A 57,671-nucleotide genomic window follows, 5' to 3' on the forward strand; every position below is an offset into this window, starting at 1 on the left:
TGACTTCTTCGCCGTCTTCATTGAATGCTTTTGCATTTCCATTCAGCCAATCAATGACTGCTTTCGTACCCAAGATTTCATTTTCATCCCCCGTAGTAGGACATCCCGTTGCGTTGCCAGATCCAATACTCTCCCCAAGAATGACACCATAGCCACGCGGTACATAATAATTTCCTAATCGACCAAGATTTTGACTTTGTGTTTCGACTGCATAAGGGACTGCTTGAAGATTCCCAACCGGTGTCAAATCCACATCAACATCATGAAAATTGATCGGATTTATTCCTGCACGATAAGGACTCATTTCAAAAATAACCGGGACTTCGACGCCAGTTTCAGTATCTGGTCTCATCACTTCAATAGATACAACATCCAGTTCGCCATCTCCATCGCTATCAATCTCGGTCTCTACAAATAATTTTTCAATAATCGCGTCATCCGTTGAGTAAATCGGTGAAGTCATACCATCTTCCAGTTCTATTCTCGTAGAATCCGAAGCTGTTTCCGGAATTTGACCATTCAAAGGGATGTCACTGTCCATTGCAAATGCAGTGGATCGTTCTGTTACTGTAAAGCCATTTCCCCCGGTAAACACAGACAAAAGTAAAACAAACAAAATCATTAAATATGAAATTTTTGTCTTCATATCTATCCCCCATTTTTAAGTGTTCTCTGTGACAGTCCTTTGTTCTGCCACAGAGACTCTTGTAATCTATCCCCACACGTCCTTTAATGCTTCAACCTGAATATTTAGTCTGTCATATGCATCTTCGGAGATCATTTCGTTTGCGAGTTGATGGTCAAGCAAAATTTGGAAGCCACCCATGTGTTTTACGACTTTTTCTCCTTCTTGTTGGTTTTCATAAGGAGCTACTGTAGTTAAATGCAGTCGCAAGGCGCGAATGGTTGCTTCATTTGAGAACTCACCCTCTTCTTCAAGTTCTTCCACAAGATTTTGGGTGCTGGGTACACTAACCCCTAGTTCTGCACATTGTCCAATCGCAGGACCGTTCAATTCATTAACAGCACCAAAATCGGTCACGTCATGATTATTTCTATCGCACACCAATAAGCCATCGAGCGTGTTTCCTGCAAAAATGGGTCCATACGCTCCATATTGATCATTAGCGGAAATTTGAACATTATCAGAAAGCGTGAGATTTCCGTTAAATTCATTCCCTGCAAGCGTAATGTCACTGGCTGTTTCATTGATCGTAGACGCACCGCTCACAGTCGTTCCAAACATTTGTACCGTATTTGCATTGTCAGCATTTAAACCGCCATTGATTGAACTGTTGAAAGCCACGAGGGAAGCACCATCTTCTACCGTGATACCACCGTTTACAACAGCATCCTCTAGACAAATGATACCTTCGCTTATAACTAATCGGCCATTGTGATCGCCGGAAATAGTCTCGATACATGCAGGTGATTCACCAGGCAGTACGGTTGCATTGAACTCATCTGCTTCCCCGATGTTTCCGGAAGCATCAATAGCGCGATGCTCAATGGTATGTGTGCCAAAACCAGGTACAAAAGCTCCACCTGGATCATCCTCGGTGTAGGATTGCTCAAAAGTTACTTTCGACAATCCGCCCGTGCCAAGGTTTCCGTAGGTGAGTGCCTTGATGTCAGTACCAGAATGAGAGAATGTAAATGGAGCATCAATGGTCTCTTCAGGGAATCCATAATAGTTGTACCAGCCGTTTCCATTCAAACGAAGCTCACCGACCACAAATCCCTCTTGATCATCTTCAGGTTCGAGTGACATATCGAACTCATTGAAGTACACATTGTGATCATCTTCGTCTGATAATGAAGTAAGCGGCTCGGAAAGTGTTCTTGGTGCCTCAGGCATACCATTGTCAACTGTCCAGGTAACCGTATCTGAGTCGCCATTAGATTCTTTAGGGTCACTCAAAACGGCAGTTAACTCGGAAGCACCTTCAGGAAGATCTTGAGCGCTCAAGTCAAACAGCCGACTGTTGTGCGCATCCATGACTTCTTCGCCGTTTAACTCCCAAGTTACATCCAGCACTCGATCATTTGGGTTAGCCGTTTCAACGTAAGCGATTTCATCATGTGCAAGGGGACGTTCTGTTGATGCATGTTTAGTAAATTGTACGTCTACTTCCTTCTCCGGCAAAAACGCACCCACTGTCCACTTTCGGGTTTGGGTCATTCTCGGTCCTTCCAGAAACTCCGGATCACGCACGAACTCTGTCTCATCCAGCACCATGACTTTCACGGTGTCTCCATCCTCCACACCAAGTTCAGCCAATTCCAAGAAGCGACTGTTCTGTTCCGATGCCACTTCTTCTCCGTTAATTTCCCAGGTTACATTCAGTTCATGAAATCTTGGATACATTGTTTCAACCCATACGACATCATCAGTGCCCACTTCCCCTTCAGGTGTTGAAGACAGCGGCATCTCTCCGCGATTACGCATTCCCGTGATTCGTTGGGTCATGTGTTCACGCCCCACCTGGTCAAAGTAGAAACCGGTATGCCTCATCATCGAATGTTCGCTAGGTCGCCAGATGTTCTCGCTGTGTAGATTTCCACTTTCATAGCCATCCGGATCTGCTGCTCGGATGATCCCTCCAGACTCACTTTCTTCACCCAGCCAACGCCACCATTTAGCTTCGTTCTCTATCATCTCTTCAGCACTCATTCTTGTGTGATGGAACGAGCTTGGCTCCTCATCTGGGTAAGCACCTCCAGGTACGTCCCGATTCGAATATGCATACTCATCTCGCAAATTACCTAATGAGTGTCCAAGTTCATGTATTGAAACTAACGGCCCTTGGGGACTTCCGCCAGTTGTGGTAGCGTGCGTACCTCCTATGCCGCCATATGTTGAAGTATTTGCAAGTGCTAGCGTCTGAATATTCTGTGCCCCTGCGGGAATACCCAACTCAGGTGCCACATGTTCTCTGAGGATCTCATTTCGTGCTGCCGATCCACCGGAACCATACGTAACTCCTCGTGCCAGTTCAGCAGCTGGACAGGTTCTTGCATACTGTAAATTGAAAACAGTATCACGACGGATATTTTCATCATCTGGATCACAACTGATTCCAGAATCTATAGAAGGTGTTTCCACCATGTACACATTGAAATAATTTCGGTAGCTGCGAAATGGCTCCACACTCCACTGTACATTTTGATTCCGGTCCACATCTTCATGGAATTTATCCATCTCATCGGTCGTATAGCCGTCTCCGAAAATAATCAGATTCAATCGTTCTTCTGCAGGCCCGGTTTCTTGAAGCGGAACAACATTTACATCCCTGGCTTTCAAGTCATTTTCTTCTGCCGAGACGATAGTGCTTCCTTGCTCTGCAGCCATACCTATGCCAATTAAAAGTCCCGATAACATCACTAATAGATATTTTTTAATAATATTCACCCCGTTGTCTGATTACAATACTCTCTGTGACATGTTCTTACATACCACAGAAACTGTCTTCATCAATCCCATTTCTCTATTAACCCGCCTCTTCAGAAATCAATTCATTCTCCGTGGCCAATCTATGAAAATATCAACAATCTCCCCTTAAAATAACCACGTGTTTTTCCTCACCCCCTTATTGAATTGCCTCGACCAAAGACCTGGATATTTTCTTCGATTCATGGCCAGCTTATCTCCATTTTTTTATCAGGTAATCGGTATGATCCATCAAGGTATTGTACGCTTCCTCAGAAACCAATTCATTGTCTAACTGATGGTCAAGCAAATACTTAAAGCCTTGCTCCATATGTCGGATAACTTTGTCAAAATCTTCTTGATTCTCGTAACGACTCACCGCAGCTAAATGAATCTTCAAGGAATGAGCTGCATCTTGATTTTCGAACGATCCTTCTTCCTCAAAACGCTCAATTAGCGACTCCATACTGCCTGCTGTCACCGTTAATGTATCATCGTCCCCTACAATTGGCAGTGTTAACTCACTGAGTGCAGGAATTACTGTAAGCTCAGCACCAGGCTCTGGACGAATTGTGTTTTGAAATTGACCCCAGTCACTCTGATCAATAACGATCCCGATTTGATTTCCACTTTCAAACACATAGTCATGCGGCTGCATGTCCCATGTGAACGAATATTCCTGATTTGGAGTTAGAGGGACCGACTCGGAAGATGACTCCAAATTCTGGGGATCCATCCAGCCACGTGTGATAACCTCCGGACTTTCTCCATCATAATCTACAAGTAATACAGTCAGATTTGTCACCGGGCGGTCAATACTTGCTTCTATTGTTATTTCAGGGGTTCCGCTGATTCGAACTTCTTCCGTTAATACCGGTGAGAGATAGGTTAAACGATCTGAATTGCTTATTTCAATATCGCCAATGATTCCATAATCCCTCATAGATTGGTTGTCGAAAAAATTCTCAGTATCCAATGGGTTGTGCACAATGGAATTACCACTGAGAATACCACTTTCACCCTCTGTTCCAGCCTTCAAGTGAAGCGTTCTTTCGGTCATTTCATCTTCTGGCCAAGCATCTTGTTGATGCCATGTGCCGTCTTCTCTCTCAACATCAACAAGTGGCTCATCTGTGATGCCATTTTCAATACCGTAGAGCCAGAAATCAAACCATCTATGCTGTGTTTTTTGCCAATCATTAGCGTTCGGCGTTTCATGATCTCCTTGGTGGAGCCACAGTTTTCGATCTATATCATTCTCACTTAAAGCCTCCCACCATTGCGAGAAATGCTTCGTCTTCGTATTCCAGTCATTAAGACCATGCACAACAAAGACGCTGGCCTCAATATTTCCTGCATTCGGCACATAGTTACGCTCTTCCCAAAAATCATTATAGTCACCTGTTTGTCGATCTTGATTTTGAACCATCTCTGCCAATACATCATCACACACTTCCGGGTTATCCCGCGTTAAAACATACTCTGCCAAAAGGTCAGCATCCCATGAAGGGTTCCCGGATACAGCACCGTTAGCACGATAGTAGTCATACCAGCTGCTTATGGAGGCGATCGGTATAATCGTCTGCAGCCCCTCAACACCTGTAGTAGCAACACCGTTTGGAAGTGTACCATTATATGAAACGCCCGTCATACCAACATTACCGGTTGACCAATCGGCAGTAACTTCTTCACCATCTTCGGTGAATGCCCGTGCATTGCCGTTTAGCCAGTCAATCACCGCTTTCGTGCCAAGAATTTCGTTCTCGCCACCGGTAGTCGGGCAACCCGTCGATCCTCCGGCACCGATGCTATATCCTAAAATGACAGCGTAACCGCGCGGGATATAATAATCTCCATAACTACCCAGCTGTGCATTAATCGTTCCTTCCTCTATACGTTCACCCATATCAAAATGATCGGAAAAAATATGATGCTCGCCAACAGCATAAAGCTCGTGTTCAATATCGTAATATTCAATAGCATTTGATCCACCCCGATACGGGCTCATCTCGAATATTACCGGCACCTGAATACCCGATTCAGTATTCGGGCGCATGACTTCAATTTCAACTTGATCCAATTTTCCGTCACCATCACTATCAACTGTTGTTTCGACAAATAAATTTTCAAGAATCACATCATCTGTTGAATAAATCGGTTGCGTCATGCCATCTTTAACCTCAATGTTTGTCGAATCTAGAGCAGTTTCCGGAATTTGACCATTAAGGTTCAGTTGTCCTTCTTGGCCATCCGTGTTGGCAAAAGCATTTTCTGCACCTAAATTAGGAGTGACGAAAAGGAGAAAACTTATCGACAACAAAAAGAATGTTTTTTTCTTCAATAATTCCAGCTCCTACTTTTATTTTTAGAGATTCACTTTTTTCTTTTTCCTAGATTCATAGTTTCTGACACTAATAAGGGATAAAATACGATATAGGATCTCTGCAGGTGGTGGATATAGAAAGGGTTGCAATCTAAACATACTTGTCCTTTCAAGAGGGAATACCATTCATTATTAATTATGTAATCCTATTCTGTGGAGTTAAACAATTAATGTAGGAATTTTTAATTTCTATTTCATTAGTCAACTTATCCCCCATCTTTTTAAAGTGTACTGTTAAATCTATGAAGTATTATGGTGTAATCATACCAAGTATTTTGTGGAAATAAAATACTTTTCTTAAGAAACAGAACTTTTGTACTGTTATTGCAATAGCTCCATAGTAAAAACTGCTTAATATTAATAGTGAATTTTCTCATTTAAGCTAAAATTATGGATTAATCAAGTGAAAGGAAACTGTTTATGGAATTAATTAGTGTTATTTGGGAATCAAAGTGGGCTACACAACGCCAAAAAAGAAATGGATCAGGGGAAATTCCCCCTAATCCATCAAATTACTTATATTAACAGTCAGCTGAACTGTCTCAAATTCCATTAAGTTTTAAATGGCCTTTCTAAAAAATCAATTTCTATCATTAATCGTTAATCTGTATTGTAACTTCAGAATCCAGTTGATTGGATTGGACTTTTAATGTGATTTCACCTTGATGTATGGCAGTAAGTTTACCTGTGATATAATCAAATACCGCTGTATATTCTTCTGATCCAATCACATCTTCAATTTCTTCACTGGCACCCACAAATACATTGTCACTTCCTGACCATTTAACACTCGCTGGATATCTGAGCGGGAAGTTAATAGCTCCCGGCTGATGACCGGTAGCTTCTACTTCAACTGTTTCACCTGCTTCTAAGAATTCAGGTGCTTCAATCGTAATCTCTTCAAGTGATGGATTTACTTTTGCTCTTACCCAATCCGTCGCATCCGGACCTTGAATACCTCGTAATAATGAGGATTCTTTTTTAACACCGAACATAGTCCAACCGAGGATTCCTCCATTGTCTGGTGTGCCATAAGGATCTTTGCCTGCCGATCCGGTCACAAAATAGGGTACACCGTCCACACGGTTTACGTTAAAAATGGAAGCATGGGAAGAAATAAATATTGCTCCTTTTCCCCCAGACATCATCCTAAAATCAGACAGCCATTCTTCTACAAGGGCAACTTCTTTTCGGTCACTTAATTGACTATTAGCCGTTGTCATCGGGTCATTTGTTGGATGGTGTGAAAATACAATTACGTTTCGAATTTCTGGATTTCGTGCAGCCTCACTTATAGTGGACTGTAATTCAACTAATTGCTGAAAATCAGAAACCCTGTAACTTCCGGTTGATGAATCCATCATAATGAATTGTACACCATTATGAACGAATGATTGTCGCGTATCTCCAAAGACCGCTTCAAAATTATCTAAATCCCCCGTTCCCGCCATTTCGTGGTTACCTGGCACGTAATAAACCGGGAACTGATCCCCAATTTCTTCATCTAAAACCTGCTTGGCTAATTGAAAATCTTCCGGGTATCCAGTATCAACAAAATCACCGTTTATGACCAAAAATTCAGGATCAGCAGTTATTATTTCCTGTAAAGTTTCACGCGTTCTTTCCATTGCTTCACTGTCAGGGTTAGCTGCTACAAATTGCGTGTCTGCAATAACAGCAAATTCCCATTGATTCTCGTCAAATTCATCATTTTGAATAATAAGCGGATCCGCTTCCGGTTTTCCCTGTTCAGGCATCTCAACTTCAGGCGGAACTTCTACAGTCAAATTATCAAAAATTAAACTTCCAGTATATTGTTGGTTTTGATCTGTTTCTACAGGATAAATTCTCCACAAACTGATTGGATATTGAATACCTTCTGGTACTTGAGCTTCAACATATTTCCACCCTGTCCAATCGACTTCATCAGCTAAGTTTATTACATATTGAGTACCAGTTACATCTCTGAGTACGGCACGAAGCCAGGCTCCGTTTCCATCTCCGTGAACCCAAAGACCAATTCTTTGTGTATTGGCCGGAAGCTCCACGTCAGGGGTTGCTTGCAAATATGCTGCACGGGTGGCAGTAGTTGTACTAAAATCATAATTTAATTGAATGGCATCTCCTTCGTAACCTTCCACTGTTTCTATAGAAGCTCCTACTTCAGCTGGAAATCTTTGGGCACTCCATATAGAAGCATCTTCAAAATCTGAAACCATTTGCTTCTGGAACCCAATGGTTACGGGCAGATAGAACACTTTATCTAAAACAGTGACTGTAATCGTAGTTGCTGCTCCGTCTATCTTTGGAGTTACTGTATAACCCCCGTCATTATTACTTGTAATTCTAATTACAGATTCATCATAATCTAATTGAATATCTTGGGTTTCAATAGGGGCAGAATAACCATTCTCATCAAAACCCATTACCGAAAAACGATCTGTTTCTTCCAGAACAGTACTAATTCTGGATTCAGTTGCTTCTATTCTCTTTATTTCTCCCAAAACCTGAATTCTGCTTTCTGATTCAGCATTACCTTCTTCTGCTTTGGCTAAAGCTAACCCCTGCTTACTCGCAGTGAATACCCCCTGATCGTTAAATGCTCCAAACTCACTTGGGTAAACTTCCCATTGAATATTTTCAACAGCCACAGCATCAAAAGCATCATCAAAACCATTCGCTGTAAAATTCCTTGTTAATTCAGGAAAAACACGATAAGCATTTTCATCTTGATTTACAGGATCAGCATTCAGATCTGCAAGTTGACCATTTCCTTCAGCAGTGAAAATGCCAATACCATTTGGCACCTCACGTTCCACTCCATCAGATGGATTATTTTTCACTTCCACTTCGTTTTCTCCCGGCATTCTGGAGGTAAGTGTTGATGAACCCCCGCCATCAAGATTTAATGCTTGATATGCACCAACTTCTTTCATTAATTCAGCCATTTCATGTAATGTCATTCCTCTGCTTGAACTTTGACGGCCATCTACTAAAACGAGATACATTGTCCCGCCATCTTGGGAAAATCCTACAGCCGTTCTAGGCGCAAGTGCTTCGTCATCGACATTTTGTACAGCACCATCCTCTACAAGTGTCGGATTTCCGCCAATGGCAAATTCATATTCCCCATCTTCATTTGTTTTAGGTTCAAATTCAACCGTAACAGAATCACCAACTTGCAATTCTTTTAATGTGTCTGCGCCATTCCCGCGACCGATTAATATATTCATGTTCTCTGCTATTTCACCATCAGAAATTTCACTGCCGGCTTCTACAACTTCCCTGTTTTCAATAATCACTTCATAAACATTCTGATCTCCATGAATGACACCTTCCCTGGATGCTTGTCCCCATAAGGAATTATATAAACCTATTCCATCTACGGGAATAGTATTTTGGTTTAAGGATTCCAATTCATGTTCTTGATTATTAAATGTGATTGTGCCATCCAGGAAAATATTGGCTATCTCCCCAATCCCTTCCTTTGTAACACCTGCTGACATTTCTCTGCCATTATTAGGTCCCTTAATTATTTCACTATCTTTAATTCCAATACCTAACGGAGATTGAGTAGCATTGATATCAAAAAAATCTCCGTTTACGCTGGCAATCGCTCCTTCACGGTTGGTTACTTCAGAAATTGGTTCTGAAGCTGCAACTGCATTTCCGGAATTTAAAAGGTCAAGAGAAACAGCTTCATTCCCAAGATCAATCTCTAACATTTCTCCATTGATCCATCCACGAGCATCAAGCATTTCAAATGTGGTAAATTCAACACCTTTTCCAACCTGCTCGGTTTCCGATTTTGTTTCTATCTGTTCACTCTGTTTTATTCCTGTAAGTGTCTGTGGTTCATCTTCTTTTGATGATTGTGGAATCTCCTTACTTTCAATTGAAACATTGTTTGGACTACTTGACACGGTATTTCCGGCATATCCTACCGATCCCAAAGTTTGAAAGGTTAGCAGAAACACAAAAGACAGCATTAATAATTTTTTTACAAACCGCATGATTTTCACCCATTCATATTGAGATTATCGTTCCTCACATGTTACCTTCTTTGGGTAGCTGCATTTAATTTGTTTATTAGTGCGTGTTCAAAAAGGAGGATGAAAAGGACCGAGAAGTTCGAGGCAGCGTAGCTTTGAGTAGCGGAACGTATGCAGTTAATACGTGAGCAACGGAAAAGCAAGCCAACGAAGAAATTCGATGTGTCATTTTCACCGGACTTTTTGAACCTCCTCTATTAATGAGTTATCTTTCTTCACCATCTGTTTGCAATGACTCAAATGTCCATGTCAATTCAAGTGAATCACCCTGGAAAACATTTTGATCCTTCCCATTGTCCACAAAATTAAATTTGACAATAAAGTCATGGGCTGAATCGACAGGCAGTCCTTTTTCACCGTACCAAGGATACATGATATGCTGATTAATGGCCTCTGGCGTCATTTCAGCTAATTCAGCAATTGTCGTTGCGTATATAATCTCATCCAAGTTATTGTTGTTATATAAAAATTCCACTTCTACATGTTCTCCAAAATCTTCCTCCCCGTTATTTCCTGTTGCATCTGTTACGGAATAAGATGTTTCCAGTAAAACTTTTTCTATGTCTAGCGTTCCTTCATTTGTAAGTTCAAAATTACGATAGAAAGAATCTCCAGGCTTGATATTTTCAACATTTATGATCGTTGTTGGATCAACACTTAAGTCCAATGTACCCGCAGTAAACGTATTGCTGCTTACTTCTGTATCACTAAAATATGCGAAAGTACCTCCACCGATTAATCCAATTCCTAAAGTAAATATTGAAAAAGCTGTAATCAATTGCTTTTTTATTCCCATCTTCTTTACCTCCCGATAGTGTAATAGACTAAATCTACCCTTAGAGCACTTTTCCCTTCACTAAGATTACAAAATTCTTAGATCACTCCATATTTCCCTCCTGCAATGAACAATACCAATGTTTCACTTCTCATGGAGGAACATGCTGCCTTCTGTCTGCTGGCATCTTTCTCTTTCAAATTTTGCTGCTCCGGCTACTGATTTAACTGTATTTTCATGTTCGAAAGTTCCGATAATTATCGCCTTGTGAAATCTGCTCGATTCAAAATTTATACTAACCGATCTGTCCCGCTGAAGCTCGACAGTTTGTTGATAAGATTGATAACCTCTGCCCTCCTTTCCTGGTTTTACATCTAGCAAACTACCAAGACAGTCATAGCTGTTATCATCACTATAATAGATAAACGATGAGAAAAATGACGAATTTCGTCATATATAACCGAGGAATTCAAAATTGAACAATAGGTACTAATGAGTTACACAATACAATTAGGGAGAAGGTCTGTAATACATTAATGAAATTTATAAAAACACAATAAAAATAGTAATAAATACATGTTATTTCTTTCTATCAATCTGAGCAATAATAAAAATGAGACATAATTACTACCTTTGACACAAAAAGAGACACATTCCTAAATATGGAATGTGTCTAATTGCCTATGATTCCGATTGGGCTCGAACCAACGACCTCATGCCTGTCAAGCATGCGCTCTCCCAGCTGAGCTACGGAATCGTATGAAATTGTTGCTAGATTTAATATATAAAATATGTGCGATTATGTCAATAGAAAAAACTGGAGTGCACCCTCTTAGCACCATATTTATCCTGCTTAACTGGCTATTTTTCAGGGATTCTCTGCTTTTTTCTCTTAAAATATAGTTATTGCGGAGCAAGTTTAATTAAGTTTCGTCAATTTTATCAGCGCTTCTTGGGATTTATCAGCGAGTTCTTCCATTTTATCAGCACTTTTCCATAATTTATCAGCGTTCCAACATTTTAAGGGTTCCAGCCCTATCCCACAAATCATTTCGCAACCCGAAATAAAAGATTGGATTAAATATCCGTTTATCATTATAATAAAATATACCTTATTATAATAAAGCATGGAGGGTCTTTGTGAAAACTGTTTTTTCTTTTTTAAAGCCATACAAACTTCCTGCTAGTGTTGCATTTCTCTTAATGCTTGTGGAACTGGCGGTTGAACTAATGCTCCCTTTTTTCTTGGGAATGATGATCAACGCTGGGGTTGTCAATCAGGATATCAACAACATCATCATGTGGGGCAGTATTATGATTGGGCTTGCATTTATTGCTTTTATCGCCGGAATTATTAATTCTTTTTATGCCTCCCATGCCGCCTGGGGATTTGCCCGGGATATACGGGAAAAGTTATTTGAAAAAATACAGGCTTTTTCGTTTGCGAATTTAAATATGTATCCGACGTCCGCACTTGTGACCCGTTTTACAAATGATGTGCGGCAAATTCAGAACACCATTTTTATGGCACTTCGGATTATGTCCAAAGCTCCGCTGATCGTGATCGGCGGTGTGACTATGGCGTTCATTGTAAATGCTCGTCTTGCACTGGTCTTTCTCGTAACTGTACCGCTGCTTATCGGGTTTCTTCTATGGGTCCTGAAAGTTGCCAGGAGCATGTTTGATAAAGTACAAAGCAGCGTAGACAACGTTAACCGAATCATGCAGGAGAACCTGGCCGGAATGCGGCTGATTAAAGCTTTTTTCAGACGGAATCATGAAGAGGCTCGGTTTATGGATGCTAATACGGAGCTAGCCGCCCGTACCCGCAGAACATTTCGTTTTGTGGAATCTTCCATGCCGATTTTATTATTAGTGATGAATTTAAGTCTTATTTTTATTATTTGGTTTGGAAACGTGCAGGCAACTGCCGGCCAAACATCGGTCGGGGAAGTAGTAACGATTGTCAATTACGCCATGCGTGTAGCCATGTCAATCTCCATGTTCACGTTTATTATCATGGCTTTTTCACGAATGAAAGCATCTGCCAATCGTTTAAGTGAAGTACTTACCTTGAATACAGACACGGCGGATCAAACATCAGTGAATGAAAATGCTCAGGTAAAAGACGGAAAAGTGGAATATCAGCAAGTTTCTTTTAAATATCCTTCTGCAGATAACATGACTTTAAAAGATGTATCCTTTACGGTCAATGCCGGAGAAAAACTCGCTGTGATCGGATCAACCGGTTCCGGGAAAACTTCTTTATTCCAGCTTATCCCAAGGCTCTATGATCCATCAGAAGGAAAAATTTTTGTGGATGGAAAGGAAATCCAATACTATGAAATGGATACGCTGCGGGGAAGTATTGGCTATGTCCCGCAAAGTCCGCTACTGTTCACTGGTTCGATTACCGAAAATATTGCCTGGGGGAAAAATGGCGCTTCAAAAGAAGATATTGTGAAGGCTGCAAGAGATGCACAAATTCACGATACAATTATGGACTTGCCTAATCAGTATGAGACAAAAGTTGGCCAAAAAGGAGTTAATTTATCCGGTGGCCAAAAACAACGGATATCTATTGCCAGGGCATTAATCCGCAAACCAAAAATTATCATGCTTGATGACAGTACAAGTGCCCTTGATTTAGCCACGGAATCACGGCTGCTTCAAGCTATTCAGGACTATCAATGTACGACATTTATCATTACACAAAAAATTTCGACTGCCAAAAGTGCTGATCGTATTTTACTTATGGATAACGGGAAAATTTTGGATATCGGAACACATGATGAACTGTTAAGCACGTCCACACTATATAAACAAATTGTGGAATCCCAGTTTGGAAAGGAGTATGCATATGCAAAATAACCAGATGAAAGAACCTTTTCAATACGAAAAAATTCCACTGGATAAGATTAATGTTAAAAAGGAAAGAAAAGCAAGAAATACAGCAGGAACAATTAAACGCATCTGGTCCTATTTAGCACGCCAAAAAGCAAAACTGCTGATGGTAATCTTTATGGTGCTAATAAGCTCAGCTATGGCACTTTTGGGACCTTTTATGATCGGAATGGCTGTAGATGACTATATTGTGTCTAGAGAAAGCGCAGGACTTGTGACGCTCATTATTTGGCTGTCTATCGTTTACTTGCTTCACTCCCTGTCTATTTTCCTGCAAAATTTTTGGATGGTGGGCATTGCCCAAAATACAGTGCATTCACTGCGGGAGGATCTTTTTCATCAGTTTCACCAACTGCCGATCTCCTATTTTGACAAGCGACAGCATGGTGAATTGATGAGCCGGATTACCAATGACATTGATAATGTGAATAATACCTTAAACCAGTCGGTCATCCAGATCTTTTCCAGTGTATTAACTTTAGTTGGTACAGTTTCTGTGATGCTTTATTTGAGTCCACTGCTCACCGTTGTTACAATGTCGATTATTCCTGCCATGTTCCTTGTCATGCGCTGGATTACGAGAAGAACCGGCCCTTTATATAAGCTCCAGCAAAACGACTTGGGTGAGGTAAACGGATATGTGGAAGAAATTGTATCCGGCCAACATATTATAAAAACTTTTTCCCAGGAAGATCGTGTAATTGGGGAATTTAAGGAACGAAATAATAACTTGAACCGTTCTGGATTTTGGGCGCTGACGATTTCCGGATTTATTCCGAAAGTCATGAACATGCTGAACTTCCTCAGCTTTGCATTAATAGCACTTGTTGGTGGTATTCTTGCCATTAACGGCTTTATCACCGTCGGCATTATCGTTATTTTCACCGAATATGCTCGGCAATTTACACGCCCGTTAAACGAACTTTCCAATCAGTTTAATATGCTGCTGGCAGCAGTAGCAGGTGCAGAACGTGTATTTAATGTCATTGATGAACAAGCGGAAGAAACTGATGAAACGAATGCAAAGGAAATGGTGGAAACTAACGGACATATCATTTTTGAAGAGGTATCATTCGGATATCAGGATGAAACTATTTTAAAAAATATCAGCTTCGAAGCTAAACCGGGAGAGACTGTTGCCTTTGTGGGACATACTGGCGCGGGGAAAACAACGATTATCAATTTAATCTCACGTTTTTATAACTATGATGCGGGGAAGATAATTTTAGATGGGACAGATTTAAAAAACATGACACGTTCCAGTCTTCGTCAGCACATGGCATTTGTTTTACAAGACAGCTTTTTATTCCATGCCACCATCCGGGAGAATATCCGTTATGGCCGCTTGGGGGCAACAAATGAAGAAGTGATTCAAGCAGCAAAAGATGCAAACGCCCATGATTTTATCGAAAACCTCGCCAATGGATATGATACCGTACTGGATCAGGAAGGAAGCGGCATCAGCCAGGGGCAAAAGCAGCTCTTGACAATCGCTCGCGCCTTGCTTGCAGAACCCGCCATCCTCATTTTGGATGAAGCGACAAGTAATATTGATACGATTACGGAATTAAAAATTCAGGATGCATTAAAACGATTGATGCAAGGAAGAACAAGCTTTGTGATCGCCCACCGCCTGAACACGATACAGGAAGCAGATAAAATTATCATGCTGGAGCATGGAGAGATTATTGAAAAAGGTACACATGAAGAGCTTTTGGAGGAACATGGCAACTATTATGACCTATACAGAGGACAATTATTAGATAAAGCTAACTGATTATGCTTATAATGGAAATAGGATGAAAACAACGTAAAAGTTTAGGTTTGGAGTGTTATAAATGGGCAGAAAAGGAACAATGGTGGATAGAGAGATAAACAGTAAGTATCTTGATGAAAAAATGACTATTAACATATTTAAACCGGAGAAATTTTCCGACCTGTATAAATATACGGTATGTATTATGCAGGATGGGAATGATTATTTCCAAATGGGAAGAGTCGCCACATTAAGCGACCGATTACATGACGCAGAAGAAATAACCAATACCGTGTTTGTTGGCATCCATTACCAGGACAGATACGATCGCAGAAAAAAATATCATCCAACCGGCGAACAAAATGAAGCATACACAAATTTTTTAGTTCGCGAAGTAGTACCTCTGCTGGATGATGAGCTGCCAACCTATAATATGGGATATACGAGAGCGCTCATGGGAGATTCACTTGCAGGAACACTAGCACTAATGACTGCTTTAAAATACCCTAATACTTTTGGTAAAGTAATTATGCAATCACCGTATGTAGATAAAACGGTGTTGGAGAAAGTAAAAAACACGGATAATTTACATTCCATGGATATCTACCACACAATCGGCACAGCAGAAACAGAAGTGAAAATGACGGATAATCAAACCATGGACTTCGTTACACCAAATCGAGAATTAAACAAACTGCTGCTCGAAAAAGGCGGCAGCTACGAATATCACGAGCTGGAAGATGGTATTCACACATGGAAATATTGGCAGAAAGATATGAAACACCTGCTGAAAACAATGTTTGGTCATTTATAAACAGCGGGACGGTTCTTCTATTGTATTTTCCAGGAAATTTCCTGAAACTGGAGGGTTTTCTCCATGTTTCTTCCAAAAGTTCTCTCATTATAAGCGAATTTTTGTTATAATAGATAATTAATACAACCAGATTTTCATTTTGTCTGCGGAATCATAGTCCATGATCCATTAAACGTAAAATCTAAAGGAGGGTTTTATCATGAAAGTCGGAATAGCTATTTTCCCATCAAAATATGTTCAGGATGAAGCAAATTCGTATAGAAAGCGTTACGATCCTCACTATGCATTAATTCCGCCACACATAACATTAAAAGAATCATTTGACGCAGATGATGAACTTATCGAAGAAATAACAGCAGAACTTAAAAATATTGCCAATGAGGTAGAACCTTTTACAATTAATGTAAATAAAGTGAGTACTTTTGCACCAGTAACAAATACAATTTATTTAAAAGTGGAACCGATTCAGGTGTTACAGGATCTATCTGAGCGGTTACAGGAAGGTATATTCCCAAAAAATCAGGAGCATTCGTTTGTTCCGCACATTACCATCGCTCAAAAATTGTCACATGATGAATATTCCGATGTATTTGGCCAATTAAAAATGAAAAATATCCAATTTGAAGATACAGTTGACCGTTTTCAATTATTATATCAATTGGATAATGGCTCATGGACTGTACATGAAACATTCGTATTTGGAAAGGAATAAATGTGAATATAACAGTTGCAAATACAAGACAGCAAATTGATGATGCTTATCATGTCCGTATGACTGTCTTCGTAGAGGAACAAAAAGTTCCTCCCGAAGAAGAAATTGATGAACATGATAAGACAGCCATTCACTTTGTTGGATATGAAGCCGGAGACACCCCGGTTGCGGCCAGCCGGCTCAGGTTTGCCGGTGAGTATGGAAAATTGGAACGGATTTGTGTGATGAAAGAGTATAGAGGTAAACACTTTGGACAGCAAATGATTCATGCGATGGAAGAAATGATACGCACAAAAGGTTATAAGAAAGCAAAACTCAACGCGCAGACACATGCGGAGGATTTTTACAGTCAGCTCGGATACCAAACCATTTCTGGTGAATTTATGGATGCTGGAATCCCGCATGTTACGATGATTAAAGAATTATAATATTTTGATTGGCTTCGAAACCTCTTCCCATTATTAGGGTGAAGAGGTTTTTCCTATTTTCATCTTGGTATTAGTGAAATCATGAATTGTATTGCCTTTAGCGGTTAAACTAAGAGCTGACCGTTAAAAGGAGCTGATACTGTGACAGGTTATTTATCCATGCTTGCCGATACTTTATTTGGCTTCGTTGCCCTATTCGCACTCGCTAAAATACTAGGTAAAACACAAATTAACCAAATCACGCCTTTTGATTTTATTTCTGCGTTAATTCTTGGTGAACTTGTCGGAAACGCTTTGTTTGATGAAAAGGCAGGGATCCCGGAAATTGCTTTTGTTGTATCTCTTTGGGGAGGGTTATTATACTTAACTGAAATCATTACCCAGAAATATAAACGTACCCGTAAATTACTGGAAGGCAGTCCTGACATTGTCATTTATAATGGAAAACTCATTCGTGACGTCATGAAAAAAAATAATCTTGATGTAAATCAGCTGCAGCTCCTGTTGAGAGCGAAGGATATCTTTTCATTGGAAGAGGTGGAGTATGCATTTTTGGAAACAAATGGTACCGTCTCTGTTTTAAAAAAATCCCCATTTCAAACACCAACAAAGAGTGACATGAAGATTTCTCCGGAAGAAGTTAATTTATCCACCACATTGATTAATGACGGCGAAGTTATTTATGATAATTTGAAGGAAAAGAACCTTACAGAGGAATGGCTTATAGAACAGCTGAAAAAACAAGATTTTGATAATGTGGAAGATGTGTTTTATGCAGAATACAATAAAGGAAAAAAATTATTCATTTTGCCATTTGTTAATCGTAATCATCAAAAGTTTGAATAATTGAGGATGCATAACCTCTCGCTACTGAAAAGTGATGCCAGAGTTTTTTCTAACTATATTTTTTCATTGAAATATTTCCCTTTTCCTTTCCACCTCATATCGACTTCCTTCTGTCCAAAAGGCTTTGGCTTGGAAGTTTTTTGATATGTGTAATTTATACGATCGTATTCACTGGATAATTTTTGATGCTTTTCCTCAAGGATGACGTGAAAAGGCCCTTCAATAAAATATGGATTCAGCCTTTGCTTTGTAATTCGATTTTGATAATTTATATAGGTATGATGTTCGATTGGCAAAATATAGCCCATGTCGGTTCCCCCCCATGTTCTATTGGAAAATATATATACTCACTACCTATATATACCCCCATTAATGAAAATTTAATCTTTTTTATATAAGTTTTTTATTATTAAAGTATGAATGAATATTTAAATTGGATCCGATGGTTTACAAATGAAAAGATTTGTGGAAGAACTAAGGGAGATTTGTGTGACGATTAAGAATTCTAAATGGAATAGTGCGGAACTTTTGTGCAATACAAAAACATTTTTCTGTTATACTCCCCCTCAGCATCATGTATTGATTCTCCCGACATAGTTTTTTCAGCGATTTCCATCCTTTATCCATATATTAAAAGAAAATGTCTAACTATTTTTATAATATGTATTTATAATCAATCTGAAGTGGACATTTCTACACCAATACCTAGTATAGAAAGTTCCTCCTTAATCAAAATAATAAAATTCCACAAATGATTTAAGGCACATGTCGCTCCCTTTAGAGAAAATGTGAATACAATAATTTTAGATCACAGTAAGAGGGAGGGAATAAAATGAGTAAAAGGAAAAAAAGACTTTTTGATGAAGATGGAAATCAAAGTTTTTCCATATCAAGATCCGATTCGGATTCAAAGTCTGATGCAGATTCTAAAGCGGATGTCGATTTCGAAAGTGATCTCAAGTCAGAAAACGAAAACGATAATGAAAACGAATTAAAAAACAGAAATCGCAGCACAAGTATTGCCAAAGTAGTAGACAGTGGAAATTCTTATGTAGATATTGAAGTTGATTCCGACTCCAATTCACGCGTCCGTTCAAAAGCAAGGTCGGATCAAGAGCAAGAGCAAGAACAGGAATTCGATTGATAAATGGGCTGATGAATATTCGAAGTGGGAAATTCCATCCCACTTCAATATAAATTAGAGGGGGTAGTATGTTATGGAAGGTTTAAAGGATAATTTGTACTCATTGGAAAAGTTTAGAAATATGTTATCATCTGAAATGGAAGCAAATAAATCTTTAGTTCGTGAAAGCGGAAACTCTGATGTAGATGTAAGTGTTAAAGTTGATACTACACCAATTGCCTTTGCTATGCTGTGTTCATTATTAGCAACGAAACAAATTTCAAACGAAGAATTTGAGTCTGCGGTTCGGAAATTAGAAGAACTCACAAATCATAAGACACACCAGTCGATAATAGAAGATAACGATGTGACAAAAGCTAAACTTTATCGTGAAAAAAGACGGCGAAGGTAATTATCATTTTATACCTTCTCCGTTCTGTTTAGAATCACGTTCCCTAATCTCGCCTCAAAATAAAAAGCAGCCTAACTTGCAGCTGCTTTAAAATAATTCATGTTATATCCACGAAAATGGTCTTTTGTCATCTTCATCTTTTCCCTTTTCGTCACTGCTTTCTAAATCAAAGCTGGAGCTTGATGATTCACTTTCTTCATCTCGTCTCTCTCCCGGAAAACCAAAAAGCAGGTGACGCGGCGGCCGGCGACGTTCCGGTGTGTCTAAAACAACATTATCTGCTTTAATAACAAGGTCTTTTACATGAATAACTTGTTTTTTATCAGACATGAATGAATCACTCCCATATAATTTTTATCGTTTATAGTCTATGTGAAATTATTTATTTCGATATGGTCATCAGCCCTGAATTTTTCAAAAAATTATACAGGTAACTTATTATGTATGCCTACACAAACATGGTACACGAACATACTCTATTAGAGACAACTAAGTCAATACAACTTGAAGGGAGTAATAATTCATGGGGTGTGGAAAAGAGCATGGCACTGGACATTGTGTATGTGATATTCTAAGAGAAATTTCTGATGCGCAGCATGATGTAGTAGAAAATTGCTGTGATACCAGCTGTGAACAGTCCATCAGTGATTTACTGGGAGAGACTGATGCAGCAAACGGATTGGATACTGTACCGGTAATTCTTTATTGTAAAGGGGACTGCAAGCCATTTAAAGGATTTGGCGCACTTCCGGGTCATATTGGTGATATCATGGGCAGCTTCTTCTTCCGTGTCAAAAAAGTAGATGATGATTGCTGTGCAGTGGTTGAACTATTGAGAGACCCTAAAGATGACAAGAGAGATCCGAAAAGCCCTGCGGATCAGGATACAAAGCCATTACGCGCTACTGGAATCTGTATGACCGTGGACTTAGACTGCTTCTGTCACGTAACATGTCTGCCAGCTATAAATGCAATCAACTAGTTCTAGTCCTTTAGAAATGAAACCTCTCACTATTCATATATCATGAAAGGATTGGTTTCACTAAATTAAGCAGTATATCGCAGTTTATTAAAACACCATGGAATATAATTTCCATGGTGTTTACTTCAATTCTTAGAAAAACCTAGAAGTTTTATGTTTTTTATTTCATTTATAGCGATTTTCACAGTTCTCGCTCTATTTCCAACCCGAATAAATACATGCTCTTCGTCTTTTTCTGCAATAATTCCTCGGTACGTTTTATGCTCCGTTTTAATTTCACATTTTTTTCTCGGAACGTAATCAGGCGTGTCTGCAAAATATTTTATTTTTTCCTCCAGCGTACGTTCATTAAACTGTTTTCGTTTATTTTCTTCTGCTGGATTATCCTCCTTCTCCTCATCTGATTCATCTTCCTCAAGCTCTACATTTTCTTCATTTTGACGCGCTTCTCTTTCTTCGTCAAAAAAGCTGCGGCTCCTCGAATAAATTCCGTTTTCACTGGCGAATGAATTTTTTTTAGTTCTATAACTATACTGCATCGAAGCTCGGGGGTGTTTATTATCAGGCTGTTGAATATATAGCATCGGATCCCTCGCATATTTTTTCTTTGCCATTCATAATCTCTCCTTTACATGACGTCCTCCCTAAAGTATATGACCCAAATTTATAAACGTTCAAAAGAGAAACAAAGGGACCGTTCTCCTGTTGCATTGTGCTTTTTTAAAGAAAAACGTTTCTTCTTTTACAGAAGAAACGCCCGTGTCAATCATATTAAAAATCTCATAAATGTGGTGGCCATACCAAAGTAAATCAGGATAGATATGATATCGTTAATTGTTGTGATGAACGGCCCTGAGGCAACAGCCGGGTCAATATTCAGGCGATCCATCAGCAGAGGGATAAGTGAGCCGGCCAAAGTAGCAACAATTAATGTTGCCAAAATCGAAAAACCGACAAGCAGACCTAAAAAGATATCTCCCTGCCATAAATAAATAACAAAGGTAATGACAATTCCGCAGACTGTTCCAGTGATAAGTCCGGTTCCTGCTTCTCTAAAAATCAGTCTTGTTTTACCCTGCTTCCCATAATCACCGGTCGCAATACCACGAACAGCCACAGCCAGTGCCTGCGTTCCCGTATTCCCTGCCATCCCGGCAATAAGCGGAATGAATATCGCCAATATAGCAACTTGACTAAGCGTCTCTTCAAAACGACCGATTAAACTGGCTGTCAGTATTCCTAAAAACAGCAAGATGATCAACCATGGAAGTCTTTTTTTTGCGGAATTGAATGCATTATCATCTACCCGTTCTGTTTCTGTTACTGCAGCAAGCCTGGAATAATCCTCACTTGCCTCTTCTTCCATAACATCCAAAATATCATCAACCGTGATAATCCCCAGTAAATGATCCTGAAAATCAACAACTGGCAAAGCAAGAAAGTCATAATCCCGCATCATCTGGGCAATCTCTTCCTGATCTTTCGCTACTGAAACGGCTATTATTTTTTCACTCATAATCTCTTCAATTAATGTATCTTCCTTTGCAATAATTAGATCACGCAATGAGAGTACACCTACGAGCCGTCTTACTTCATCCAACACATATAAATAATAAATTGTTTCAGCGTCCGGTGCCTCTGCCTTCAAAAGCTGCATTGTTTGACTGGCTGTCTGATTTTTATAGATAGCGACAAACTCGGTCGTCATTATGCTGCCGGCAGTTTTTTCTTCATAGTGAAGCAAATGTTTAATATCTTCTGCAGCTTCTTTGTCCATAATGGTCAGATAACTCGCTACCTTATCTTTATCCAGTTCGTTTAAGATATCAACCGCGTCATCCACTGCCATTTCCGCGAGTACCATGGAGGCAAACCTTGGATCCATTTCGGGGATAAACACTATTGTCTCTTCCAAATCCAGGCTTTCCATAATCTCTGACATTTCTTCAGGAGATAAATAAGTATATATTTGCAGGCGGTATCTTTTTTCCTGTTTTGAAAAAAATACCGCTTGATCATAGGGATGCATATCGAGAAAATCAACACGGAAATCTTCCATATTATCTTCTTCTAATGCACCATTTAATTTCACCCAATGTTTTTCATATTGTACTTCATAATTTTCATCATATTTGTTTGCTGGTTCCATGTCCTCTCACCCCCCTCGTCCTTTTCACCAAACAGTGCCTAAAGCTCATTCTATCACTTTTTTAACTGCCTTAGTATAGTAAATTCTCTGCTTCATGTCATATAAGCAGATTAAGTTGCGAGAAAACAGACAAGATATATAATATAAATAATCACGAACTTTACTTTATTTAACTCCATCACAGATGAAAGGGGTTTTCGCTGCAATGAAAATAGACGTTATTGGAGATATTCATGGATGCCTAGATGAACTTCATGAACTGTTTCAACAATTAGGATACCACCGAACCTCTGACGGTTACACACATAACGACCAAAGAACACTCGTTTTTCTTGGTGATATTACCGACAGGGGACCACATTCCATCGAGGTAATTCGTCTTGTCTATGATATGGTGATTGTCCACAAAAATGCATATTATGTACCTGGGAATCATTGCAATAAATTATACCGTTTTCTTCATGGAAACCCTGTCAAGGTGAACAATGGCTTGGAAACTACCGTGGCTGAATATGAAGAGCTGGAAGCAGGCGAGAAAAATACACTTCGCAAAAAATTCATGAAGCTATATGAACAGGCACCACTTTACCTGGAGCTCCCGGAAACAGCAGCCGTTATTGCTCATGCAGGCATAAAAGAATCATTCATCGGACGAACAGATAAAAGGGTAGAAACCTTCGTCCTCTATGGTGATATTACAGGAGAAAAACATACTGATGGACGGCCAGTACGGCGAGACTGGACCCAGCATTATAAAGGAAGCCAGTGGATAGTTTACGGTCATACCCCTGTCAAAAAACCAAGAATACTGAATAAAACGATTAATATTGATACAGGTTGTGTGTTTGGCAATACGTTGACAGCATTTCGTTTACCAGAAGAAGAAACCACCTCCGTACCATCCAAACAGCCCTTTATCGCGGAAAAGTTTCCCCCCGTGGAATAGAGTTAACGAATTAAATTCTGGCAATATTTTGATCAGAATAATAACAGCTACTTAACAACCAGGGCGAAATTACATTAGGTACTTTTTCAGAAGTCATTAGGATCTTTAGAACTGCTCTATGCGACGCTTCATGCATATCCAGAATTCGTCATGATTTATGGAACTACTCTCGAGGAGCTCTTCACACTAAAACATCCCGTTGAAGAATTCGATAAAGCGCCTCGAGGTCCTTTTCGCACAAATCAACCCGTTGAGGTATCGATAAGACTTCTTCGTCATGTTACCTATAAACTTTTCCAGTCAGTGTTAAAACTCTTGTTCTCCTATTTACAACGTTTTGAGCTTTCAACAGCCATTATTTAGTTAGGGCTTTGATTTAATTACTTTTTCCATGTCATTTGGAAGCGATGATTCGAACCGAACAATATTCTTTGTGGCTGGATGCGGAAAACTAATTTCATCACAGTGCAAGGCCTGCCTGTTCATTTGACCGGCTTTTCCACCGTAAAGCGTATCACCCAGGAGCGGATGGCCAAGATGGGAAAAATGAACACGTATCTGATGCGTTCTGCCTGTTTCCAGTTGAACCTGGATAAGGGCACAATCAAAAAAATCCTGGATTACCTTATAATGAGTTACTGCGCTTTTTCCGTTTGCCGTGACTGCTCTCTCTATAATGGATCCTTCTTCTCTTCCGATAGGCAGGTCGATCGTTCCTTCCTTTTCCGAAAGCCTGCCTTCAATAATAGCCTGATAACTCCGTTTAATCGATCCGGACTTTTGAAAGCCTGCCAAAATAGAATGGCTGTAGCGGTGCTTGGCAATCAGCATCAGACCGGAAGTATCCCGGTCCAGCCTGGTTACCGTATGTATGGTAAACGGGATTTGTTTTTTTTCATAATGGCCCAGAACTGCGTTGGCAACGGTTCCTGTTAGGTGCTGAAACGAAGGAATCACCGGAATTCCCGGCTGTTTGTCAATGACAAGAATATCCATATCTTCATATACAATGTGAAGGTCAAGATCCTCCGGAAGCATGTGAGCACCTTTTTTCTCCGGGGGGAATTGTACATTCAATCTATCGCCCGAAGTTAACCGGTATCGTACCGTAACCGAAGATGCATTTACAGTAATATGACCGCCATCGAACTTGACCGCCTTTATTATTCGCTGGGAAAACCCGTGTACTGATTGTAAATAATCACGAATCATCATCCCGTCATGTGCTTTGTCTATAACCCATTCCATAACTTTTCCTGCACTTTCTTCTGATGTTCAGTCAACTTTTTGATCACCAACAAAGGAATCACGTACCCTGTCCCAAAACGGGAAAGGCCTGAATCTGGCAAACCGGATTCTTTCTTCGGCAACTCGGAATTGAATGGATTTAACATTGGTATATGTCGTTGTGAAATGATCAATTGCTATTAAGAAGCTTCGGTCCACGGTTGGTTTTAACAAACACGTATGATGCTTTGGCAAAATTAATGGCGAACCAATCGTCCGGAAAACCCGATTATTGATCGAAGCCATTTCCGTAAGCTGGATTGCCTCAATAGAAGGGTGAATAATACCGCCGCCTAATGCTTTATTGTATGCGGTGCTGCCGGATGGCGTCGAAATACATAACCCGTCACCACGAAAGGTTTCAAAATGTTCCCCTTTTATTTCCACATCAAAAACAACCGAACCATCGGCTGTTTTTATCATTGCTTCATTTAAAGCAAGGAAACGATCTTCACTACCTCCTGTTGTAGAGCGAATAATCACTTCCAGCAGCGGATATTCTACAACCTGAAATGGTGTCTTTGCGATTTCAATGATTAATTTTTCCACTTCATCGGGGGTCCAGTCGGCATAAAAGCCTAAGTGTCCTGTATGTACGCCAATAAATGCGGTCTTGTCCAAACGGTGGATATATCTGTGGAAGGCTTCCAAAAATGTCCCGTCTCCCCCCACTGAAATAACAAGATCCGGCTCCTCCCTGTCATACTCCAGGTCAAAATTCGTTAAATACTGTTTCATCGTCGTTTCTATTTCATTTGACCGTTTATCTCCTCTGGAAACAACCTTAAATTTCAACCTTTTCATCCCCTTTTTGCTCCTGATTATTTTCGGCGAAAAATTCGCTGTGCTTCCTGTACTTCATGTTTTATTTTTGACATTTCCTCGTCAAGTTTAAATGCCGCTTCAGCAGCCCGCTGCAGTCTGTTTTTTATGTCAGCAGGGATCTTATCCTTATATTTATAATTTATAGAATGCTCATTTGTTGCCCAAAAATTCATTGCCAGCGTACGAATTTGCAGCTCGGCAAGCACGATTTTCATACCGGAGATCGTCTCTACCGGGTATTCGATAATGACATGATAGGAGCGATACCCACTCTCTTTTTTTCGCGATACATAATCCCGTTCATCAATAATGGCAAAATCATTGCGCTCACGTAACATTTCCACTACTTTATAAATATCATCCACAAATTGACAAACCACCCGCAAACCAGCAATATCCTGAATTTCGTGATCTATCTGATCTAATGGTATATTTCTTTTTTCCGCTTTTTCCAAAATACTTGAAACAGGCTTCACTCTGCCGGTTATGAATTCAATCGGTGAATTTTTTGATACATATTCAAATTGTTTACGTATTCCCTTTAATTTTATTTTTAATTCTTCCACGACTTGTGCATAAGGTGCCAGTTTAGCTTCCCAATTCACTTTCCACACCACCTGTACTAATTCGGAAACAAGGAATGAAAGACAGTTTTATTGAAGTTCACTGCCAAAACCTTCTCTTTTTATCATACTATAATAGCTAATCTTTGCCTAATGTTATTATATTTGCCATAATCAATAATACCCTATTCTTGTTCTTTGGAGGTACTTATGACACAGGAAGTTGAGATTGAATTTAAAAATCTGTTAACAAAAAATGAATTTAACCGCTTATTAAATGAGTTACCTTTTCCATCAAGCAGTGAAACCCAAACGAACTATTATTTTGAAACAAAAGATCTTGCTTTAAAAGCACACAAAAGCGCATTAAGAATTCGGGAGAAAAATGATACTTATACGCTGACATTAAAAGAACCTAGAGAGGTTGGCCTGCTTGAGACACATGAAGCTTTAACCAGACAGGAAGCAAAGGAAATGATAGAGAACCAGCCTGTTTTTAAAAAAGAAATCGATCAGCAATTGTTGAGGAAAAATATTTCTTTTGAAGACCTCATCTATTATGGCAGTTTGAAAACGGAAAGGAGAGAGATCCGCTACCAGGGTGTCTTACTTGTACTTGATTACAGCATATATAACGGAAAGACCGATTACGAGCTGGAACTGGAAGCAACATCAGAGGAAGCTGGCAGGAAAGTCTTTGAAGATCTACTGGAAAAGCATAATATTCCTAGAAGAAGAACACCGAATAAAATCAAACGACTTTTTTCAACATTTTAAATAATGTCTCGTTTACAATCAGATTATTTGCTACTCTTCTTATCCGTTGCTACAATATATACATTACCTAAAAAGGGGATTATACATGAAGACAACACCCGGGACAATATATGAAGCAATTGGTGGGGCTGCGACAATAGACCGGCTCGTAACCGCTTTTTATAAACGGGTTGGCAAACACCCAAAGCTCACCCCCATCTTCCCTGAAGATTTAACCGAGACTGCAAGGAAACAACGATTATTTTTAACGCAATTTTTTGGCGGGCCAAAGCTTTTTTCTGAGGAAAGAGGGCATCCTATGATGAGAAGAAGACATTTGCCATTTGAAATCACACCGCCCCGGAGAGACGCTTGGCTGGAATGCATGAAACAGGCATTGGAAGAAGCAGAAATAGAAGAACCAATGCGAACTGCTATATTTAAAAAATTGACAATGACCGCAAACCATATGATGAACACACCGGAATAAGAGAAAGGAGCATCGATGTGAGCTGGACTCTAGAGGAGCTGAAAAGCTCTTATTACAAAAGCCCATCGGCAGAATATGGCTATTTCAATTATGTACAAAAACCGATTGAAATGTATGTATTCGTTGATCCTCTTTGCCCTGAATGTTGGTCTTTGGAACCCTTTCTAAAAAAATTGCAAATTGAATATGGACGTTTTTTCACAATTCACCCTGTAGTCAGCGGCCATTTGAATTCATTAAATAACGATTCTTTTGACAGGCCCAAACGCATCAGGGATATTTGGGAAAAAACAGCCAAACGAACTGGAATGAGCTGTGACGGTGATTTATGGATAGAAAACCCGGTTTCATCCCCATGGATGGCTTCGCTGGCAATTAAAGCAGCCGAACTTCAAGGAAAAAAAGCGGGAAAAGTTTTTCTAAGGAAGATTCAGGAAAACGCGTTCTTATATAAACAAAATATTGCGGACGAAGAAGTATTAATAAATTGTGCGACAGATGCTAATTTAGATGTTAGTGAATTTGAAAATGACTTGTTTTCCACATCAGCCAAAAAAGCATTTCAATGCGATTTAAAGCTGACACAGGAAATGGAAGTTGACTACATCCCATCCATCGTTTTTTTCAATCAGTCCATTGATGAACAAGGAATTAAAGTATCCGGATTATACCCATATGAAATTTATGTGGACATCCTCGAAGAAATATTAAAAAAGCCGATTATTCCATCAGAAAAACCACCACTAGAAGGTTTTCTTTACTATTATGGTATGGTTGGGACAAATGAAATTGCCGCTGTGTATGACTGGACGATGGCAAAAACAGAAAGAGAAATGAAAAAGCTTCAATTAATACAAAAAGTAAAACGGATTCCAGTGAAGTATGGAACGTTTTGGAAATATATTAAATGAGTTTAGGCCTGCTGTTAGGCTTATTTTTTTGTTGAGAAGAGCAGCGACAGATTTGGAGGGATTTATGTAACTTCTTAATTAGAGGATTTTCATAGGCATTCGGGCTTTTAGCCAATTGTATTTGGAACATTATCACTCCCCTTTCACTGAAAAAGCTCCAAGTATTTGGGAACCGTCTGCATAAGCCTACTTCTTGCAAAAGAAATAGCAAAGAGGTAATTCGCGCTGCAGTTAGTTTTTTTAGGCTGATCGATTGCCGTTGATAATAATCCTTTTTTGCTTCACCGAAACCGTGACACATTTCCCGAAAGTAATGCAAGGCAAAAAAATAAAGGACATACGGGGCAGCGTATATCCTTAAAATCTCTCTTTGTATTAAACAAAGGGGGATGGGAGAAAGTTTCATGATCAAACAAAAGGGTTTTGTTTGTTTCAACTTACAAATTAATTATAACAGGGAAAATCCCGGTTTTCAATAACTATGTGCAATAGTTCACAAAAGTGTCACTTCTATTTTATATTTTGGTTTCATATCTTGTATTAAATGATTAAAAACTTGACCCATCATCAATTTATCCATGGATTGAGCCTTTGCCATATTTATGCAGGCCAAAAAAAATGACATCTGTTTACCTGCCGAAAAGCAGACAAGGAGTGAGAAAACATGCAGGAAATCTACCCATTTCTTTTTCTTGTTTTGGCGTTATTTTCTTTTTTCCTAAACATTCTTGGTTTAATGTCATTGATTCCACTCTACATTACATTGCCACTATTTTTCATAGCCATCTACTTAACAATGTACTCATTTGCCAATCAGAAGCGCACTTTGCGAAGAATGAGGTAAAAAACAGGAGAACCCCTAATAGGGTCTCCTGTTTTTTCACATATTTTATTTCGATAATAGTTTTTCCATTTCATCCACTTTCTGCCCGAAAACATCCAGGGCGTCAATAATTGGCTGTTTTGATGTCATATCAACGCCGGCCTTTTTCAGCACATCAATAGGATATTCGCTGTTTCCTGCTTTCAAGAAATCCAAATAGCGGTCAACCGCCCCTTCTTTTCCTTCAAGTATCTGACTGGCCAATGCAGTTGCGGCAGAATAACCGGTCGCATACTGATACACATAGTAATTGAAATAAAAATGAGGGATTCTTGCCCATTCCAGTCCAATTTCTTCATCGGAAACAACATCATCCCCGAAATATTTTTTATTTAGGTCATAATAAATTTCCGTGAATTTATCAGCAGTCAGCGCCTCCCCATCCTGGACTCTTACATGAATATCATGCTCGAACTCGGCAAACATAGTTTGACGGAACACGGTTCCACGGAAGCCTTCTAAAAAGTGATTTAAAATATAAAGCTTCTGCTTTTCATCATCCAAAGATTTAAGCATGTAATCATTTAACAATGCCTCGTTTGTTGTGGAAGCAACTTCTGCTACGAAAATAGAATAATTTCCATAGCGGAATGGCTGGTGTTTTCGGGAATAATAGCTGTGCACGGAATGCCCCAGCTCATGCGCTAGCGTAAACATGTCATTTACGTTATCCTGCCAATTTAATAAAATGTACGGGTTCGTCCCGTATGCACCTGAAGAGTACGCACCACTTCTTTTCCCTTTATTTTCTTCTACATCAATCCAGCGATTTTCATAACCTTCTTTTACTATGTTTACATATTCATCGCCTAGCGGAGCAAAACTCTCTACAACATACTGTTGTGCTTTTTCGTATGGTATTTTCATATCAACATCTTTTACGAGAGGTGTGAACAAATCATACATATGCAATTCATCAAGATCTAATACCTTTTTGCGGAGCCTTAAATATTTGTGCAGCAGCGGCAGTTTTTCATTTACCGCTTCCACTAAATTATCATAGACTTTTTCCGGGATGTTATTGTTGTCCAATGAAGACTGTCTGGCTGATTCATAATTGCGCACTTTTGCATAGAAATTATCTTTTTTTATATTTCCATTCAATGTGGAGGCAAAGGTATTGATAAATTCCCCATATGTCTCGTACATTCCGTTAAATGCATCTTTCCGGACGCGCCGATCATCAGATTCCAAAAATCCAAGATACCTGCCATGGGTAAGATCCACCTCTTCCCCGTTTTCATTTTTGATTGCTGGAAAAGTGAGATCCGCGTTGTTCAGCATGCCAAATGTATCTGAAGAGGAAGACATTGGTTCTGAAGCTTGTGCCAACAGCGCCTCCTCTGTTTTTGATAAAACATGCGGACGCTGCCGTGTAATTTCATCCAACGTTTTTTTATACAGCTGCAATTCTTCTTTTTCCTGAAAAAACGCTTCCAGTCTCTGCTCATCCATTGCCAGAATTTCTGGTGTAATAAAACTCATTTCACTGGATGCCACGGTAAGAAGTGATTCAGCCTGTGCATTCAGCCCTTGATAAAAAGCATTCGTTGTATCTTGGTCATAACGCATATGTGCGTATGTATACAGTTTTCCAAGCCGCTCGGAAAGCTCATCCTGCAGGCTTAACAATTTATATAATGTATCAGCTGATTCACTTAATTTCCCTTGGTATTTCTCGAACTCTTTAATATCTTCCTGCATACTTTTTAATTCCTGATCCCATTTTTCATCTGATTCAAAAATATCTTCCAGTCTCCAAGTTTTATCATCGGGTAAATCATTGCGCTTCGGTAATTCCTTTGCTTTACTCATTAAATAAAACTCCTCCTTTTGCTTTTATATAACATCTTCCCTTTATTTAGTATAACGAATTAATGGGAAATCATGCCTTTATTTTGTTTTAATAAAACATGCATTAATTGTTTATCCTGTTTTATTGCCTGTTCCACCGTTTCCGGTTTCTGTACTGATTTTCTTTTAATAAAATTACCGTCAGAAGTTTGTATAATGATACGCAGGCGAGACAATAAATCGAGATATTCACTCACCGGGCTATTATTGGTATGGATTAAAGGAAAACTGTCGGCAGGATAATGATGATAGCGCAACAGATGGTTTATCTTCCGGGGAGAAAAAGGACGGCCAACGGGCAAAGGATCAATAATATCCAAAAACAGTCTACTTTGCCAATTCCAAGGTGGTGTATTCATTTTAAATTGATGTTTAACTGGAAGGTGAATAATGGAAGGTAGCAATTCTCTGTGAATTCCTTTTAAATACAACCATTGATGCCAGGCTAATTCCTGACCGAAAAGCCGGTGAGGCTGTTTTAAGCGGAGTTTGTATTTTTCTTTTTCCCACAATATACACAAGTCTTTCGGGATTAAAGCGTGTTCCTTAAACATATCTTTAAAAGTTAGCCTATCAATTCGCTGAATAGAGAATTTACCTATTGCCAGGTTTTTTCCAGTTAAGAAGATATCCTGAATTATTATAAAGTGTCTAGTCTCATTCGAGAAGAAAAACAAGGAAGGTATAGCGTTTGAAGAAAATTGATGAATAAATGGAAGCTGATGTTGGTTTAACTTAAAATGACTGTCACTTATCCGATGCAGCTGGTTTCCTCCCAAAATCCAAATCGGTGTTATGTCTGCTGCCCTATAGCCTGCATTTCGCTTTCTGACTTCTTCCATTGAAATGACAGCGCATTGAAATTCAATTGCAATCCTCTTATTGTGAATGTTTAAAAGCAGATCCGGCCGTTGCCTGATATTCGGCAAGTAAATCTCCAGCTGAACGGAAAGCCCTTGACTTTTTAACCATTGATATAGCATAAGTTTGCCTCTTTCATGGTAAACACTTTCCCCTCCTTCATGGGACGGGCATTCGGCAATTGAACGATGCGCAAAATGAGCAATCGTTTTTATGCCTGCTTTTATAATTACTTCCTGTTTACATGCCGGGCAGTAAAATAAGATCCTATCCTGTTTTAATTGATTAATTTGTGCCTTGGTCAGCATGGCTAGTGTAACTGGTATCCCATCTTTTGTCATTGCCTGCAGCAAAAAAATCACCTCCATTATTCTATTTCGACAACGGAGGTGCATTTCCTTCATAAAACAATAATTTTTTATTAGAAAACTTGGTTGTCACCAAACCTTTAGGTGACAACCTTAGTCGCATTTATGCAAATCATTACGGTGGGGCGAGGAACTACTGTACCGTAGCCCCAGTAAGAAAGTTCTTACTTAACTGCCAAAAAAGAAAAAACACTCTTTTTCCGAGTGTCTAGACATGTGCAGAAAAATAAGACCTGACTTGGGAAAAAGTATCATTTTTGAAGACAACCTTTCCATATTCATCAAGGAAATGAATGGTTACATCCGAGTCTTCCGCAAATTCAAATACCTGACTAATCAGGTTCTCTTGAATATGATCATCCAAAATAGTTTGAGAAAACTCCAGATACAAGTAATATTTACCACTATAATAATATAGTGTTTCCATGTTTGTTCCATCTGTTTCGTGGAAATAATGGCTTAATTGAATAACGTCTTCAAAATTATTAAAGCTGACGATAATCCACAAGTTTTCATCGTCATCTTTTTCTTTCTTTTTCTTGTTTTTTCCAAATTTATCTTCAAGCATATTCTCTATCTTTTTTTCTACAGGGCCATCATCGCTTTCCTCATTTTCAGATGGAAGTTCAAGATTTTCCCCATCCTTGGAAACCTGGGCTTTCGTTACAATGATTTCCAACCCTTTTTCCATTGCCTGTACCTGGATCCAAAGCGGACCTTCTACATTGAAATCTTCTTTATAATTTACTTCATCCATCATTTGCCAAAACAATTGTTCACTACGTTCGCGATTGTACCATATCTCTTCTCGTTCAAAACCTCGATCTTCAATGTCCATATAAGAAATATAAAACTTTACAGTATTCTCATTAATTCTCTCTATTTCCATTGTTCATTCTCTCCCTTCATTAAAGGTTAGGTAAGAGATAAGTTTCACCCTTAAAATTATATCTATGGTTACAAATTGTCTTATAGTTCAATACCCAAAAATTGCAGGCCTCTAACCATTCCTATAGCTTCGGAGGACTGTTTGAAGTTCCTTCATCATATATCTCTTTGAAACTACAAGTCCTTTCCTACTGCTATTGTATGATACCATAAGCAAAATGAAAATGAATATGCCTAGAAAATGAAAAGTTCATTTTAAATGAAAAAAACCGTCATTTATATATGAAATGGTTAGTAACACATTTTAACCCATTTTAGCGGTTTTGTCATCATATATATATAAGAAAATTAAACTTTCTAATGGCCGGTTTTCATTTGTTTATAGCAAAAAGAATGAAATCCACATGATATCAGCTTTGTCTAAACTTTTAATCTTCCTGTCTGATTATGTTAGAATAGTTGCGGCAAGGGCACAGGTGAAATTTTGCAGGAAGTTTTAACCAAAAGAAAAACGCAGATCCTCTTCAGTGATCTGCGTTTTTCTAAAATTAGTTAACCATTCGCTGGGCTTCACGTAGTTGAAACGTGCGGACTGTTCTTGGAAGAAAGCGCCGAATCTCATCTTCATTATAGCCAACCTGCAGGCGTTTTTCATCAAGAATAATTGGTCTTCTTAATAAACCCGGGTTTTGCTGGATCAGATGGAAAAGATCTTTCATCGGCAACTGATCAATATTCACATCAAGTTTTTGGAAAACCTTGGAACGTGTTGAAATAATCTCATCTGTACCATCTTCTGTCATACGCAAAATTTCCTTTATCTCGTCCAATGTTAATGGTTCAGAAAAAATATTACGCTCCTGGAAAGGAATATCGTGCTCTTCTAACCACGCCTTTGCCTTTCTGCAAGATGTACAACTTGGTGAGGTATAAAGTGTTACCATTAATAGCTTCACTCCTCGATAGCTTTTATTCATTTCACAAACTTTTGCATCGCTTATTAGATTAAAATAACTTTAAATAGCATCTATGTACATTATACTATGTTTGTCAACCAAATGATAGTGCATTTCCAATAAAATTAAGGTTTTTTCAAAAGTTCATGAAATGTTTTTTTGTTCGTTAGTTGTAATCTACCCTATTAATTATTAATTAAACCTGTTATTTGAAAATAAAAGAAAATATTTTAGGCTATTTAACATTCAGTAAAATGAATAATTATTCTGTCCTGTTACTGGCTATGATTTATATAATAAGAGGCCGGGACATATCTAAAGTAATCCAATCAAAATACAAACAATGCACGAACCTACCGGAGGAAATATACGTAGACTCCTGGGACTACGGTACGGCGATTCCTCTTCTCACCGTAAAGATTTGTGGGAAGTAGGAGATGGTGAGACCCCCCAGGGCTTTAGCCTGAGGTCGATGACAATCGTCACGTCCTGTGCGTCGGAGGCTCACCACTCCCCAAGGAAAGCGGAGTATATTTCCGGAGCGAGTTATAAACGCTAATTATTATTGTTCTGATTTTCCTTGATAAGAATACTTTTGTCCCAGCCTCGGAAAAATTATGCTCGTTCCGTTGCATTTACAGTATTAAGAATGTCCTCACATTCACGGTCTTCATCATATACCAGAACTTCATCCACCGGCTGGTATGACTTCCCGTAAATTTCTTCATCTTTATACGTGTGTATATCCTCATACATTTTCTTCATTTGTTCGTAAATTATTTCTTCAGCATCCTCATTTGGCGACCAGTATAATATTTCCATAGGCGTTTCCTCATTCGTTGCCAGCGACCGGCGATTGTATCCGATCGATTGAGCGTGTGTAAATCCTTCTCTATCGTAAAAATGAAGTCTTTTCTCGGAATCCGTGTCTTCATAGTCAATGGGCTCGACTTCTAGGATAATTGGTTTATTTCTTACTTTTAATTTTTCAATCAGCTGGTGTCCAATACCCTGACCTCTTGTTTCTGATGAGACCCACACATAATCTATAAAGATAAATGAATCAAATTCAGCATACATCATAACATGTTGAGGACTTTCATCCTTATAGTACACGTCCCCCTTTTCTTCCAAAAGCCTTTCCATATGCTCTCTTGATTTCATTTCTTCTACTGGAAAATACTTATTCAGCTTTTCATACCAATTCATTGATCTACTCCTTAAATTTTCGTAGTCTGCTACAGTATAACGAATAAGAAACTGTTTGTGAAATCCCATTAATTGCGTATTTATTAATACTATAACCATTTTCGGGTATTATATGATGATAACTGTAGCACACATTAAATAACCCCGATTTGCATCAAATTAGATGGATACACGGAGTTTTCCTTAGTGAAATTTATTAAATGATATTGGTAGAAAGCCGGTGGAAGTGAGATTCTTTAAGCTGATTCTCTTCGTTTCATCTTCCGTGGCGGCAACTCTCTCGGCCAAATCTCTTCCATTCCCATCCCCATCCCATGAAGCCGGAACAACGCTATTTCCAATTATTTTCCGCAGTCGCTTTAATCTAAAAAGTAAAGAAGCCTGGCCTTTCACCCGACTTCTTTATAATAGCATCCATATTTATTTTTTTTATATAACTGGATTAAACTGCAGATTTTTTATTCCTCAAGTCCTACTTTATAATCCACATTTTCCGTATACACATTGCCTGCATTCCATAATAAAAACTCGTCTATCCCATTCTCATACAGTGCTCTTATTTGTGCTTCCACTTCTTCTTTACCGTATTCCTGAGGTGCTCCGTCATATAGCCATGGTGCTTCAAAATCCTGCAGCCATGGTCTGGAAACCGGCGAGTCATCCAATGCGCCTAACACTTCATTTTCAACTTTGGCATATTCTGATACAAGCTTATATGGCTCCTTATCCGGAAACTCAATACCAAAGTAAGGTGTCCAATGACTTGGATATATCATAGAAGAAATGACGTCCACATTATCAGAAATCCTGGAGAAATTCTGACCTATTCCAGGTGTTTCTTCCAATGTCGCAGCATAACCGAAGATGTCAACAGATACATCAACATCGTAGTCGGCCAATTCTTCACGCGCGTATGCGACAAAATCCGTTACCGCTTCCACCCGCATTTTAACGTTATCCATCTCCACATTTTCGTAATCGCCTAGTGTATATTCCAATTCTTCATCCCTATGCTCAAACCCTTCTGGGAAGCGTACGTAATCAAACTGTACTTCCTGAAAGCCCATTTCAGCAGCCATTTTGCCGATATCCACATTATAATCCCAAACTTCTGTTTCAAACGGATTGACAAAAGCTTCCTCTTTATTATTCACCCATACCTCACCATTTTGGGAAAAAGATAAATCCGGTCTTGCTTCTGCTAAGACATTATCTTTAAAAACCACTACTCTGGCTATTGGATATATCCCTTTATCTTCTAAAGCATCCATCATTTGTTCCGGGTCATCTATATAACTCATAGCGATATCTGCATATGGTGATTCCTCGTCAGGTATAAATGTAAGGTGGCCATGATCTTCTTTAACATCGATAACCATAGAGTTTAAATCACTGTTCTCCACTAAATTCAGCAGATTTTCAAAGCGGCTCCCACCCGCGGAATGACCGGTTACGTATATCCCTCTAACCGCATCCGGGTATTCAAAAGTATAGCCTGAATCATATGTAAAACGGCTTATGACCTGATGTGTATCAATTTGTTTTATGGCTGTATGCCTTTCTTTATGTGAGCTCGCTGTTGATTCTTCTTCTCCACTTGCCGTAATAGGCACAAGCAAAACGAGCAGGATAGTACTTATGAATGCAGCAATTTTGTGATGTTTTATCCCCACGGCTATCAATCTCCCAATTTTTATTTAAAACTAGTATAACGGAAAACAACCTGTTTTTAAATCAAAAAAGCAAACTTCTTGTCGAATAATGATTTCCATTTTTTAATTATCATCTCGCCTGTAAGCCTCTCTGTGGACGAAGTTTCCACCCGCTTCAATTAATTGATCACTAAGCCCCGTACTTTATTATTTCTACAAAAAGCACAAAAAAATAGCAGGTTAATTTTTCAAATACCCTGCTAATTTTTTATATTAAACTTTTTTTACCCTGTCCATGGCAAAATTTTTCTTTATTCTACATCATAACCCTGATCTTCTACTGCATCAGTCATTTTATCCTTCGACACTTTATCAGCATCATATTTAATATCCACTTTTCCTTCATCAAGGTTTACCGTAACATCTGAAACACCTTCCAAGTCCTTCAGTGCCCCTTCTACAGACATCACGCAATGATTGCATGTCATTCCTTTCACATCTAATGTTTCTTCTTTCATGATCTATTTCCCCTTTCAAAAATGTAATTTTATATCTTAACCCGCTTCAAACGAAGAGAGTTAGTAACAACACTCACTGAACTAAATGCCATCGCTGCTCCTGCAACCCAAGGTGCAAGCAATCCGGCAGCTGCAATTGGAATACCTGCACTGTTATAGGCAAATGCCCAAAACAGGTTTTGACGAATATTTTTGATGGTTGCCTGACTCATCTTGATTGCTTTTGGTATAAGCAATAAGTCTCCACCTAAAATGGTAACATCTGCAGCTTCAATAGCAACTTCTGTGCCTGTTCCGATTGCTATTCCAATATCAGCTGTTGCCAAGGCCGGCGCATCATTAATTCCATCTCCAACCATAGCAACTGTTTTACCCTGAAATTGAATTTCCTTCACTTTGTCCGCCTTCTCTTCCGGCAGAACTTCCGCAATCACTTCATCAATACCTACCTGCTTGGCGATAGCTTTTGCAGTTCGTTCGTTATCACCTGTCAGCATGATCACTTCCAGGTCTTGTTCATTCAACTGTTTAATTGCTTGCTTTGCTGTTTCTTTAACGGTATCAGCTACTGCAACAATACCGCTGAATTTTCCATCCAGTGCAATGAGCATCGCTGTTTTACCGTTTAGTTCATATTCAGTCATTTCCTTCTCTGCATCGCTTATATCAATATGATGATCACGCATTAGTTTTCTTGTTCCTACAAGTATTTCTTTTCCGGAAATATCCGCTTTTATACCATGTCCGGGTATAGCGCTAAAATCATCCGTATCGAGTATTTCAATATTCTTCTCTGTTGTATAGGCTACGATTGCTTCAGCAAGTGGATGTTCCGAACCTTTTTCCGCACTGGCTAGGAGTTGCAGTGTTTCATTTTCTCCTGTAAAGTCGGTCACTTCCGGCTTTCCTTTTGTAATCGTACCTGTTTTGTCAAAAATAATAGCATTCAGTTTATGGGTTTGCTCTAAGTGCTCCCCGCCTTTAAATAATATTCCGTTTTCAGCGGATTTCCCGGTGCCAACCATGATGGAAGTTGGGGTAGCCAAACCCAATGCACATGGACACGCAATAACCAATACGGCAATTGCAGCCACCAGTGCCGGCTCCAAATTACCCGGTGAAACTAAGGTGATCCATATAGTAAATGTTAATATAGCGATCACTACTACGATTGGAACAAAATATCCCGATATCACGTCAGCAAGCCGCTGGATCGGTGCTTTCGATCCTTGTGCATCTTCCACCACTTTTATAATGGAAGCGAGTGCTGTATCCTTCCCTACTTTTGTTGCTTCAATTTCCACTGTTCCATTTTTATTCATTGTGGAACCTATAACATCTGCGTCCACGTTTTTTTCAATTGGGATGGATTCTCCCGTGATCATCGATTCATCAACGGAAGTGCTTCCTTTTATAACGATACCGTCTACCGGTATTTTTTCACCCGGTTTTACAAATAAATGATCTCCAGTCCGAACCTCTTCTATTGGAACCATTTGTTCCTGGCCATCTCTTATAACACGAGCTTGCTTTGCCTGTAAATTAAGCAATTTGGAAATCGCTGTTTTCGTTCTACTTTTGGCATTAACCTCGAGATATTTCCCAAACAAAATAAGTGTAATAATAATGGCACTTGTTTCGAAATATAAGTGAGGCATATAGCCTGGATTTCCAATCGTTAAAAATGCCTCATATAAACTGTAGAAATAGGCTGCACTTGTTCCGAGTGCAACGAGAACGTCCATATTGGCTCCGCCGCTCCGTAAGCTTCGATAGGCTCCTGTATAAAATTGCCAGCCAATATAAAATTGGATGGGCGTTGCCAGAACAAATTGAACCCAAGGATTCATCAAAACAGCTGGTATACTTAACCCAAATAGATGATCCAGCATGGTTACGAGCAAGGGGAACGAAAGCAGTGCAGACAGCACAAGCTTGAATTTCATATCTTTTATCTGTTTTTCCTTCTGATCTTCTGCCGCGTCGCCTGAATCACTTTTTTCATTCGCATCATAGCCAAGCTTTTTAATTCTGCCGATAATATCTGGAATCTCTAGAATCTTTGGGTTGTACTCCACTATGGCACTTTCTGTAGCCAAGTTGACACTTGCCTGTTTCACACCGGTCTGTTTATTCAATACTTTTTCAATTCGTGAGGAACATGCTGCACAAGTCATTCCCTGTACATCAAATTCCGTTTTTTGCATCAGCACCCCGTAACCCATATTTTCAATTCTCGAGGTGATATCCTCCACTGTGACGGAATCCGGATTATAATCAACCGTCGCTTTTTCGGTTGTTAAATTCACCTGCGCATCCACGCCATCCATTTTGTTCAATACCTTTTCAACTCTGGAGGAACAAGCGGAACAGGTCATCCCCGTAACTCCTACAGTAATATGCTTTGCTTCACTCATGATTTTTCACCCCCTATTTTGAAAACTGCTTCATCACCTCAAGCAGTTCCTCAATTGCTTCGTCCCCTTCTCCGGATGTCACGGCACTGGAAACACAATGTTTTGCATGCCTTTCTCCAAGGGAAAACCCTACTTTTTTCAGTGCTGCATTAATGGCACTGATTTGCACTAAAATATCTAAGCAATATCTGTCCTCTTCCACCATTTTTTGAATACCGCGCACTTGTCCTTCTATCCGCTTCAAACGATTGACCACTGCCTGTTTTTCTGAATCTGTTCTTGGCACGGTCGGTTCATCATGTAAAAATTTATCCACCAGTATCACTTCCTTGTTTTATTTTTGTTTACACTTATACTATACCCCCCTATGGTATTTAAGTCAATAAGTTTGTTTTAAATCTTCCTGTTAATAATAAATGTTGCTTTCCCGGTAACTTGTAAAAAACAATACATTTATCGTGTCCAATATACCAACCATTTTGCACCATAGCTCCAACTTTTCTGTTTTTCTTTAGTATTGCACCGCTGGATGATTATTAACAATGGAAGCAAGGTGCCGACCCCAAATACAGAAGGCAGTATAATTCCGTATGAGGAGGTTACTACCACAGGAATCAGCGTCATAAAGAAGAGAACAAACATGGTTGGACAAAAAGCAACAGTGAGACTCACGCCGAGTAAATAGCTTCCCAGATAGCTGTCATTGCTTTTTTTCACAGTTGGAGATGTTTTCTTTTTTGATGGCCATCTAAATCGCAGAAAACCTACCATAAATAAACCAATAAAAAAGCATTGGGCCGATCACTTTTCGAAAATATGGAAATAAATAAGATAAAAACACGTATGCTTCTTTTCCAACAAGCCAGATAATCAAACCTAATAACGTAAACACAGTTATTTTGCCCAGCACAAATAAACTTACATGCAGCCAAGGAAGTTTTTCTGTGAGTGATCTACCGTAAATGGTAATCTCACTAACATTACCGGTAAGCTGGCACCGAACAACCGCTCCCACATCGCCTCCAAAAAAGCGAATAAGACAGGGATATGCTCAAATCATATGCCAGCTCATTGATTGGCCCGCTCAACAGACCGCTGATTTAATTAAACAAATCATACATATGCATCAACCCTTTTCAGGCTACTTGTCCCTGTGTTGATACATTCAATATATCATTTTTTTTAATCACAGTGCTTCTTGTCACTCGATTGGCTTTAATTTATCTACAATTTCTTGACGTTTATCTTCCAGAAATGGCGGTAAATCCAATTTGCTCCCCAAATCTTCAATGGTCGAATCCACCGTAAATCCTGGCTCATCTGTTGCAATTTCAAACATAATTCTATTGGCATCGCGGAAGTAGAGACTGTGAAAATAGTACCTGTCAATAACCCCGGTGGATACAAATCCTTTTTCCTTAATTTTTTCCTCCCACATGCGGAGTTCTTCTTCATTTTTGGCCCGGATGGCCAGATGATGAACACTTCCTCTTCCAGGTCTTTCCACGGAGCCTGCTTCCTCCTTTAATACGATCTCACCAAAAATTTCTCCTTCAATAGACTGCATGATAATTTCTTTCTCTGAAGCGCTCACTTCGATATATCTAAATATTTCCTGTAACGCGTCTTTTGTACTTTTGATATCACGAACCGTTATTTCAACTGATCCAATACCTAAAATAAGATGATCTTTTTTAATATCCGACTTGTCCCAAGGCTCCCAAAAGCCAGGAATATTAGCATCTTTTTTATTGAGTAAAATGAGTCTCAATCCATCAGGATCTTCAAATGAAAGTGCTTCCCGGTTAGCATACGTTGTAATTTCACCATGTTTTACATCCAATGCTTCAAATCTATTTTTCCAGTAAGTTAAACTTTCAACTGACGGGACAAGCAGTCCGATTTGTGTTATGGCATTTGTTCCACGGTGTGTTTTGCCCACTGCAGGCATCTCAAAAAAGGTAAGCTCTGTACCCGGACTGCCAGTTAAATCACCGTAAAATAAATGATACATGCTAGGATCGTCCTGATTAACAGATATCTTCACCCTTCGTAAACCTAGTACTTCTTTATAGAATTTATTCGTAGTTACTGCATCTTTAACAATCATAGACATATGATGATGGCCTAAAATGGCAGACATAGATATTCCTCCATAGTAAATTTTTTCTAATATTTTTTTCCAGCATGCTGACATAATAAAATATCATCATGGGGATGATTATTCGCTTCCAATTGTATAGTTATATGCCCTATTCCCTGTTTCCTCCATTTTTCTTCGATGGTACGCAATATAACCTGACATTCCTCTACTGATTTTTCACCATTTACTACCGCATGACATGATAAAGCATGTTTACCACTAGTAATCGTCCAGACATGCAGATCATGAATGTCATTTACGCCATCAATATTTACGATCGTTTGGATGATATCATCCAGGTTAATATTTTTCGGCGCTCCTTCCATTAATACATGGATAGCATCCTTTAATACTCTCCAGCCGCTAATCAGGATTAAAACAGCAACGATGACACTTGCTAATGGGTCTGCCCAGGCCAAGCCGAAAAACATCATCAGTAGCGCTGCGGTAACTGCACCAACTGATCCTAATAAATCACCTAAAACATGCAGAAAAGCTGCCCGTAAATTGAGGTTCTCTTTCGTATCGCCACCCTTCATGAGTATCCATGCAACTAGAATATTTACCAATAATCCAATGGAGGCGATAATTAACATGCCAGTCGAAGCAACTTCCGGGGGATCCATGAACCGACGAATAGCCTCATAGAAAATAAAGATGGAAATGACGATTAATGTTGCTCCGTTAAAAACAGCAGCCAGTATTTCAAATCGTTTATATCCGTATGTTTTATAATAGTCAGCCGCTTTCTCTCCCATCGTGAATGCGATCAATGCCACCCCTAAAGAAATAGCGTCACTCAGCATGTGTCCTGCGTCGGCTAAGAGTGCCAGACTATTTGTAAGAATCCCTCCGATTGCTTCTACAATCATATAAAAGGCGATGATAAAAAAACTTATTTTTAATGCGCTTTTATTGCTGCTATGTCCGTGATCATGTTCCAACCCCAATGATACCACCTCCATTAAGTTTTTTAATGATGCCTAGCATGGTTAATGGCCTGTTTTAATATATCGATGACATGTTCATCATCGTGTGAATAAAAAAAGTGAGTCCCTTCTCTTCTGTATTTGACCAGGCGCAAACTTTTTAACAGCCGCAGCTGATGAGATACTGCAGACTGCTTCAGATTTAGTGTATTTGCTATTGTGTTAACGGAATACTCATTTTGAAAAAGTAAATGAAGGATACGGATTCTTGTTGGATCCCCTAATGTTTTAAATGTTTGAGAAACCAGGTAAAGCGTTTCCTCATCCATTTCATTTTTCTGTTTCATTTCCTCTGCGTCTTTATTTTCCACTATATATACTACCTCCCTAGGGTATGCAGATTAAACTGCCCCTTCATTCATATATTAACATATGTTCATATAATAACATATTGAAATGCAATAAACATTGCTACATTTTATATTCCACTATATGACAGATTTTCATGTGTTTTGTAGTTGGATTATTTTATACGGTTAATTAATTGGATCATTTGTCACCGGGTAACGATTGAATGAGAATGAGGCTGAGACAGAACTCTGAGTAGTTTTGAAAATACGAACCATCCACCACAGTAGCTCCGGAAATATACGTAGACTCCTGTGGGAGGTCGGCTAAGTTCGGTCACGTCCTGTGACCAACGCCGACACTCGCACATCCTGGGCTTGCGTCGGCATCGGTGAGACCCCGCAGTGCGACAGCACGAGGAGGCTCACCAGCCGCCCACGGAAAGCGAAGTATATTTCCGGAGCGAGTCATAAGATTAATGTTGTTCGGATTTTCGTTTGCTAAAATGGTTCTGTCCCAGCCTCATTCTCATATTTATTGACTATGTTGTAGTTTCTTTTCATTACCTATGCTTTTAATAACCTTGCATTAATCGCTACAATAATTGTACTTAAACTCATCAGTATAGCCCCTGCTGCAGGACTTAACACAATTCCGATCGTAGCCAACATTCCAGCTGCAAGTGGGATAGCGGCAATATTATACCCTGATGCCCACCACAGGTTCTGTACCATTTTACGATACGTTTTCTTTGACAAATTCATGAGCTCAATAACATCTTTCGGGTTGCTCTTAACTAGAACAACATCCGCTGTTTCCATCGCGACATCTGTCCCCGCTCCAATGGCAATCCCTAAATCGGCTGTTGCTAATGCCGGTGCATCATTTACCCCGTCACCTGTCATCGCTACTTTCCAGCCTTTTTCTTTAATTTTCTTCACTTGGTTAGCTTTATCATCCGGCAAAACTTCTGCGTAGACTTCATCCATTCCCAATTGTTCAGCAACCCAGTTCGCTACCTTTTCATTATCGCCCGTAAGCATAATTGAATGTACTCCATTTTCCTTCAAAGCAGCAATCGCTTCTTTTGCTGTTTCACGAACTATATCTGCCAGAGCTATCATTCCAATCAATGCATCTTCAAGCAGAATAAAGACTACTGTTTTTCCTGCTTCCGACATTTGATTAAACTGCTGCTGGTCATAACTCAAATTATTGCTGTTTACATAGCCAGGACTGACTACATTTATTTTCTTTCCGTCTACTTTTCCCTGAATACCTTTACCTGTGATCGATTCAAAATCCGTCAATTCACCTAATATAATTTCCTTTTCATTTGCAGCTTTCACAATTCCGCTGGCTATCGGATGTTCAGAATTTTGCTCTACCGTTGCCGCAAATTTTAAGATTTCATCTTCACTATATCCTTCACCAGGTACAATATCTGTTATACCAAACTCGCCTTTGGTCAGTGTTCCGGTTTTATCAAAAACAACTGCATTAAGATTACGCGCTCCTTCAAAATTCGCACGATTACGGATTAACAATCCTTTTTTAGCTGAAATCGTTGTCGACACGGCTATTACAAGTGGAGCAGCCAATCCCAGTGCATGTGGACATGTTATAACCATGACTGTTACCATTCGTTCGATTGCAACATCGAATGCGTATCCCAGTATTAACCAAATAATTAATGTGACAACCCCTGCAGCCAAAGCCAGGTAAAATAGCCACTTTGCTGCACGATTCGTTAAATCCTGTGTTCTCGATTTTGATTCCTGGGCTTCTTCCACCATCGTAATAACCTGTGATAAATAGGATTCTTCCCCGGTTTTTTCTACTTGAACTGTTAGGGAACCTTCACTGTTAACGGAACCGCCGATTACTTCGTCTCCTTTACATTTTTCCACTGGGATGGATTCCCCTGTAAGCATCGATTCGTCAATGGTTGATTTCCCATCAACGATAGTGCCATCTACAGGAACTCTTTCACCCGGTTTAACAAGCACCTGATCATTATTACGCAGATCTCGTAAAGGAACGTCAATTACATTCCCTTCATCCAATTTATGCGCTTCATTCGGCATTAGTTTTACAAGCTGCTCCAGTGCATTGGATGCACCCATGACCGAACGCATTTCAATCCAGTGACCCAGCAGCATAATGACAACCAATGTTGCCAATTCCCAGAAAAGCTGTGCTCCTTCCAGACCAAATACCACAAAGGAACTGTACACATATGCAATGGTTATAGCCAGAGCAATGAGCATCATCATTCCCGGATTTCTATCTTTAAACTCGCTTATAGCTCCAGTAATAAATGGCCAGCCACCATAGAAAAATATGATTGTTGACAAAGCAAATAAGATATACATATCACCGGTAAATCGCCAATCAACCCCAATAAAACCCTGAATCATTGGTGATAAAGCAAGTATAGGAATCGTAATTATTAAAGAGAAAAAGAACCGTTTTTTGAAATCACCTACCATGTCACCGTGGTCATGGTGGCCGTGATGGCCATGTCCGCCGTGACTGCCATGATGCTGGTGATCTGAGTGATGTTCGTGATGATGGCTGTGCTGTTTTTCATGGTTAAGTTGCTCATGACCCTGGTGGTCTTCGTGGCTTTGATTTTTTTCGTCATTCTTATGTGTCTGTTCATGATGCTTAAGTTCCATAGTTTCCACACCCTCTTTAACTTCCACATTTTTTGAAAACTGCTTTTCGTAGACCCTATACCCCCGCGGGGTAAAAATGTAACATTTATTTACTCTAACCCCCAATAGAACTGCTTAGTCATATTGAAGCTTTACACGCTCAATAACCATGTGATTGCACTCTCATAAAATATCCACAGTATATATATATCTTATACACAATTACTTAAACCATATGCTAGAACCCCTATATTACAGTCTTTTACCCACTTCATATTTATCATCCCGGCAATATCCCCTTGATTAAATAGTTTACTTCTTCCTATATTTTGGTACAATAACGACAGATTATGAAAGGGGAACATCTATGAAGAATAAATGGCTGTTGAGTTTAGCTTTCCTATTGCTTGTATTTTTATTGGCTGCATGTAATGGGGATGAAGAGGACTCAGCTGAAGAGAGCAATGCAGAAACAGAAGATCAGGGAATGGAAGATGATGACCAGTCAGGGATACCCGATATTGATGTAGAAGACGTGCCTGAAGTCATCGCAGAAGTGAATGGAGAAGAAATCACGAGAGATGAATTTATGAACACATATATTGGCCAGTATCAGCAAGGGATGATGCAAGCCCAAATGACTGGTGAAGAAGTGGATCAGGATCAATTAAAACAAGAGGTTGCTGAGGCGCTGATCGGTCAGCAGCTAGTCCTTCAGGAAGCTGAAAGACAGGGAATGGAGGCTTCAGAGGAAGAGATAGACCAAACATTAAATGAACTTCTGGCACAAAGTGGTGTAGAATCACAGGAAGCGTTTTTTGAGGCGCTGGAAGAACAAGACGTGACCGAAGAAGAAGTAATTTCCCAGATAGAAATACAAGTAAAAGTGGAAGCCCTGATTGCCAGTGAAGCCGGTGATCTCGAACCAACAGATGAAGAATTGGAAGAAACTAATACAACAATCAGTAGCACAAAAAGAAACAGAAGCTTATCTGGCACTTGTTGAAGGACTCGAATCTGAAGCGGATATTACAAATCATCTATAATAGAAATCAGCTGGGAAGTTCACCAGATGGACGGCATTCTCAAGTACTAATCAGCGTATACAGCCTTTCTATCTGCTGAGTCTTCTAGCTCTACACCGATAGATCCCTTCTATCGTTTTTTATCCTATAAACCCGATCCACCCCTCCAGTTATATAAATGCTCTTGCTTTTGCTTATACTCCAAGCTATAATTATCCGCAGTACTAGTAATATCATATAATTTACACAGTATTTATATACTTTTTACACATTTGGTAAAATCATTTACTCTAATGCGCTCATGACAATATTTAAGTTCCTTATTACAGTGGAGGCTGCAATTTCTAGGTATATTGAAGGGTTTACATCGAACAATAATCTGTTACAATTGCCAATATCATAAGTGAAAGGAGAACGTCGATGAAGAAAAAATGGTTGCTTAGTTTATCCCTCTCATTACTTGTATTTGTCATCGCAGCATGCGGTAATGATGAAGATAACTCAGCTGAAGATAACAATGAGGGGTCAGAAGAAGCACAGGAAGAAACTACTGAAGACGGTGGACAAGCACCGGAAGCTGGTACTGAACAAGCGGAAATGCCAGAACCTGATTTGGAAAACATCCCAGATGTTGTGGCTGAAGTGAATGGAGAAGAAATAACCAAGGATGAATTTGAAACCACATATGTGGGACAATTTCAGCAAGCAATGATGCAAGCCCAAATGTCAGGTCAGGAAGTGGATCAGGATCAATTAAAAGGACAAATTGCAGAAGCCCTGATTGGTCAGGAGCTTATCATCCAGGAAGCTGAGAACAAAGGTTTTGAAGCTTCTGAGGAAGATGTCGATGAAACACTGGCGGAACTCGTAGAACAAAATGGATTAAATTCTCAGGATGACTTCTTTGCTGCTCTGGAGGAAGAGGGCCTAACTGAAGATGAGGTAAGATCCGATCTTGAAACACAAGTAAAAATAGAAGCACTCATCGCCAGTGAATCCGGTGACATGGAACCGACAGAAGAAGAGCTGGAGGAACTTTACGAAGCATATACAGCCTCAATGGAGCAACAGCAGGGCGATGAAGCAGAAATTCCATCTTTTGAAGAAATGGAACCTCAACTTACACAAGAGCTAGTAGGTCAAAAGGAAACAGAAGTTTACCAGACACTTGTCGAACAACTGCAGGCAGAGGCAGATATTACAAATAACCTATCATAAGGAATGAACCAGATCTTCATCAGATCTGGTTTTTTTGTACTATTCATTTATTGTGTGGCTTCATATATACGTTATTGCAAACTTCCAAGGAATAGAAATAGATATGAACGTGATAAAAGTGAATTTAAGTGTTCTCGGACCTTAACTGCATCATAGACATAATAGTATAGAAAAGGTAAGATATAACAATAAAAGACCAGATATGGAACTTCTACTTGCACTTTAAAAGTATGAAATATATAATAATATAAAACCCAATATAACTCTGGCGATGAAAAAGGCGCAGTACAATTTTCCCGCTGATTCTCTAGAGAGCTTGTGGCAGGTGAAAACAAGCATCAAGGTAAATTGGAATTGGACTTTAGAGCTTAATAATTAATGAAGTGATCTTACAAGCTTAAGATAATTAGGGTGGCAACGCGGTTCATTCGTCCCTTTCCCGGGGGGTAAATGAGCTTTTTTTATGCTTAAAATCAACTGCTTTCCCTATACAATAAAAAATGGAGTGAAATAAAATGAAAACAATTTTTTCTGGTATTCAGCCGAGTGGTACATTAACACTCGGAAATTATTTAGGCGCACTTCAGCAGTTTGTTCAGCTGCAGGAAGATTATCAATGCTACTTTTGTATCGTTGATGAACATGCGATTACTGTACCGCAGGATCGCTTGGAATTACGGAATAATATCCGTTCTCTTGCTGCATTGTATCTTGCTTCAGGGATTGATCCGAATAAATCGACATTATTCATCCAATCGGAAGTTCCTGCACATACCCAGTTTGGCTGGGTACTGCAATCGATCAGCTATATCGGGGAACTTGAGCGGATGACGCAGTTCAAAGATAAATCGGAAGGGAAAGAAGGCGTCTCTTCTGCTCTATTAACCTACCCGGCGCTAATGGCTGCTGATATCCTGCTTTATCAAACAGATTTAGTACCTGTCGGTGAGGATCAGAAGCAGCATCTGGAACTGACAAGAGACCTTGCCCAACGCTTTAACAACCGATTTAACGATATTTTCACCATACCTGAGGTGCGTATTCCTAAAGTTGGTGCACGAATTATGTCTCTGCAGGAGCCAACAAAGAAAATGAGTAAATCTGATACGAATGAAAAAGGCTTTATTTCCATGCTGGACGAGCCAAAGAGAATAGAAAAGAAAATAAAAAGCGCTGTTACAGATTCAGAAGGAGTCGTCAAATTCGACAAGGAGAATAAACCTGGTGTTTCCAACCTGCTGACTATTTATTCCAGCTGTACGGGGAAATCAATAGAAGCACTAGAAGCAGTGTACGAAGGAAAAGGTTATGGTGATTTTAAACAAGGCGTGGCTGATGCCGTTGTTGACATTTTAAAACCAGTACAGGAAAAATACGATGCGTTAATGACGTCTGATGAACTGGATAATATCTTGGATGACGGCATGGAAAAAGCGTCCATTACCGCAAATAAAACCGTAAAAAAGGCGAAAAAGGCAATGGGACTTGGAAGGGTACAAAAGAAAAAGTAACCTATTTAAAGGGCGCCTTCAGATAAAAGGCGCCCATTTTCACTCAATTTTGTTTTGATGCATTTTGTTCTTTTCCATTTTCGACTTCCCAGATCTTTTCCAAAAACGGCTGACCCTTAATTAATTTTCCGCATAAATCTTCATGTGCCGAACTCCAGCCTTCTTTTATTCCGTTATATAATGCATCCCATACTGTATCCTCGTTCATTGAACGGATAAATGGGTAATTTTTCGGATCCCATTCCGTTAACCAGTATCTCAATTCTTCCAGATTATTTGCCGTACGTAATTGATCCAAGCCCATCATAAGCAGCTGCTTCAGCTGGCGTTCTCTTCTGGTCAATCCAAAAATAAACTCGGGTTCAGGTGAGAGCAAATGATACTCCTTTTTATAGTCTGTACCGTCAAACTTGAAGGACTGCTGCTTTGCATTTCTAATCATATCAAAAACCAGCTGCTCCTGCCGTGGAATCAACCGGCTTTTACGTACAGGAATTTCGTATCCAATCGTATCAAAGGCGACTATATCATTCCCGTCTGTTACAATGCAGGCATAATCCAGTACAGACCTTTCATGTCCTTTACGTATGTACGCACGCCTATAAATCGAATCCAGCAACGCTTTAGGCAAATCATGCATGTCATTTTCAATATACTTGTACAACTCTTCTGTTATGTACAATAAGGGAACCTGATCAAGAAGTTCAATGCCGTCTTCTTTTCGCCATTCGTGAAAATAACAGACATTATAACCGTTCTCCTCACCTTCAAACCAATTCACCCATACGTCGTGCATGTATAACATAAACAACCCTCTCTTTAAAACATAACTTAAAATACATTATGACCATCATTTAGAAAAATATTCTAAGATCGTAAAGATTAAGAGCTGTTCGGAAAACGATAAATGACAAAAGTCATGAGGATAAAACCAATTGGCAGGAAATAACTTTCCAGTCTGCCAGATATAAAAATAAAATAATCAGCCCAGGAAAGCCCTGCAGGAAGAAAGTTCATGTAAGCAATGAGGGTTACTCCGCCTGTAACTGCTAGTCCAAACCCTATTAAAAATATAAATATATACCCCATTTTCCACCCACCCATGATTTCTATAATAGAATATATGCTTGTACACTATTTTTCATGAGTAATGGCTCCTATTTTTTTATGTTCTTTTTTGCTGTTTGAATTAGACGTATTACCATGCGTTTATTGTAGAATTGGAAACACATTCAACTATAGCAACTTCGCTGGTGGAGTCCTATGGTACCTCATTTTGCATATTTAGCCAAATGACATGCCATAACAGAACTCTATAGTACGTCATTTCGTATATTCTTCACAATGACATACCATAGCAACTCTTTCAGTAATAATAGATGAAGCCAAAACAAAAAAGCCAATCAGCATACACTAATCAGCTTTTTAGTGGCCTTCCTGTTCAACAGCCATTTCACTTACTCATATTTTTTAAAAACTAGTGCAACATTATGACCGCCAAAACCAAATGAGTTACTTACAACTAAATTTACATCCTGTTTTCTTGCTTCGTTTGCCACATAATCCAAATCACAATCCGGGTCGGGATTTTCATAGTTTACGGTTGGCGGGACGATGCCATCTTCAATTGCCTTAACAGAAATAACTGCTTCTACGCCGCCTGCTGCTCCAAGCAAATGACCCATCATAGATTTGGTAGAAGAAATAGAAACTTCCTGGGCATGGTCTCCAAGCACAGTTTTGATAGCTTCTGTTTCATATTTATCATTCAGCGCTGTACTTGTCCCATGTGCGTTAATATAATCTACTTCATTTGGATTCACCCCTGCATCGTCAAGGGCATGCTGCATGGCTCGGGCCGCTCCCTCTCCGTGTTCAGCAGGTGCTGTAATATGATAAGCATCTCCTGTAGCACCGTATCCGACAATTTCCCCATAAATATGTGCTCCTCGCTCCAGTGCTGATTCCAATGTCTCAAGCACCATAATGCCTGACCCTTCACCCATCACGAATCCATTGCGTTCTTTGTCAAAAGGCCGGCTTGCTTTATGCGGGTCTTCCGTAGTGGATAAAGCCTTTGCAGATGAAAATCCGGCAAACGACATATTGGATATCGGTGCTTCTGTTCCGCCGGCAATAATATAATCCACATCACCGCGCTGGACCGATTTAAATGCATCCCCAATTGAATTTGCACCAGATGCACAAGCCGTTACCGTACAGGAATTAATCCCTTTTGCTCCAAGTTGAATTGAAACTTGACCGGCTGCCATATCGGGAATCATCATTGGTACAAAAAACGGACTTACTCGTCTTGCACCCTTAGTTAGATATTTTTCATGCTGGTCTTCCCATGTGGACATTCCGCCAATACCGGAACCAATCCATACACCAACCCGATGTGCATTTGAATCATCGATCGTAAGCTTGGCGTCCTCGACTGCCATTTTAGAAGATGCAACTGCATATTGTGTAAATGGATCCATTTTCCTGGCATCCTTTTTATCCATAAAATCTGTCGGATCAAAATCCTTTACCTCTGCTGCAATCTTTGTAGGAAACTCGTTTTTATCTACTTTTGTTACAAAATCAATACCAGATTTACCTGCCACAACATTCTTCCACAATGTGTCAGCATCATTACCCAGTGGTGTGACAGCACCTAGGCCTGTAATGACTACTCTTCTTATTTCCATACCGTTTTTTCCTCCTATTAAATATACAACGTGTGCTTCCTGCCTGCTTACAAGCGTCAGTTTCATCAATTGCTGGAGATAGAAAATGCTTAAAACTAAAGCTTCTTTTCTTATCCTTCATTCAAACGCCTCGTTATCTGCCCCAGCGCATGGAAACTGCACCCCATGTCAAGCCGCCTCCAAAGCCTACTAATACAATGTAATCATTATCTTTTATTTTACCATCTTTTACTGACTGTGATAAAGCCATAGGTATAGAGGCTGAGGAGTTATTTCCATATTTGTTTATTGTTACTGCCATTTTATCTCTTGATATACCAATTCGCTCTCTGGCTGCATCCATAATGCGAATATTTGCTTGGTGCGGCACCAAAAAATCCACGTCCTCTTTGGTATAACCAGCCTTTTCCACAACGTGAACGGTTGACTCAGGCATTTGCCTTACCGCAAATTTGAATACTTCACGTCCATTCATCTCAAAATAACCTTTTTCATTTTGAAATAAGTCTCTTCCTCCCGCACCATTTGCTCCCAGTTCAAAAGATAGAATGCCTTTTTCATTTGAAACTTCACTCATCACAACTGCTCCCGCACCGTCTCCCAACAGAACGCAGGTTGAACGATCCTCCCAGTTTAAAATGGGGGACAATTTTTCCGCTCCTACAACCAAGACATGCTTGTATGCATTTGTTTCAATAAATTGCTTGGCAGTAACCATGGCATACATAAATCCTGCACAGGCAGCACCAACATCCATGGCTGCTGCATTAGTTGCTCCCAGCCGGTCTTGTATGACGCAAGCTACCGATGGAAATCCAGTGTCAGGCGTCACGGTGGCAACGAGTATTAATTCAATATCCTCTGGCTGAACCCCTGAATCTTCCAATGCTTGTTCCGCAGCATGAAACGCCATATCTGATGTCTTCACATCATCCCCGGCGAACCTTCTCTCTTCAATTCCGGTTCTCGTTCTGATCCATTCATCCGTTGTATCCACTATTTTTTCCAGATCTTTATTGGTCACTACTTTTGATGGGATATAATGGCCAGTACCTAATACACCTACTTGCATATTTCCATCTCCTCTTAATTACGTAATGTTATTATCAATTCTTATGAGTTGGTACTAATTTTAATGTATATTGATCCTATTTTCAAGGCTCTATTTCTATCTGCCTTTCTGCCGTGGAGCAGAATGACCAATCATTTCTCATTCGGAAGCAGGCCTGTGTCCATATAATCATCGATGGCCTCACTTATATCATCCTTGAAGTCATCCGTAACATATGGGCTGAATTCACCCAGTGTAATGGCTTCTTCCTGAAAATCAAATGTTTTAATCGTGCCATTTAAGTCTCCATTATTAAAGTCTTCCGCGGCTAATTCATAAAGCTTGTCCACATGCTGCACGGTACTTGTTAAAACCATTTCTTCGCCAATCCCGGCTTGATCTTCTACATAACCGATCGCATATAAATTGTCCATACTGGCCTCCTGAATAATCGTTCTGCTGAACATATCCCCTGTTGGATAAAATACATCCACGTTCTTATTTTTCATATCTTCATATATATCGATCGCTGACTGCGTATCATTCCAGTCATTAATGATATCCATTTGTACCTCAGCAGAAGGGTTATGAAAATTCACACCCTCAAAAAAGCCTTCAATTTCAGGCTGCCATTCATAAGCAGCAACGATCCCAACCTGGTTCGCTGTTGTCATTTCTCCAGCAGTCATTCCTGCAAAAAAACCCATGGCATGGGAACTAAAATTAAGACTGGTTACATTCTCAGTAAAATAGCCGCCATTAAAATACACAAAATGCACGTCAGGGTAATTTTCTGCAATATCAGCAAAATGACGACCATATATACTGCTGTGCCCGAATATTAAATTCACGCCGTCGTATATGAACTCATCGACTGCACGAATAATATCTTGTTTCGTACTTACATTCTCCTCGTAGAATACATTTACATCATATGTTTCACCAATTGCAGTTAAGCCGTCATACCCTTTTTCTCCCCATGCCTGTTCTTCTATCGTGCTATCAATAAGCATACCAACATTCTGAATTTCACCTTGGCGGTCAGTACAGCCTGTTACTGCAAAAAATATGAGAATCATTCCAAAAGCTGTTAATATGCTTTTCAAAAAAGCACCCCCATGCTGTCCTTTTTAATTAAAAAGGACGATATATTTCCATTTTAAACCGTTAGGAGGAGAAAGTTAAATGGATTCATCCTTACATTTTATTAACGATTGTAAATTTTTCTATACGTTGCATAATGCTCTATTACTTGATTTAACTGTTCTTCTATAGGTCCATTGTCACGAAGATAGAGCAAATTTTCAAGTTTTACACGTTCGCTTTTATCATTCTTTGATATGATTTCCATTTCCTGATTATTATTTCCCTTTTGCATCCATTGTACAAATACTTTTGTAAAATCCTTAATATAAATGGATTTGGTTAAAAAATATTCGGAATCAAATGAGATAAACTTTTTATTCACATACATTCCTTGTTTGTTCATCGGCATCCATTCACCAAAAAGCAACGGCACTTGAATATAAGCTATGCCATCTATTTTATGCTGATTATCTATTGGGTTTACAATATATGTTTTTTCAGTTTTCACATTGTCCACCGGCTGATGAAGAGAAATAACTGCGTGATAATGTTTTTTTTTATAATCATCTGTTATGGAAAAGTTACTGTTTCTGCCAAAGAACATTAATAAATAATCATCTTTTTCCTTATTTTCTAATCCTTCTACTTTATACCCGGCATTTAAAAATTCCTCTATGAGATGATAACTGATCCAATGATTACAGTCATTTACTAAATGAGTCATATAAAACCCTCCTTAGAAAGAAGTAAAAATTTATTTCCATCTGCACTCAAGTTTACAGTATCCCGGAACTATAATTATGTGTGACAAAAATTTGAACTGGCTTGTAAAGTTGAATATACAGTACCTCAACAGAAAAGAAATGCTTTTCTTTTTATCTGCAATTTGATAAACTAATTTATGTGTGAACAACGGATTTTTCGATAAAATAGAGGTGTGAAGATATGCGTTATGTAATGACAATCATTTGGGCAGCATTGATAGGTGTTGTTCTATCATATGTACTATCAAGTATGGCGGCAGAACCGTTCAATGTATCAGCTACCATTGCATTTATCATCATTGTCAGCCTGGCAGTATTGCTGCTCGGTGAAGGAGTTTTAAAGGGAGAAAAAGAAAGTTAATAGAATGGACAATTTTGATATGCAATCAACCCTTGCCTTTAAGGATTTGAATGGGCAAGGGTTCTATTTTCATTAAGGATGGAATCGGACAAGGATTTTGGGGACATACTTGCCCTTTTCCTTTAATACCATGGTAAAGTAGCTAATGTAACAAGCGCAGCTAATGGAAGTACAAGCCTGCTGAACCTGCGCGGCGGGTATCCGTAACCATAGCCGTAGCCTGGTCCGGGTGCATAGCCAGGACCATATCCCGGATAGCCGAATCGCTGATGGTCATGTTGGTAAGCATGGGTGTGCTGTTGTTCATGGGTCTCAAGTGGCACTGCCATATATACATATTCATCATCAAGCCCTGTGATGATTCCATCTACTTTTGTGCCATCAACTAATTCGGCAAGTACGTAAGAATGCATATGCTCTTTACATAAATGATACATTTTATTATGATTAGAATTCAAATTTATCAACTCCCTCACCAACTAGACTATTCAACTATACATGGGTTGGTGACTCAGTTGGCTGATAATGAAGAAGGAGAATTATTCATGGAAATGATGAATGAATTATGGACATTGATTAAATATTTAGTGTTGGGACTTATTCAGGGATTTACAGAACCAATCCCCATTTCCTCCAGCGGGCATTTAGTTATTCTCCAGGATCTTTTCGGTTTGGTTGCTGATGGGTTATCCTTTGAGATTCTGGTAAACTTTGGCTCCCTCATAGCTGTATTAATCATTTATAGAAAAGACATTATCCGGCTCATTCAAAATGGCCTGTTATACATAGTGAAAAAAGAAGATACCGCTAAAGATGATTTCCGCTTTATTGTATTTTTGGTGATCGCCACTATCCCAACAGGAATTCTCGGATTGCTTTTTGAAGATGTCATCAGTGACCAACTGAGCGGTGTAGCAACAGTTGGCTATACCCTGCTGATCACCGGAGTTGCACTATGGATCATCCGCAATCTGCGGGGAAGGAAAAATGATGGAGATTTGACGGTAAAGGACGCTGTTATTATTGGGTTTGCCCAGGCAGTTGCACTGATCCCCGGGATCAGCCGTTCCGGTGCTACTATCGTTGCTGCCATGCTTCTTGGCATGAAGCAGGAAACGGCATTGCGGTTTTCTTTCCTGCTTTACATACCAGTGAGCCTGGGAATTACCGTGCTTTCCGTTACGGATATTATTCGTGATCCGGATTTTGACACGCTTATGATACCTTATGCCGTTGCATTTATAGCGTCCATTATTGCATCCTATTTTGCTTTGAAATGGTTTATCAACGTTATGAGAAGAGGGAATCTAAAATATTTTGCCTTCTATTGTTTCATCGTCGGTTTCCTTGTTATTTTATTTTTGTAGAATATGGTTAAGTTGAGGCTGGGACAACACAATTTTAGTAAACAGAAATCCGAGCATCCTTATATTTGTGCTTAAAACCAGCTCGCCACTACCGCTATTTCGCTCCATTTATTTGAAGGATTGATCCGGAGCTGGGAATTAACATGCTGGATTTGGGACTTATATACAGTATTGGTGTCTATGCGTATAATGATCTTCTTATAAAAATGACACTTACTACACTTGACTGTCCCATGCACGACAATATTATAAAGTGAAACTTCATTCAGTGGGGGTTTTCTTTTCATCCCCCACTGAAACAACCATGGCTATGCTACGCATCGCCACCAACTACCATGAAAATGAATTTCTAAACGAAATAG

Annotated in this window: 53 protein-coding genes, 1 tRNA gene, 2 pseudogenes and 1 other annotated feature (1 of these 57 cut by a window edge); of the genes and pseudogenes, 19 read left to right on the forward strand and 37 right to left on the reverse strand. The window is 39.4% G+C overall.

The genetic code is table 11. The features are described from left to right. From ACDX78_RS01680 to ACDX78_RS01715, 8 genes and pseudogenes are all read right to left on the reverse strand, one after another. A pseudogene (locus tag ACDX78_RS01680) lies at window positions 1-541 on the reverse strand (Xaa-Pro dipeptidyl-peptidase); its annotated part reaches 1,172 nt to the left of the window's first position; the annotation flags it as partial. Window positions 542-712: 171 nt separating this feature from the next. After that, window positions 713-3,412 carry a M64 family metallopeptidase gene (locus ACDX78_RS01685; RefSeq protein WP_486024789.1) on the reverse strand — a complete coding sequence of 900 codons (2,700 nt, stop codon included), beginning with the start codon at window positions 3,410-3,412 and terminating at the stop codon, window positions 713-715. A gap of 232 nt (window positions 3,413-3,644) precedes the next feature. Then, window positions 3,645-3,896, reverse strand: a complete 252-nt coding sequence (locus ACDX78_RS01690) for an FIMAH domain-containing protein (protein ID WP_486024877.1) — start codon at window positions 3,894-3,896, stop codon at window positions 3,645-3,647. Between the two features lie 30 nt (window positions 3,897-3,926). Next, window positions 3,927-5,771, reverse strand: a pseudogene (locus tag ACDX78_RS01695) (Xaa-Pro dipeptidyl-peptidase); the annotation flags it as partial. 635 nt (window positions 5,772-6,406) lie between these two features. After that, complete coding sequence (locus ACDX78_RS01700) at window positions 6,407-9,826, reverse strand: phosphodiester glycosidase family protein (protein WP_486024790.1); 3,420 nt, start codon at window positions 9,824-9,826, stop codon at window positions 6,407-6,409. 244 nt (window positions 9,827-10,070) lie between these two features. Then, window positions 10,071-10,661: a TasA family protein gene (locus ACDX78_RS01705; RefSeq protein ID WP_486024792.1), complete on the reverse strand. Its 591-nt coding sequence runs from the start codon at window positions 10,659-10,661 to the stop codon at window positions 10,071-10,073. Window positions 10,662-11,324: 663 nt separating this feature from the next. Then, window positions 11,325-11,397 (reverse strand) — tRNA-Val (locus tag ACDX78_RS01710). A gap of 162 nt (window positions 11,398-11,559) precedes the next feature. Then, window positions 11,560-11,811 carry a hypothetical protein gene (locus ACDX78_RS01715; RefSeq protein ID WP_486024793.1) on the reverse strand — a complete coding sequence of 84 codons (252 nt, stop codon included), beginning with the start codon at window positions 11,809-11,811 and terminating at the stop codon, window positions 11,560-11,562. Here ACDX78_RS01715 and ACDX78_RS01720 point away from each other — a divergent pair. From ACDX78_RS01720 to ACDX78_RS01745, 6 genes are all read left to right on the forward strand, one after another. After that, window positions 11,781-13,511 carry an ABC transporter ATP-binding protein gene (locus ACDX78_RS01720; RefSeq protein WP_486024795.1) on the forward strand — a complete coding sequence of 577 codons (1,731 nt, stop codon included), beginning with the start codon at window positions 11,781-11,783 and terminating at the stop codon, window positions 13,509-13,511. The genes ACDX78_RS01715 and ACDX78_RS01720 overlap by 31 nt on opposite strands. Then, the gene (locus ACDX78_RS01725) at window positions 13,501-15,321 is read left to right on the forward strand and encodes an ABC transporter ATP-binding protein (protein ID WP_486024796.1); all 1,821 of its coding nucleotides are present in this window, start codon (window positions 13,501-13,503) and stop codon (window positions 15,319-15,321) included. The genes ACDX78_RS01720 and ACDX78_RS01725 overlap by 11 nt, the downstream gene beginning before the upstream one ends. 61 nt (window positions 15,322-15,382) lie before the next feature. Continuing rightward, the gene (locus tag ACDX78_RS01730) at window positions 15,383-16,114 is read left to right on the forward strand and encodes an alpha/beta hydrolase (protein WP_486024798.1); all 732 of its coding nucleotides are present in this window, start codon (window positions 15,383-15,385) and stop codon (window positions 16,112-16,114) included. A 199-nt stretch (window positions 16,115-16,313) separates the two neighbouring features. Further along, entirely contained in the window at window positions 16,314-16,826 is a 513-nt protein-coding gene (locus ACDX78_RS01735; protein ID WP_486024800.1) for a YjcG family protein, read from the forward strand. After that, window positions 16,823-17,254 carry a GNAT family N-acetyltransferase gene (locus ACDX78_RS01740; protein ID WP_486024878.1) on the forward strand — a complete coding sequence of 144 codons (432 nt, stop codon included), beginning with the start codon at window positions 16,823-16,825 and terminating at the stop codon, window positions 17,252-17,254. The genes ACDX78_RS01735 and ACDX78_RS01740 overlap by 4 nt, the downstream gene beginning before the upstream one ends. A 141-nt stretch (window positions 17,255-17,395) precedes the next feature. Beyond that, window positions 17,396-18,100: a DUF421 domain-containing protein gene (locus tag ACDX78_RS01745; protein ID WP_486024802.1), complete on the forward strand. Its 705-nt coding sequence runs from the start codon at window positions 17,396-17,398 to the stop codon at window positions 18,098-18,100. A gap of 53 nt (window positions 18,101-18,153) precedes the next feature. Here the strand turns inward: ACDX78_RS01745 and ACDX78_RS01750 are convergent, their stop codons facing one another. After that, window positions 18,154-18,408, reverse strand: a complete 255-nt coding sequence (locus ACDX78_RS01750) for a hypothetical protein (protein ID WP_486024804.1) — start codon at window positions 18,406-18,408, stop codon at window positions 18,154-18,156. A 524-nt stretch (window positions 18,409-18,932) separates the two neighbouring features. Between ACDX78_RS01750 and ACDX78_RS01755 the strand changes: the two genes are divergently transcribed. Together ACDX78_RS01755 and ACDX78_RS01760 are read left to right on the forward strand one after the other, a co-directional pair. Then, window positions 18,933-19,244, forward strand: coding sequence for a hypothetical protein (locus ACDX78_RS01755; RefSeq protein WP_486024806.1), 312 nt, complete (start codon window positions 18,933-18,935; stop codon window positions 19,242-19,244). Between the two features lie 73 nt (window positions 19,245-19,317). Next, window positions 19,318-19,635, forward strand: coding sequence for a hypothetical protein (locus tag ACDX78_RS01760; RefSeq protein ID WP_486024808.1), 318 nt, complete (start codon window positions 19,318-19,320; stop codon window positions 19,633-19,635). Window positions 19,636-19,737: 102 nt separating this feature from the next. On the opposite strand, the gene ACDX78_RS01765 is transcribed toward ACDX78_RS01760, so the two are convergent. Continuing rightward, window positions 19,738-19,965, reverse strand: coding sequence for a hypothetical protein (locus ACDX78_RS01765; RefSeq protein ID WP_486024809.1), 228 nt, complete (start codon window positions 19,963-19,965; stop codon window positions 19,738-19,740). A gap of 193 nt (window positions 19,966-20,158) precedes the next feature. Between ACDX78_RS01765 and ACDX78_RS01770 the strand changes: the two genes are divergently transcribed. Further along, window positions 20,159-20,617: a CotY/CotZ family spore coat protein gene (locus ACDX78_RS01770; RefSeq protein ID WP_486024811.1), complete on the forward strand. Its 459-nt coding sequence runs from the start codon at window positions 20,159-20,161 to the stop codon at window positions 20,615-20,617. Window positions 20,618-20,742: 125 nt separating this feature from the next. Here ACDX78_RS01770 and ACDX78_RS01775 read toward each other — a convergent pair whose 3' ends face one another. Beyond that, window positions 20,743-21,231 (reverse strand): CotO family spore coat protein, encoded by a 489-nt coding sequence (locus tag ACDX78_RS01775; protein WP_486024813.1) that lies wholly within the window; start codon window positions 21,229-21,231, stop codon window positions 20,743-20,745. 152 nt (window positions 21,232-21,383) lie between these two features. Further along, a complete protein-coding gene (gene mgtE / locus ACDX78_RS01780) occupies window positions 21,384-22,766 on the reverse strand; it encodes a magnesium transporter (RefSeq protein ID WP_486024815.1) in 1,383 nt (460 codons plus the stop codon). A gap of 205 nt (window positions 22,767-22,971) precedes the next feature. Between mgtE and prpE the strand changes: the two genes are divergently transcribed. Continuing rightward, entirely contained in the window at window positions 22,972-23,712 is a 741-nt protein-coding gene (gene prpE, locus ACDX78_RS01785; protein ID WP_486024817.1) for a bis(5'-nucleosyl)-tetraphosphatase PrpE, read from the forward strand. A gap of 363 nt (window positions 23,713-24,075) precedes the next feature. On the opposite strand, the gene ACDX78_RS01790 is transcribed toward prpE, so the two are convergent. From ACDX78_RS01790 to yjbM, 3 genes are read right to left on the reverse strand one after another with little or no spacing between them, the layout of a single operon-like run. Beyond that, window positions 24,076-24,960, reverse strand: a complete 885-nt coding sequence (locus ACDX78_RS01790; RefSeq protein WP_486024819.1) for an RluA family pseudouridine synthase — start codon at window positions 24,958-24,960, stop codon at window positions 24,076-24,078. Window positions 24,961-24,987: 27 nt separating this feature from the next. Continuing rightward, entirely contained in the window at window positions 24,988-25,794 is an 807-nt protein-coding gene (locus ACDX78_RS01795) for an NAD kinase (protein WP_486024880.1), read from the reverse strand. Between the two features lie 26 nt (window positions 25,795-25,820). Then, window positions 25,821-26,429, reverse strand: coding sequence for a GTP diphosphokinase (gene yjbM, locus ACDX78_RS01800; RefSeq protein WP_486024821.1), 609 nt, complete (start codon window positions 26,427-26,429; stop codon window positions 25,821-25,823). Between the two features lie 168 nt (window positions 26,430-26,597). Here yjbM and ACDX78_RS01805 point away from each other — a divergent pair, with 168 nt between their 5' ends. From ACDX78_RS01805 to ACDX78_RS01815, 3 genes are all read left to right on the forward strand, one after another. Then, on the forward strand, window positions 26,598-27,164 hold the full coding sequence (locus tag ACDX78_RS01805) for a CYTH domain-containing protein (RefSeq protein ID WP_486024823.1): 567 nt from the start codon (window positions 26,598-26,600) through the stop codon (window positions 27,162-27,164). 85 nt (window positions 27,165-27,249) lie between these two features. After that, window positions 27,250-27,633, forward strand: coding sequence for a globin domain-containing protein (locus ACDX78_RS01810; RefSeq protein ID WP_486024824.1), 384 nt, complete (start codon window positions 27,250-27,252; stop codon window positions 27,631-27,633). 17 nt (window positions 27,634-27,650) lie between these two features. After that, complete coding sequence (locus ACDX78_RS01815) at window positions 27,651-28,544, forward strand: ClpXP adapter SpxH family protein (protein WP_486024826.1); 894 nt, start codon at window positions 27,651-27,653, stop codon at window positions 28,542-28,544. An 889-nt stretch (window positions 28,545-29,433) separates the two neighbouring features. Here ACDX78_RS01815 and pepF read toward each other — a convergent pair. The 15 genes from pepF to ACDX78_RS01890 form a co-directional block, all read right to left on the reverse strand. Further along, entirely contained in the window at window positions 29,434-31,242 is a 1,809-nt protein-coding gene (gene pepF, locus ACDX78_RS01820; RefSeq protein WP_486024827.1) for an oligoendopeptidase F, read from the reverse strand. Window positions 31,243-31,301: 59 nt separating this feature from the next. Next, a complete protein-coding gene (locus ACDX78_RS01825; protein ID WP_486024829.1) occupies window positions 31,302-32,495 on the reverse strand; it encodes a competence protein CoiA in 1,194 nt (397 codons plus the stop codon). A gap of 223 nt (window positions 32,496-32,718) precedes the next feature. After that, window positions 32,719-33,399 (reverse strand): adaptor protein MecA, encoded by a 681-nt coding sequence (gene mecA / locus ACDX78_RS01830; RefSeq protein WP_486024831.1) that lies wholly within the window; start codon window positions 33,397-33,399, stop codon window positions 32,719-32,721. Between the two features lie 547 nt (window positions 33,400-33,946). Then, a complete protein-coding gene (gene spxA / locus ACDX78_RS01835; RefSeq protein ID WP_486024832.1) occupies window positions 33,947-34,342 on the reverse strand; it encodes a transcriptional regulator SpxA in 396 nt (131 codons plus the stop codon). Window positions 34,343-34,969: 627 nt separating this feature from the next. Further along, window positions 34,970-35,563 (reverse strand): GNAT family N-acetyltransferase, encoded by a 594-nt coding sequence (locus ACDX78_RS01840; RefSeq protein WP_486024834.1) that lies wholly within the window; start codon window positions 35,561-35,563, stop codon window positions 34,970-34,972. Between the two features lie 458 nt (window positions 35,564-36,021). Further along, window positions 36,022-37,230, reverse strand: a complete 1,209-nt coding sequence (locus tag ACDX78_RS01845) for a putative glycoside hydrolase (protein WP_486024882.1) — start codon at window positions 37,228-37,230, stop codon at window positions 36,022-36,024. A gap of 296 nt (window positions 37,231-37,526) precedes the next feature. Then, on the reverse strand, window positions 37,527-37,733 hold the full coding sequence (gene copZ, locus ACDX78_RS01850; RefSeq protein WP_486024836.1) for a copper chaperone CopZ: 207 nt from the start codon (window positions 37,731-37,733) through the stop codon (window positions 37,527-37,529). Window positions 37,734-37,762: 29 nt separating this feature from the next. After that, window positions 37,763-40,150, reverse strand: a complete 2,388-nt coding sequence (locus tag ACDX78_RS01855; protein WP_486024837.1) for a heavy metal translocating P-type ATPase — start codon at window positions 40,148-40,150, stop codon at window positions 37,763-37,765. A 13-nt stretch (window positions 40,151-40,163) separates the two neighbouring features. Then, the gene (locus ACDX78_RS01860) at window positions 40,164-40,466 is read right to left on the reverse strand and encodes a metal-sensing transcriptional repressor (RefSeq protein ID WP_486024839.1); all 303 of its coding nucleotides are present in this window, start codon (window positions 40,464-40,466) and stop codon (window positions 40,164-40,166) included. 137 nt (window positions 40,467-40,603) lie between these two features. Next, complete coding sequence (locus ACDX78_RS01865; RefSeq protein ID WP_486024840.1) at window positions 40,604-40,921, reverse strand: urease accessory protein UreH domain-containing protein; 318 nt, start codon at window positions 40,919-40,921, stop codon at window positions 40,604-40,606. Beyond that, the gene (locus tag ACDX78_RS01870) at window positions 40,899-41,165 is read right to left on the reverse strand and encodes an urease accessory protein UreH domain-containing protein (RefSeq protein WP_486024841.1); all 267 of its coding nucleotides are present in this window, start codon (window positions 41,163-41,165) and stop codon (window positions 40,899-40,901) included. Before ACDX78_RS01870 ends, ACDX78_RS01865 begins: the two co-directional genes overlap by 23 nt. Window positions 41,166-41,351: 186 nt before the next feature. After that, window positions 41,352-42,293, reverse strand: a complete 942-nt coding sequence (locus tag ACDX78_RS01875) for a ring-cleaving dioxygenase (RefSeq protein WP_486024843.1) — start codon at window positions 42,291-42,293, stop codon at window positions 41,352-41,354. A 26-nt stretch (window positions 42,294-42,319) separates the two neighbouring features. Then, a complete protein-coding gene (locus ACDX78_RS01880) occupies window positions 42,320-43,243 on the reverse strand; it encodes a cation diffusion facilitator family transporter (RefSeq protein ID WP_486024844.1) in 924 nt (307 codons plus the stop codon). A 23-nt stretch (window positions 43,244-43,266) separates the two neighbouring features. Further along, a complete protein-coding gene (locus tag ACDX78_RS01885) occupies window positions 43,267-43,569 on the reverse strand; it encodes an ArsR/SmtB family transcription factor (protein ID WP_486024884.1) in 303 nt (100 codons plus the stop codon). Between the two features lie 567 nt (window positions 43,570-44,136). Beyond that, window positions 44,137-46,251: a heavy metal translocating P-type ATPase gene (locus tag ACDX78_RS01890; protein ID WP_486024845.1), complete on the reverse strand. Its 2,115-nt coding sequence runs from the start codon at window positions 46,249-46,251 to the stop codon at window positions 44,137-44,139. A 346-nt stretch (window positions 46,252-46,597) separates the two neighbouring features. Here ACDX78_RS01890 and ACDX78_RS01895 point away from each other — a divergent pair, with 346 nt between their 5' ends. The 3 genes from ACDX78_RS01895 to trpS all read left to right on the forward strand — a co-directional run bounded on the left by ACDX78_RS01895 (window position 46,598) and on the right by trpS (window position 49,984). Continuing rightward, window positions 46,598-47,236 carry a SurA N-terminal domain-containing protein gene (locus ACDX78_RS01895; RefSeq protein ID WP_486024847.1) on the forward strand — a complete coding sequence of 213 codons (639 nt, stop codon included), beginning with the start codon at window positions 46,598-46,600 and terminating at the stop codon, window positions 47,234-47,236. A gap of 439 nt (window positions 47,237-47,675) precedes the next feature. Then, window positions 47,676-48,473 carry a SurA N-terminal domain-containing protein gene (locus ACDX78_RS01900; RefSeq protein WP_486024848.1) on the forward strand — a complete coding sequence of 266 codons (798 nt, stop codon included), beginning with the start codon at window positions 47,676-47,678 and terminating at the stop codon, window positions 48,471-48,473. A gap of 262 nt (window positions 48,474-48,735) precedes the next feature. Next, window positions 48,736-48,912: a binding site (T-box leader), on the forward strand. A 76-nt stretch (window positions 48,913-48,988) separates the two neighbouring features. After that, a complete protein-coding gene (gene trpS, locus ACDX78_RS01905; protein ID WP_486024849.1) occupies window positions 48,989-49,984 on the forward strand; it encodes a tryptophan--tRNA ligase in 996 nt (331 codons plus the stop codon). 43 nt (window positions 49,985-50,027) lie between these two features. Here the strand turns inward: trpS and ACDX78_RS01910 are convergent, their stop codons facing one another. From ACDX78_RS01910 to ACDX78_RS01935, 6 genes are all read right to left on the reverse strand, one after another. Beyond that, on the reverse strand, window positions 50,028-50,789 hold the full coding sequence (locus ACDX78_RS01910) for a DUF3603 family protein (protein WP_486024851.1): 762 nt from the start codon (window positions 50,787-50,789) through the stop codon (window positions 50,028-50,030). Window positions 50,790-50,866: 77 nt separating this feature from the next. Then, on the reverse strand, window positions 50,867-51,073 hold the full coding sequence (locus ACDX78_RS01915; RefSeq protein WP_486024853.1) for a YuzI family membrane protein: 207 nt from the start codon (window positions 51,071-51,073) through the stop codon (window positions 50,867-50,869). Window positions 51,074-51,441: 368 nt separating this feature from the next. Continuing rightward, window positions 51,442-52,680, reverse strand: coding sequence for a beta-ketoacyl-ACP synthase II (gene fabF, locus ACDX78_RS01920; protein ID WP_486024854.1), 1,239 nt, complete (start codon window positions 52,678-52,680; stop codon window positions 51,442-51,444). Window positions 52,681-52,813: 133 nt separating this feature from the next. Continuing rightward, on the reverse strand, window positions 52,814-53,752 hold the full coding sequence (locus ACDX78_RS01925) for a beta-ketoacyl-ACP synthase III (RefSeq protein ID WP_486024855.1): 939 nt from the start codon (window positions 53,750-53,752) through the stop codon (window positions 52,814-52,816). A gap of 131 nt (window positions 53,753-53,883) precedes the next feature. Then, entirely contained in the window at window positions 53,884-54,837 is a 954-nt protein-coding gene (locus ACDX78_RS01930) for a BMP family ABC transporter substrate-binding protein (RefSeq protein WP_486024856.1), read from the reverse strand. A 101-nt stretch (window positions 54,838-54,938) separates the two neighbouring features. Then, a complete protein-coding gene (locus ACDX78_RS01935; protein ID WP_486024858.1) occupies window positions 54,939-55,541 on the reverse strand; it encodes a hypothetical protein in 603 nt (200 codons plus the stop codon). 221 nt (window positions 55,542-55,762) lie between these two features. On the opposite strand from ACDX78_RS01935, the gene ACDX78_RS01940 reads away from it, so the two are divergent. Continuing rightward, window positions 55,763-55,942, forward strand: a complete 180-nt coding sequence (locus ACDX78_RS01940; RefSeq protein ID WP_486024859.1) for a DUF2929 family protein — start codon at window positions 55,763-55,765, stop codon at window positions 55,940-55,942. Window positions 55,943-56,064: 122 nt separating this feature from the next. On the opposite strand, the gene ACDX78_RS01945 is transcribed toward ACDX78_RS01940, so the two are convergent. Further along, window positions 56,065-56,400 carry a hypothetical protein gene (locus ACDX78_RS01945; protein ID WP_486024861.1) on the reverse strand — a complete coding sequence of 112 codons (336 nt, stop codon included), beginning with the start codon at window positions 56,398-56,400 and terminating at the stop codon, window positions 56,065-56,067. 96 nt (window positions 56,401-56,496) lie between these two features. On the opposite strand from ACDX78_RS01945, the gene ACDX78_RS01950 reads away from it, so the two are divergent. Both ACDX78_RS01950 and ACDX78_RS01955 read left to right on the forward strand, forming a co-directional pair. Beyond that, window positions 56,497-57,309 (forward strand): undecaprenyl-diphosphate phosphatase, encoded by an 813-nt coding sequence (locus tag ACDX78_RS01950; protein ID WP_486024886.1) that lies wholly within the window; start codon window positions 56,497-56,499, stop codon window positions 57,307-57,309. Between the two features lie 131 nt (window positions 57,310-57,440). Continuing rightward, window positions 57,441-57,566: a hypothetical protein gene (locus ACDX78_RS01955; protein ID WP_486024888.1), complete on the forward strand. Its 126-nt coding sequence runs from the start codon at window positions 57,441-57,443 to the stop codon at window positions 57,564-57,566. Window positions 57,567-57,671: the final 105 nt, after the last annotated feature.

This window comes from Virgibacillus oceani, assembly GCF_041521345.1.
Lineage (GTDB): Bacteria > Bacillota > Bacilli > Bacillales > Amphibacillaceae > Virgibacillus_N > Virgibacillus_N oceani_A.

Bases quoted from the DNA above. Each gene is read 5' to 3' on its own strand.
- ACDX78_RS01775 (WP_486024813.1), bottom strand. From the start codon at position 21,231: ATGGCAAAGAAAAAATATGCGAGGGATCCGATGCTATATATTCAACAG.
- ACDX78_RS01855 (WP_486024837.1), bottom strand. From the start codon at position 40,150: ATGAGTGAAGCAAAGCATATTACTGTAGGAGTTACGGGGATGACCTGT.
- ACDX78_RS01950 (WP_486024886.1), top strand. From the start codon at position 56,497: ATGAATGAATTATGGACATTGATTAAATATTTAGTGTTGGGACTTATT.
- ACDX78_RS01910 (WP_486024851.1), bottom strand. From the start codon at position 50,789: ATGTTATACATGCACGACGTATGGGTGAATTGGTTTGAAGGTGAGGAG.
- ACDX78_RS01755 (WP_486024806.1), top strand. From the start codon at position 18,933: ATGAGTAAAAGGAAAAAAAGACTTTTTGATGAAGATGGAAATCAAAGT.
- mgtE (WP_486024815.1), bottom strand. From the start codon at position 22,766: ATGGAACCAGCAAACAAATATGATGAAAATTATGAAGTACAATATGAA.
- ACDX78_RS01790 (WP_486024819.1), bottom strand. From the start codon at position 24,960: ATGGAATGGGTTATAGACAAAGCACATGACGGGATGATGATTCGTGAT.
- ACDX78_RS01865 (WP_486024840.1), bottom strand. From the start codon at position 40,921: ATGGTAGGTTTTCTGCGATTTAGATGGCCATCAAAAAAGAAAACATCT.
- ACDX78_RS01735 (WP_486024800.1), top strand. From the start codon at position 16,314: ATGAAAGTCGGAATAGCTATTTTCCCATCAAAATATGTTCAGGATGAA.
- ACDX78_RS01840 (WP_486024834.1), bottom strand. From the start codon at position 35,563: ATGAATTGGTATGAAAAGCTGAATAAGTATTTTCCAGTAGAAGAAATG.
- ACDX78_RS01770 (WP_486024811.1), top strand. From the start codon at position 20,159: ATGGGGTGTGGAAAAGAGCATGGCACTGGACATTGTGTATGTGATATT.
- fabF (WP_486024854.1), bottom strand. From the start codon at position 52,680: ATGGAAATAAGAAGAGTAGTCATTACAGGCCTAGGTGCTGTCACACCA.
- ACDX78_RS01760 (WP_486024808.1), top strand. From the start codon at position 19,318: ATGGAAGGTTTAAAGGATAATTTGTACTCATTGGAAAAGTTTAGAAAT.
- ACDX78_RS01900 (WP_486024848.1), top strand. From the start codon at position 47,676: ATGAAGAAAAAATGGTTGCTTAGTTTATCCCTCTCATTACTTGTATTT.
- ACDX78_RS01925 (WP_486024855.1), bottom strand. From the start codon at position 53,752: ATGCAAGTAGGTGTATTAGGTACTGGCCATTATATCCCATCAAAAGTA.
- copZ (WP_486024836.1), bottom strand. From the start codon at position 37,733: ATGAAAGAAGAAACATTAGATGTGAAAGGAATGACATGCAATCATTGC.
- ACDX78_RS01805 (WP_486024823.1), top strand. From the start codon at position 26,598: ATGACACAGGAAGTTGAGATTGAATTTAAAAATCTGTTAACAAAAAAT.
- ACDX78_RS01895 (WP_486024847.1), top strand. From the start codon at position 46,598: ATGAAGAATAAATGGCTGTTGAGTTTAGCTTTCCTATTGCTTGTATTT.
- ACDX78_RS01725 (WP_486024796.1), top strand. From the start codon at position 13,501: ATGCAAAATAACCAGATGAAAGAACCTTTTCAATACGAAAAAATTCCA.
- ACDX78_RS01750 (WP_486024804.1), bottom strand. From the start codon at position 18,408: ATGGGCTATATTTTGCCAATCGAACATCATACCTATATAAATTATCAA.
- ACDX78_RS01915 (WP_486024853.1), bottom strand. From the start codon at position 51,073: ATGGGGTATATATTTATATTTTTAATAGGGTTTGGACTAGCAGTTACA.
- ACDX78_RS01690 (WP_486024877.1), bottom strand. From the start codon at position 3,896: ATGGAGTCGCTAATTGAGCGTTTTGAGGAAGAAGGATCGTTCGAAAAT.
- ACDX78_RS01765 (WP_486024809.1), bottom strand. From the start codon at position 19,965: ATGTCTGATAAAAAACAAGTTATTCATGTAAAAGACCTTGTTATTAAA.
- ACDX78_RS01730 (WP_486024798.1), top strand. From the start codon at position 15,383: ATGGGCAGAAAAGGAACAATGGTGGATAGAGAGATAAACAGTAAGTAT.
- ACDX78_RS01810 (WP_486024824.1), top strand. From the start codon at position 27,250: ATGAAGACAACACCCGGGACAATATATGAAGCAATTGGTGGGGCTGCG.
- trpS (WP_486024849.1), top strand. From the start codon at position 48,989: ATGAAAACAATTTTTTCTGGTATTCAGCCGAGTGGTACATTAACACTC.
- mecA (WP_486024831.1), bottom strand. From the start codon at position 33,399: ATGGAAATAGAGAGAATTAATGAGAATACTGTAAAGTTTTATATTTCT.
- spxA (WP_486024832.1), bottom strand. From the start codon at position 34,342: ATGGTAACACTTTATACCTCACCAAGTTGTACATCTTGCAGAAAGGCA.
- ACDX78_RS01885 (WP_486024884.1), bottom strand. From the start codon at position 43,569: ATGAAACAGAAAAATGAAATGGATGAGGAAACGCTTTACCTGGTTTCT.
- ACDX78_RS01705 (WP_486024792.1), bottom strand. From the start codon at position 10,661: ATGGGAATAAAAAAGCAATTGATTACAGCTTTTTCAATATTTACTTTA.
- ACDX78_RS01700 (WP_486024790.1), bottom strand. From the start codon at position 9,826: ATGCGGTTTGTAAAAAAATTATTAATGCTGTCTTTTGTGTTTCTGCTA.
- ACDX78_RS01875 (WP_486024843.1), bottom strand. From the start codon at position 42,293: ATGTCTGCCATTTTAGGCCATCATCATATGTCTATGATTGTTAAAGAT.
- prpE (WP_486024817.1), top strand. From the start codon at position 22,972: ATGAAAATAGACGTTATTGGAGATATTCATGGATGCCTAGATGAACTT.
- pepF (WP_486024827.1), bottom strand. From the start codon at position 31,242: ATGAGTAAAGCAAAGGAATTACCGAAGCGCAATGATTTACCCGATGAT.
- ACDX78_RS01935 (WP_486024858.1), bottom strand. From the start codon at position 55,541: ATGACTCATTTAGTAAATGACTGTAATCATTGGATCAGTTATCATCTC.
- ACDX78_RS01715 (WP_486024793.1), bottom strand. From the start codon at position 11,811: ATGGCTTTAAAAAAGAAAAAACAGTTTTCACAAAGACCCTCCATGCTT.
- ACDX78_RS01890 (WP_486024845.1), bottom strand. From the start codon at position 46,251: ATGGAACTTAAGCATCATGAACAGACACATAAGAATGACGAAAAAAAT.
- ACDX78_RS01940 (WP_486024859.1), top strand. From the start codon at position 55,763: ATGCGTTATGTAATGACAATCATTTGGGCAGCATTGATAGGTGTTGTT.